Annotated in this window: 48 protein-coding genes (1 of these 48 running past the window's edge); 34 read left to right on the top strand and 14 right to left on the bottom strand. The window is 68.3% G+C overall.

Going from position 1 to position 57,671, the window contains the following annotated elements; all coding sequences use genetic code 11:
- From ACM6LU_RS23795 to aroF, 6 genes are all read left to right on the top strand, one after another.
- On the top strand, nucleotides 1-3,556 hold the final stretch of the coding sequence (locus tag ACM6LU_RS23795; RefSeq protein WP_414939964.1) for an amino acid adenylation domain-containing protein. 8,702 nt of this gene lie to the left of the window's left edge; the window shows 3,556 of its 12,258 coding nt (coding positions 8,703-12,258); its start codon lies beyond the left edge, outside the window; the stop codon is at nucleotides 3,554-3,556.
- 19 nt (nucleotides 3,557-3,575) lie between these two features.
- The gene (locus tag ACM6LU_RS23790) at nucleotides 3,576-9,161 is read left to right on the top strand and encodes an amino acid adenylation domain-containing protein (protein ID WP_414939963.1); all 5,586 of its coding nucleotides are present in this window, start codon (nucleotides 3,576-3,578) and stop codon (nucleotides 9,159-9,161) included.
- On the top strand, nucleotides 9,158-9,367 hold the full coding sequence (locus ACM6LU_RS23785) for an MbtH family protein (RefSeq protein ID WP_409491165.1): 210 nt from the start codon (nucleotides 9,158-9,160) through the stop codon (nucleotides 9,365-9,367). The genes ACM6LU_RS23790 and ACM6LU_RS23785 overlap by 4 nt, the downstream gene beginning before the upstream one ends.
- A 115-nt stretch (nucleotides 9,368-9,482) precedes the next feature.
- A complete protein-coding gene (locus ACM6LU_RS23780; RefSeq protein WP_414939962.1) occupies nucleotides 9,483-10,658 on the top strand; it encodes a cytochrome P450 in 1,176 nt (391 codons plus the stop codon).
- Between the two features lie 21 nt (nucleotides 10,659-10,679).
- On the top strand, nucleotides 10,680-11,888 hold the full coding sequence (locus tag ACM6LU_RS23775) for a cytochrome P450 (protein ID WP_414939961.1): 1,209 nt from the start codon (nucleotides 10,680-10,682) through the stop codon (nucleotides 11,886-11,888).
- A 49-nt stretch (nucleotides 11,889-11,937) separates the two neighbouring features.
- Nucleotides 11,938-12,975, top strand: a complete 1,038-nt coding sequence (aroF, locus tag ACM6LU_RS23770; RefSeq protein ID WP_414939960.1) for a 3-deoxy-7-phosphoheptulonate synthase — start codon at nucleotides 11,938-11,940, stop codon at nucleotides 12,973-12,975.
- Between the two features lie 332 nt (nucleotides 12,976-13,307).
- On the opposite strand, the gene ACM6LU_RS23765 is transcribed toward aroF, so the two are convergent.
- A complete protein-coding gene (locus ACM6LU_RS23765) occupies nucleotides 13,308-13,484 on the bottom strand; it encodes a hypothetical protein (protein ID WP_414939959.1) in 177 nt (58 codons plus the stop codon).
- A 177-nt stretch (nucleotides 13,485-13,661) separates the two neighbouring features.
- Here ACM6LU_RS23765 and ACM6LU_RS23760 point away from each other — a divergent pair, with 177 nt between their 5' ends.
- The 8 genes from ACM6LU_RS23760 to ACM6LU_RS23725 all read left to right on the top strand — a co-directional run bounded on the left by ACM6LU_RS23760 (nucleotide 13,662) and on the right by ACM6LU_RS23725 (nucleotide 23,995).
- Nucleotides 13,662-14,894, top strand: coding sequence for a cytochrome P450 (locus ACM6LU_RS23760; protein WP_414939958.1), 1,233 nt, complete (start codon nucleotides 13,662-13,664; stop codon nucleotides 14,892-14,894).
- Nucleotides 14,895-14,956: 62 nt separating this feature from the next.
- The gene (locus ACM6LU_RS23755; protein WP_414939957.1) at nucleotides 14,957-16,432 is read left to right on the top strand and encodes a tryptophan 7-halogenase; all 1,476 of its coding nucleotides are present in this window, start codon (nucleotides 14,957-14,959) and stop codon (nucleotides 16,430-16,432) included.
- Between the two features lie 25 nt (nucleotides 16,433-16,457).
- Nucleotides 16,458-17,624 carry a glycosyltransferase gene (locus ACM6LU_RS23750; RefSeq protein ID WP_414939956.1) on the top strand — a complete coding sequence of 389 codons (1,167 nt, stop codon included), beginning with the start codon at nucleotides 16,458-16,460 and terminating at the stop codon, nucleotides 17,622-17,624.
- A gap of 26 nt (nucleotides 17,625-17,650) precedes the next feature.
- Nucleotides 17,651-18,877, top strand: a complete 1,227-nt coding sequence (locus ACM6LU_RS23745; protein ID WP_414939955.1) for a glycosyltransferase — start codon at nucleotides 17,651-17,653, stop codon at nucleotides 18,875-18,877.
- Between the two features lie 26 nt (nucleotides 18,878-18,903).
- Nucleotides 18,904-20,100 carry a glycosyltransferase gene (locus ACM6LU_RS23740; protein ID WP_414939954.1) on the top strand — a complete coding sequence of 399 codons (1,197 nt, stop codon included), beginning with the start codon at nucleotides 18,904-18,906 and terminating at the stop codon, nucleotides 20,098-20,100.
- Nucleotides 20,101-20,144: 44 nt separating this feature from the next.
- A complete protein-coding gene (locus ACM6LU_RS23735) occupies nucleotides 20,145-21,872 on the top strand; it encodes an ArnT family glycosyltransferase (RefSeq protein WP_414939953.1) in 1,728 nt (575 codons plus the stop codon).
- Nucleotides 21,873-22,373: 501 nt separating this feature from the next.
- Complete coding sequence (gene mpaM / locus ACM6LU_RS23730; RefSeq protein WP_414939951.1) at nucleotides 22,374-23,192, top strand: daptide-type RiPP biosynthesis methyltransferase; 819 nt, start codon at nucleotides 22,374-22,376, stop codon at nucleotides 23,190-23,192.
- Nucleotides 23,189-23,995: a PIG-L deacetylase family protein gene (locus tag ACM6LU_RS23725; protein ID WP_414939950.1), complete on the top strand. Its 807-nt coding sequence runs from the start codon at nucleotides 23,189-23,191 to the stop codon at nucleotides 23,993-23,995. Before mpaM ends, ACM6LU_RS23725 begins: the two co-directional genes overlap by 4 nt.
- 72 nt (nucleotides 23,996-24,067) lie before the next feature.
- Here the strand turns inward: ACM6LU_RS23725 and ACM6LU_RS23720 are convergent, their stop codons facing one another.
- Nucleotides 24,068-25,354 carry a PLP-dependent aminotransferase family protein gene (locus ACM6LU_RS23720; RefSeq protein ID WP_414939949.1) on the bottom strand — a complete coding sequence of 429 codons (1,287 nt, stop codon included), beginning with the start codon at nucleotides 25,352-25,354 and terminating at the stop codon, nucleotides 24,068-24,070.
- Nucleotides 25,355-25,571: 217 nt separating this feature from the next.
- Between ACM6LU_RS23720 and ACM6LU_RS23715 the strand changes: the two genes are divergently transcribed.
- The 15 genes from ACM6LU_RS23715 to ACM6LU_RS23645 all read left to right on the top strand — a co-directional run bounded on the left by ACM6LU_RS23715 (nucleotide 25,572) and on the right by ACM6LU_RS23645 (nucleotide 43,030).
- Nucleotides 25,572-26,402 (top strand): alpha/beta fold hydrolase, encoded by an 831-nt coding sequence (locus ACM6LU_RS23715; protein ID WP_414939948.1) that lies wholly within the window; start codon nucleotides 25,572-25,574, stop codon nucleotides 26,400-26,402.
- On the top strand, nucleotides 26,399-28,141 hold the full coding sequence (locus ACM6LU_RS23710; protein WP_414939947.1) for an amino acid adenylation domain-containing protein: 1,743 nt from the start codon (nucleotides 26,399-26,401) through the stop codon (nucleotides 28,139-28,141). The genes ACM6LU_RS23715 and ACM6LU_RS23710 overlap by 4 nt, the downstream gene beginning before the upstream one ends.
- A gap of 15 nt (nucleotides 28,142-28,156) precedes the next feature.
- On the top strand, nucleotides 28,157-29,347 hold the full coding sequence (locus ACM6LU_RS23705) for a cytochrome P450 (RefSeq protein ID WP_414939946.1): 1,191 nt from the start codon (nucleotides 28,157-28,159) through the stop codon (nucleotides 29,345-29,347).
- A 111-nt stretch (nucleotides 29,348-29,458) separates the two neighbouring features.
- The gene (gene hppD / locus ACM6LU_RS23700; RefSeq protein WP_414939944.1) at nucleotides 29,459-30,520 is read left to right on the top strand and encodes a 4-hydroxyphenylpyruvate dioxygenase; all 1,062 of its coding nucleotides are present in this window, start codon (nucleotides 29,459-29,461) and stop codon (nucleotides 30,518-30,520) included.
- Entirely contained in the window at nucleotides 30,517-31,596 is a 1,080-nt protein-coding gene (locus ACM6LU_RS23695) for an alpha-hydroxy acid oxidase (RefSeq protein WP_414939943.1), read from the top strand. Before hppD ends, ACM6LU_RS23695 begins: the two co-directional genes overlap by 4 nt.
- A 57-nt stretch (nucleotides 31,597-31,653) precedes the next feature.
- Complete coding sequence (locus ACM6LU_RS23690) at nucleotides 31,654-33,003, top strand: cation:proton antiporter (protein WP_414939942.1); 1,350 nt, start codon at nucleotides 31,654-31,656, stop codon at nucleotides 33,001-33,003.
- Nucleotides 33,004-33,641: 638 nt separating this feature from the next.
- Nucleotides 33,642-34,952: an NDP-hexose 2,3-dehydratase family protein gene (locus ACM6LU_RS23685; protein ID WP_414940194.1), complete on the top strand. Its 1,311-nt coding sequence runs from the start codon at nucleotides 33,642-33,644 to the stop codon at nucleotides 34,950-34,952.
- A 1-nt stretch (nucleotide 34,953) separates the two neighbouring features.
- Complete coding sequence (locus ACM6LU_RS23680) at nucleotides 34,954-35,931, top strand: NAD-dependent epimerase/dehydratase family protein (protein ID WP_414939941.1); 978 nt, start codon at nucleotides 34,954-34,956, stop codon at nucleotides 35,929-35,931.
- A complete protein-coding gene (locus ACM6LU_RS23675) occupies nucleotides 35,928-37,037 on the top strand; it encodes a DegT/DnrJ/EryC1/StrS family aminotransferase (RefSeq protein WP_414939940.1) in 1,110 nt (369 codons plus the stop codon). The genes ACM6LU_RS23680 and ACM6LU_RS23675 overlap by 4 nt, the downstream gene beginning before the upstream one ends.
- A 23-nt stretch (nucleotides 37,038-37,060) precedes the next feature.
- Nucleotides 37,061-37,678: a dTDP-4-dehydrorhamnose 3,5-epimerase family protein gene (locus ACM6LU_RS23670; protein WP_414939939.1), complete on the top strand. Its 618-nt coding sequence runs from the start codon at nucleotides 37,061-37,063 to the stop codon at nucleotides 37,676-37,678.
- A gap of 323 nt (nucleotides 37,679-38,001) precedes the next feature.
- Nucleotides 38,002-39,102 carry a 3,5-dihydroxyphenylacetyl-CoA synthase DpgA gene (gene dpgA, locus ACM6LU_RS23665; protein ID WP_414939938.1) on the top strand — a complete coding sequence of 367 codons (1,101 nt, stop codon included), beginning with the start codon at nucleotides 38,002-38,004 and terminating at the stop codon, nucleotides 39,100-39,102.
- On the top strand, nucleotides 39,096-39,758 hold the full coding sequence (gene dpgB / locus ACM6LU_RS23660) for an enoyl-CoA-hydratase DpgB (RefSeq protein ID WP_414939937.1): 663 nt from the start codon (nucleotides 39,096-39,098) through the stop codon (nucleotides 39,756-39,758). Before dpgA ends, dpgB begins: the two co-directional genes overlap by 7 nt.
- Complete coding sequence (gene dpgC, locus ACM6LU_RS23655; RefSeq protein ID WP_414939936.1) at nucleotides 39,755-41,053, top strand: (3,5-dihydroxyphenyl)acetyl-CoA 1,2-dioxygenase DpgC; 1,299 nt, start codon at nucleotides 39,755-39,757, stop codon at nucleotides 41,051-41,053. Before dpgB ends, dpgC begins: the two co-directional genes overlap by 4 nt.
- Nucleotides 41,050-41,847: an enoyl-CoA-hydratase DpgD gene (dpgD, locus tag ACM6LU_RS23650; protein ID WP_414939935.1), complete on the top strand. Its 798-nt coding sequence runs from the start codon at nucleotides 41,050-41,052 to the stop codon at nucleotides 41,845-41,847. The genes dpgC and dpgD overlap by 4 nt, the downstream gene beginning before the upstream one ends.
- Before the next feature lie 25 nt (nucleotides 41,848-41,872).
- On the top strand, nucleotides 41,873-43,030 hold the full coding sequence (locus ACM6LU_RS23645) for a glycosyltransferase (protein WP_414939934.1): 1,158 nt from the start codon (nucleotides 41,873-41,875) through the stop codon (nucleotides 43,028-43,030).
- Between the two features lie 246 nt (nucleotides 43,031-43,276).
- On the opposite strand, the gene ACM6LU_RS23640 is transcribed toward ACM6LU_RS23645, so the two are convergent.
- Nucleotides 43,277-43,690 (bottom strand): winged helix-turn-helix transcriptional regulator, encoded by a 414-nt coding sequence (locus tag ACM6LU_RS23640; protein ID WP_414939933.1) that lies wholly within the window; start codon nucleotides 43,688-43,690, stop codon nucleotides 43,277-43,279.
- Here ACM6LU_RS23640 and ACM6LU_RS23635 point away from each other — a divergent pair.
- Nucleotides 43,689-44,300 (top strand): hypothetical protein, encoded by a 612-nt coding sequence (locus ACM6LU_RS23635; protein ID WP_414939932.1) that lies wholly within the window; start codon nucleotides 43,689-43,691, stop codon nucleotides 44,298-44,300. The genes ACM6LU_RS23640 and ACM6LU_RS23635 overlap by 2 nt on opposite strands.
- A gap of 3 nt (nucleotides 44,301-44,303) precedes the next feature.
- On the opposite strand, the gene ACM6LU_RS23630 is transcribed toward ACM6LU_RS23635, so the two are convergent.
- Nucleotides 44,304-44,540, bottom strand: coding sequence for a hypothetical protein (locus ACM6LU_RS23630; RefSeq protein WP_414939931.1), 237 nt, complete (start codon nucleotides 44,538-44,540; stop codon nucleotides 44,304-44,306).
- A 155-nt stretch (nucleotides 44,541-44,695) separates the two neighbouring features.
- Nucleotides 44,696-45,178 carry a peptide deformylase gene (locus tag ACM6LU_RS23625; RefSeq protein WP_414939930.1) on the bottom strand — a complete coding sequence of 161 codons (483 nt, stop codon included), beginning with the start codon at nucleotides 45,176-45,178 and terminating at the stop codon, nucleotides 44,696-44,698.
- A gap of 95 nt (nucleotides 45,179-45,273) precedes the next feature.
- Here ACM6LU_RS23625 and ACM6LU_RS23620 point away from each other — a divergent pair, with 95 nt between their 5' ends.
- Both ACM6LU_RS23620 and ACM6LU_RS23615 read left to right on the top strand, forming a co-directional pair.
- A complete protein-coding gene (locus ACM6LU_RS23620) occupies nucleotides 45,274-45,951 on the top strand; it encodes a DNA-binding response regulator (protein ID WP_414939929.1) in 678 nt (225 codons plus the stop codon).
- Between the two features lie 196 nt (nucleotides 45,952-46,147).
- Nucleotides 46,148-46,645: a hypothetical protein gene (locus ACM6LU_RS23615; RefSeq protein WP_414939928.1), complete on the top strand. Its 498-nt coding sequence runs from the start codon at nucleotides 46,148-46,150 to the stop codon at nucleotides 46,643-46,645.
- Nucleotides 46,646-46,669: 24 nt separating this feature from the next.
- On the opposite strand, the gene ACM6LU_RS23610 is transcribed toward ACM6LU_RS23615, so the two are convergent.
- The 4 genes from ACM6LU_RS23610 to ACM6LU_RS23595 all read right to left on the bottom strand — a co-directional run bounded on the left by ACM6LU_RS23610 (nucleotide 46,670) and on the right by ACM6LU_RS23595 (nucleotide 51,548).
- Nucleotides 46,670-48,526 carry a hypothetical protein gene (locus ACM6LU_RS23610; RefSeq protein WP_414939927.1) on the bottom strand — a complete coding sequence of 619 codons (1,857 nt, stop codon included), beginning with the start codon at nucleotides 48,524-48,526 and terminating at the stop codon, nucleotides 46,670-46,672.
- Nucleotides 48,527-48,587: 61 nt separating this feature from the next.
- Complete coding sequence (locus ACM6LU_RS23605; RefSeq protein WP_414939926.1) at nucleotides 48,588-49,601, bottom strand: MerR family transcriptional regulator; 1,014 nt, start codon at nucleotides 49,599-49,601, stop codon at nucleotides 48,588-48,590.
- 8 nt (nucleotides 49,602-49,609) lie between these two features.
- Complete coding sequence (locus tag ACM6LU_RS23600; protein WP_414939925.1) at nucleotides 49,610-50,290, bottom strand: HEAT repeat domain-containing protein; 681 nt, start codon at nucleotides 50,288-50,290, stop codon at nucleotides 49,610-49,612.
- 253 nt (nucleotides 50,291-50,543) lie between these two features.
- Nucleotides 50,544-51,548, bottom strand: a complete 1,005-nt coding sequence (locus ACM6LU_RS23595; RefSeq protein WP_414939924.1) for a teichoic acid biosynthesis protein C — start codon at nucleotides 51,546-51,548, stop codon at nucleotides 50,544-50,546.
- Between the two features lie 174 nt (nucleotides 51,549-51,722).
- Between ACM6LU_RS23595 and ACM6LU_RS23590 the strand changes: the two genes are divergently transcribed.
- Nucleotides 51,723-52,010 carry a hypothetical protein gene (locus ACM6LU_RS23590; protein ID WP_414939923.1) on the top strand — a complete coding sequence of 96 codons (288 nt, stop codon included), beginning with the start codon at nucleotides 51,723-51,725 and terminating at the stop codon, nucleotides 52,008-52,010.
- A gap of 394 nt (nucleotides 52,011-52,404) precedes the next feature.
- Here the strand turns inward: ACM6LU_RS23590 and ACM6LU_RS23585 are convergent, their stop codons facing one another.
- From ACM6LU_RS23585 to ACM6LU_RS23570, 4 genes are read right to left on the bottom strand one after another with little or no spacing between them, the layout of a single operon-like run.
- Nucleotides 52,405-53,727, bottom strand: coding sequence for a tetratricopeptide repeat protein (locus ACM6LU_RS23585; RefSeq protein ID WP_414939922.1), 1,323 nt, complete (start codon nucleotides 53,725-53,727; stop codon nucleotides 52,405-52,407).
- Entirely contained in the window at nucleotides 53,724-54,944 is a 1,221-nt protein-coding gene (locus tag ACM6LU_RS23580) for an ATP-binding protein (protein ID WP_414939921.1), read from the bottom strand. Before ACM6LU_RS23580 ends, ACM6LU_RS23585 begins: the two co-directional genes overlap by 4 nt.
- Nucleotides 54,941-55,384: a hypothetical protein gene (locus ACM6LU_RS23575; RefSeq protein WP_414939920.1), complete on the bottom strand. Its 444-nt coding sequence runs from the start codon at nucleotides 55,382-55,384 to the stop codon at nucleotides 54,941-54,943. Before ACM6LU_RS23575 ends, ACM6LU_RS23580 begins: the two co-directional genes overlap by 4 nt.
- A gap of 21 nt (nucleotides 55,385-55,405) precedes the next feature.
- Nucleotides 55,406-55,723, bottom strand: coding sequence for a hypothetical protein (locus ACM6LU_RS23570; RefSeq protein WP_414939919.1), 318 nt, complete (start codon nucleotides 55,721-55,723; stop codon nucleotides 55,406-55,408).
- 218 nt (nucleotides 55,724-55,941) lie between these two features.
- Between ACM6LU_RS23570 and ACM6LU_RS23565 the strand changes: the two genes are divergently transcribed.
- On the top strand, nucleotides 55,942-57,363 hold the full coding sequence (locus ACM6LU_RS23565; RefSeq protein WP_414939918.1) for an AMP-binding protein: 1,422 nt from the start codon (nucleotides 55,942-55,944) through the stop codon (nucleotides 57,361-57,363).
- A gap of 34 nt (nucleotides 57,364-57,397) precedes the next feature.
- On the opposite strand, the gene ACM6LU_RS23560 is transcribed toward ACM6LU_RS23565, so the two are convergent.
- Nucleotides 57,398-57,671, bottom strand: a 274-nt coding sequence (locus tag ACM6LU_RS23560) for a hypothetical protein (protein ID WP_414939917.1), incomplete at its 5' end; no start/stop codon positions are given.

Raw genomic sequence — 57,671 nt, 5'->3', positions numbered from 1 at the left:
GGCGGCGCTGCCGGACGCGGAGATCGGGTTCAACTACCTCGGCCGCTTCTCGTCCCGGGCCGACGGTGCGGCGGAGCCATGGCAGATCGCGGGAACCATCGGCGGCACGGCGGAGCAGGACGCGCCGTTGCGGCATGTCGTGGAGATCGACGTGGTCGTGCTGGACTCCGCCGACGGACCCGAGTTCAGCCTGACCCTGACCTGGGCCGAACGGGTTCTCGGCGAAGCCGACGCGGAGTCGCTCGTGCGGGCTTGGCTGGATCTGCTGACCGGCCTCGCCGCACACGTCGGCGATGACCGCGCGGGCGGGCACACCCCGTCCGACTTCCCGCTCACCGCGCTGACGCGGCGGGAGGTGGAAGAGGTCGAGGCCGCCGTGCCGAACCTGCACGACATCTGGCCGCTTTCCCCGCTGCAGGAGGGTTTGCTGTTCCACGCCGCCGACGAGCGCGGCCCGGACGTCTACGCGAGTTTGCGTAACCTCGCCCTCGACGGCCCGCTCGACGCCGCCCGCCTCCGCGCGTCGTGGCAGGCCCTTCTCGACCGGCACCCCGCGCTGCGGGCGAGTTTCCACCAGCTCGAATCCGGTGCGACCGTGCAAGCGATCGCCCGCGAGGTGCCGGTGCCCTGGCGGGAGACCGACCTGTCTCATCTGCCGGCGGACGAGGCGCTGGCGGAGTACGAGCGCCTCACGGCGGAGTTGCAGGCCGACCGGTTCGACCTCACCAGGGCGCCGTCGCTGCGCCTGCACCTGGTGCGCCTCGGCGAACGACGGCACCGGCTGGCCATGACGTCGCATCACATCGTGGCGGACGGCTGGTCACTGCCGCTGTTCGTCGTCGACGTGGTAGCGGCGTACGAAGCAGGCGGCGACGGCCGGGCCCTGCCGATCCCGACGTCGTACCGCGACTACCTCGCCTGGCTCGTGCGTCAGGACAAGGCGGCCGCACGGGAGGCGTGGCGGACCGAACTCGCGGGGCTGGACGAGGCGACCCACGTGGTGCCGCCGGACACGATCATCGCGCCCGTCGAGCCCGACCGTGTCACGTTCGAACTCGACGAGGGGCGGAGCAGGCGGCTGGTGGAGTTCACGCGCCGTCACGGCGTCACGGTGAACACGCTCTTCCAGGGGGTCTGGTCGCTGCTGCTGGGCAGGCTCACGGGCCGCGACGACGTGGTCTTCGGTGCCACGGTGGCCGGGCGTCCGCCCGAGATCCCCGGTGTCGAGTCCGCGGTCGGCCTGTTCATGAACATGCTGCCGGTCCGGGCCCGGCTGACCGGCGCCGAACCGATCGTGGACATGCTGACGGATCTGCAGGAACGCCAGGTCGCGATGATGGCGCACCAGCACATCGGGCTGACCGAGATCAACCAGCTCGTCGGTCCCGGCGCGGCGTTCGACACGATCGTGGTGTTCGAAAACCCGCCTCTCCCGTTGCGTCCGTCCGACGATCACGACGCGCTCGTCATCCGCCCGGCGGCGATCCCGAACGACACCGGGCACTATCCGCTGTCCATGCGCGTGTCCGCGGCGACCGGCATCCGCGGTGAATGCATCTACCGTCCGGACGTGTACGACCGGACGGAGGCCGAAACGGTCGTCGCGTCGATCCTCCACGCGGTGGACCAGATCGTGGCCGAACCGCGGACGCCGGTGGGCCGGGTCGCCCTGATCAGCCCGGAGCAGCACCGTCTGGTGGTGGACGAGTGGAACCAGACCGAGGTGCCGCTCGAAGCGGAGACGTTGCCGGAGTTGTTCCGCGGGCAGGTGGAGCTGTCCCGTGACGCGGTGGCGGTGCGGGACGCCGCGCGGAGCCTGACGTTCGGCGGGCTGCTCGACGAGGTCGAGGCGCTGGCCCGGCTGCTCGTGGGGCTGGGCGTGCGGCGTGAGACCAGGGTGGGTGTGGTGGTCGGCCGCTCGGCCGAACTGGCGGTGACGCTGATGGCGGTGTCGTTCGCCGGCGGGGTGTTCGTGCCGGTCGACCCGGACTATCCGCGTGAGCGGGTCGAGCTGATGCTGACGAGTTCGGCGCCCGAGGTGCTGGTGTGCACGACGGCGACCCGGGCGGTCGTGCCGTCGGGGTTCGCGGGTGCGGTGCTGGTGCTCGACGAGCTGCCCGCCGCCGATCCGGGGGTGGTGCTGCCGCACGTGGGACCGAAGGACGCGGCGTATGTGATCTACACGTCGGGGTCGACCGGGGTGCCCAAGGGCGTCGTGGTCACCCACTCCGGACTCGCCAACCTGGCGCGAGCGCATATCGAGCGCCTCGCCGTGACGTCCTCCTCGCGGGTACTGCAGCTGTCCGCCATCGGCTTCGACGCCATCGTCTCCGAGCTGTACATGGCTCTGCTGGCGGGCGGGACCCTGGTGCTGCCCGACGCGGAGAGCATGCCGCCACGGGTGACGCTCGGCGACGCGTTGCGCCGGTGGGAGATCACGCACCTCACCGTGTCGCCGAGTGTGCTGGCGGCCGAGGAAGACCTGCCGGACAGTCTGGAGAGCGTGCTGACGGGCGGCGAGGTGTGCACGCCCGCGCTGGCGGACCGCTGGTCGCCGGGCCGCCGGATGATCAACGCGTACGGGCCGACCGAGACGACGATCTGCTCGACGATGAGCTTCCCGTTGTCCCCTGGACACGAGGTGGTCCCACTCGGCGGCCCGATCCGGAACGTGCGGCACTACGTGCTCGACTCCTTCCTGCAGCCGGTACGGCCGGGTGTGGCGGGCGAGCTCTACATCACGGGGGTCGGACTCGCCCGCGGTTACCTCGGGCGCCCTGGCCTGACGTCGGAACGGTTCGTCGCCAGCCCGTTCGCGCCCGGTGAGCGGATGTACCGCACCGGCGACCGGTTCCGCTGGACCCGCGAGGGCCAGCTGAAGTTCGTCGGCCGGGCCGACGCACAGGTCAAGGTGCGTGGATACCGGGTCGAGCCCGCCGAGATCGAGACCGTGCTGTCGGAGCATCCGGGGGCCGCCCAGGTGGCGGTCGCCGTGCACCGGGACGGACCGGGTGACAAACAGCTGGTGGCATACATCGTGCCGGCGGCCGACGCACCGGCCGAGCCGCTCATCGCGGCCCTCCGCGAGCTGGCGGCCGAACGCCTGCCCGAGTACATGCTGCCCGCGGCGTTCGTGCCGCTGGACCGGATGCCCTTGACCCCGAACGGAAAGCTCGATCACCGGGCGCTGCAGGCTCCCGACTTCGCCGGGATGACCACCGGGCGGGACCCGCGCACGGCGACGGAGGCGACGCTGTGCGAACTGTTCGCGGACGTGCTCGGCCTGGACCGGGTGGGTGCGGACGACAGCTTCTTCGAACTCGGCGGCGACTCGATCACGTCGATGCAGCTGTCGGCCCGAGCCCGCCGGAAGGGGCTGGAACTGACCCCGTGGCAGGTGTTCGAAGGAAAGACACCGGAGGGGCTGGCGGTGCTCGTCACCGAACTCCCCGCCGAAGGCGCGAGCGTCGCCGCACCGGAGCCGGAGACGGGCATGCTCGTCGCTCTTTCACCTGACCAGTTGGACCAACTCGAGGCCGGATTGGCCCGCGATTAACCGCTAAAAGGAGCAGATCGTGACCGTTGACGACACTCGCGCGAAGCCCCGCTCCAGCGTCGAGGACGTCTGGCCTCTCTCGCCGCTGCAAGAAGGGATGCTCTTTCACACCGTCCTCGACAAGGACGGGCCGGACACCTACACCGTGCAGACCGTCTACGGCATCGACGGCCCGCTGGACGCCGGGCGACTGAAGGCGTCGTGGCAGGCGCTCGTCGATCGGCATGCCGCGCTGCGGGCCTGTTTCCGCTATGTCAGCGGCGCGCAGATGGTGCAGGTCATCTCCCGCGACGCCGAGATTCCGTGGCGCGAGACGGATCTTTCCGGCCTGCCGGACGACATCGTCGACGGCGAGGTGGACCGGCTGGCCGCGGAAGAAGTCGCGGAACGGCTGGACATCGAGACGGCGCCGCTGATGAAACTGCACCTGGTCCGGCTGGGCCAGGAGAGCCACCGGCTCGTGCACACCCTTCATCACGTGCTGACCGACGGCTGGTCGATGCCGATCATCCACCGCGAGCTGGCCGACATCTACGCCGCGGGCGGCGACGCGTCCGGGCTCCCGCCCACCGTGTCCTACCGGGACTATCTCGCCTGGCTGGGACGGCAGGACAAGGAAGCGGCCCGGACGGCCTGGCGGGACGAACTCGCCGGGCTGGACACCCCCACCACGGTCGTCCCCGCCGATCCGGCCCGCGTGCCGGATATCCACACGGCGGTGGTCGAGCTGTCCACCGAGCTGACGGACGGCCTCGCCCGGCTGGCGCGCGGCAACGGTCTCACCCTGAACACCGTCGTACAGGGCGCTTGGGGTGTCGTGCTGTCGCAACTCGCCGGCCGCACCGACGTGGTGTTCGGCGCGACCGCCTCGGGGCGCCCCGCCGATCTGGCGGGCGTGGAGTCGATGGTCGGCCAGCTGCTCAACACCCTGCCGGTCCGCGTCCGGCTCGACGGCGCGCGCCGGGCCGTCGACCTGTTCACCGACCTGCAGCGCCGCCAGTCGACACTGATGGCTCACCAGCATCTCGGCCTGCAGGACGTGCTGGCCGTCACCGGGCCCGGAGCGGTCTTCGACACGCTCGTCATCTACGAGAACTTCCCCCGCCAGGGACTCGGCGAGGAGCCGGACGGCCGCCTCGCCCTGCGCCCGGTGAAGCGGGGGCGCAACTCCTCGCACTATCCGTTCACCCTGATCACCGGTCCCGGCGAGCGGATGCCGCTCATCCTCGACTACGACCAGGGCCTGTTCGACCACACGGCCGCCGAATCGGTCGTTGGCGCGCTGGCGCGCGTGCTGGAGCGGCTGGTCACCGAGCCCGATGTCCTCGTCGGCAGGCTGACGCTGCTGAGTGAGGCCGAGCGCGCCCTGGTGGTGGACGACTTCAACGCGACCGCGGGCCCGGTGCCGGGGAAGTCCGTGGTCGAACTGTTCGCGCGGCGGGTGGCCGGGGCGCCGGACGCGGTGGCGATCACCGACGCCTCCGGAGCGAACCTGACCTACGCGGAGCTCGACCAGGCGTCGAACCGGCTGGCCGGGTACCTCGCCGGTCGTGGCGTCGGCCGCGGCGACCGCGTCGGGGTGGCCATGGACCGGTCCCCGGAGCTGCTGAGCACGTTCCTGGCGATCTGGAAGGCGGGCGCCGCGTACGTCCCGGTGGACGTCGAGTACCCGGCCGAGCGGATCGCGTTCATCCTCACCGACTCCGGGATCTCGACCGTCGTCTGCACGCGGGCCACCAGCGGCGTCGTGCCGGAAGGCGCGATCGTTCTCGACGCGCCGGAGACGCGGGCGGCCGTCGACGCCTGTGCCGCCACGGCGCCGGAGTTCCGGCCGAGCGCCGACGATCTCGCGTACGTCATGTACACCTCCGGATCCACGGGCCTCCCGAAGGGCGTGGCCATCCCCCATGGGGCGGTGGCCGGTCTCGCCGGTGACGCGGGCTGGCAGCTCGGTCCCGACGACGGCGTGCTGATGCACGCGACGCACGTCTTCGACCCCTCGCTCTACGCGATGTGGGTACCGCTCGTCACCGGTGGCCGGGTCCTGCTCACCGAGCCGGGAGTGCTGGACGCCGTCGGGGTCCGGCAGGCCGTCGAACGGGGCGCGACCGCCGTCCACCTCACCGCCGGTACCTTCCGAGCGCTGGCGGAAACGTCCCCGGAGTGCTTCACCGGCCTGGTCGAGATCGGGACCGGCGGGGACATCGTTCCCGCCCAGTCCGTGGAGAACCTGCGGCGGGCCCAGCCCGCTCTGCGGGTGAGGAACACCTACGGGCCGACCGAGACCACCCTGTGCGCGACGTGGCTCCCGATCGAGCCCGGTGACGTGGTCGGCCGGGAACTGCCGATCGGCCATCCCATGGCGAACCGCAAGATCTACCTCCTCGACGCCTTCCTGCGACCGGTCACACCGGGTGTGGTTGGCGAGCTGTACATCGCGGGCACGGGGCTGGCCCGCGGCTACCTCGCCAAGCCGGACCTGACGGCCGAACGGTTCGTGGCGTGCCCGTTCCTCCCCGGTGAGCGCATGTATCGCACCGGGGACCTGGCGCGCTGGACCAGCGATGGCGAGGTGGTGTTCCTCGGGCGTACCGACGAGCAGGTGAAGATCCGCGGCTACCGGGTCGAGCTGGGCGAGGTCGAGGCCGTGCTGGCGGCCCAGCCGGGCGTGGTCGAAGCCGTCGTCCTGGCGCGGGAGGACCAGCCGGGCGAAAAGCGTCTGGTGGGTTACGTCGTCTCAGACGGCGGCGACGCGGGTGCGGAGGAGATCCGGCGGCAGATCGGACTGGTCCTGCCCTCGTACATGGTCCCGCTGGCGGTCGTCGTCCTGCCCGGCCTGCCGGTCACCCCCAACGGCAAGGTGGATCGCCGGGCACTGCCCGCCCCCGATCTCGCGGGACGCACGTCGGAGAAGGCGCCGCAGAGCGAAACCGAGAAGGTGCTGTGCGCGCTTTTCGCGGAGATCCTCGGCGTCGACCCGGTGGGGGTCGACGACGCCTTCCACGACCTTGGCGGAAGTTCGGCGCTGGCCATGCGGCTCATCGCGCGGATCCGTGAAGAACTCGGCGCGGATCTGCCCGTCCGGCAGCTGTTCACCTCGCCGACGCCCGCGGGTGTCGCCAGGGTGCTCGCCGCGAAGTCGCGGCCCGCGCTGGTGACCGCCACCCGAGGAGACCGGGTGCCCCTCACCGCCCGCCAGCTCCGCGCCTGGCTCCTGGCCAGTCCCGGCGAGGAAACCGCCGACCAGCACGTCTCGGTCGCGCTGCGCTTGCGCGGCAAGCTGGACGTGCCCGCGCTGGCGGCGGCGCTCGGCGACGTCGCGGCGAGGCACGAGATCTTCCGTACGAGCTTCCCCGGCCACGGGCAGAGCGTGTATCAGCACATCCACGACGCCTTGGCGGTCGAGCTGGCCCCGGTACCGGTCACCGAGGAGGACCTCCCCGGGGCACTCGCCGAGCGGCGCGAACGAGTCTTCGACCTCACGCGGGAGGTGCCGTGGCGCTGTGACCTTTTAGCACTGTCCGAAAAGGAGCACGTGCTGCACCTGAAGGCGCACCGCATCCTCGCCGACGACGACTCGATCAACGTGTTCTTCCGTGACCTGGCGGCCGCGTACGGCGCACGGCGCGCGGGAAGGGTTCCGGAGCGTGCGCCGCTGGCACTGCAGTTCGCCGACTACGCGATCTGGGAGCAGCAGCTTCTCGCGGACGAGCACGAGCTGGGCAGCCTGATCAACGAGCAGGTCGTCTTCTGGCGGGACAACCTGGCGGGTATCGACGGGGAGACGGTGCTCCCGTTCGACCGCCCGCGACCGGCCGTCCCGTCGCGGCGGGCCGGTTCGGTCGCGCTGCGGCTGGACGCCGCCTCACACGCCCGGCTGACCGCCGCGGTGGAGCGGCTCGGCGCGGACGCGCAGCAGACGGTGCACGCCGCGCTCGTCATGCTCCTGGCCAGCTACGGCGCGGGCGAAGACCTGGTGATCGGCACGACCCTGCCGAGGGACGACGACTTCATCGACCTGGAGCCGATGATCGGGCAGTTCGGCCGTCCGTTCGCCCTGCGCACGGACGTCTCGGGTGACCCGACCTTCCTGGAGGTCGTCGCTCGGGTGCAGGAGGCCGCCGTCGGCGCGAACCAGCACCTGGACCTGCCCTTCGAACGGATCGCCGAGCTGCTGGACCTGCCGGCCTCGCTGTCACGCCACCCGGTGTTCCAGGTGGGACTGGAGGTGCGGGACGAGGAGACCGGCACGTGGGACGCGACGGAACTGCCCGCCCTGCGCACCAGCGTCGAACCCGGCGGGCTCGAGGCCATCGAACTGGATCTCGCTTTCCGCCTCGCCGAGTGCCATGACGACGAGGACAACGAGGACGGCCTCGCGGGCTCCCTCCACTACGCCGTCGACCTGTTCGACCAGGACACGGCCGAGTCGGTGGCCCGGCGGCTGGTCCGCGTCATGGAACAGGTGGCGGAGGATCCCGGACGGCGGATCAGCGACCTGGACCTCTTCCTGGACGACACCGAACGCGGCCGTCCGCCCATCGCGCCGGCGCGATGGTCCGGTGCCGTCCCGTCGGTGCTCGCCGGTCTGGCCGGGGACGGCCCGCTCGGCGCGCTCCTGCTCGACGGCGAGCTGAGCCCCGTCGCTCCCGGTGCCGTCGGCGATCTCTACGTCACCGGTCAAGGAGTGGACGAGGGCGAACCCGATCAGCCGACCGTGCCCTGTCCGTTCGGGGCTCCGGGGCACCGCATGCTGCCCACCGGCTTGCGCGCCCGCAAGACCGCTGCCAAGACCTTGATCGTCGTCGGCGAGCGGCGGCGATCGAACGCCTTGGTGCGGACGGGGGACTACGAGATCCTGCTGCCGCTGCGAGCGGGAGGTGACCGCCCGCCACTGTTCTGCTTCCACGCGAGCGGGGGGCTGAGCTGGAACTACGGCCCGTTGCTGAACCACCTTCCGGCGAATCAGCCGGTCTACGGGGTGCAGGCACGCGGCCTGGCCCGTACCGAACCGCTGCCTGCCAGCGTGGAGGAGATGGCGGCCGACTACCTCGAACAGATCCGCGCCGTCCAACCGTCCGGGCCGTATCACTTCCTTGGCTGGTCCCTCGGCGGGAGGATCGCGCAGGCGATGGCCGTGGTGATCGAGGCGGCGGGGGAGGAGGTCGGTCTGCTCGCCCTGCTCGACGCCTATCCCACCTACATGGGAAAGAAGTCGACCGGCTCCGCGGCCGACGAAGAGGCCTTCGGAAAGCGGAAGCAGCAGGAACTGGAACTCGCCGGTGAAGTGGTGGAGGGCGAAGGCGCCCGGTCGCGGCTGAAGGCGGTCATGCGGAACCTCTGGGAGGTCGGGCCGAGGCACACCGCTTCCGCGACCTTCGCCAGCGACGTCCTGCTGTTCATCGCCGCGGTGGACCGTCCCGCGCATATGCCCGTGGAATACGCGAGGGACAGCTGGAAGGACTACACCAGCGGGACCGTCGAATCCCACGAGATCCCATCCGACCACTACGAAATGGTGCAACCCGCGGCATTGGCCCAGATCGGGGCCATCGTCGCCGAGAAGCTCCGGCCCCGGCCGGACCGTGAAAGGACACAGCGATGAGCAATCCGTTCGACAACGAAGACGGTTCCTTTTTCGTACTGGTCAACGACGAGGGCCAACATTCCCTCTGGCCGACCTTCGCGGAGGTGCCCGCGGGCTGGACCCGCGTCCACGGTGAAGCCGGCCGTCAGGAATGCCTCGCCTACGTCGAGGAGAACTGGACCGACCTCCGGCCGAAGAGCCTCATTCAAGAAGCCGGCGCCTGAGGCGGAGGCGTCCAGCCGCTCAATGTGGTCGGTTGGACGAGCCCCGACTCTCGTCCGACCGACCTGAAACATCCATTCCGCCTCCACCGGGCTGGATGGGGGGAAAGGACCAGCAGTGTTCGAGGAGATCAACGTCATCCGTGGTACGGAGATACACCGGAGGACCCGATTCGACCCGGGATCCCAGCTCCGCACCCTGATGAGCGAAGGCCCCATGTCCATCTTGGGTGTCGAGGATTGTCCCGAACCGAGGACCGCGTGGCTCGTCACCGGATACGAGGAGATCAGGCAGGTTCTCGGCTCGGACAAGTTCAGCGCCAAGCTGCTCTGGGGCGGGACCGCGGCCGGGTTCACCTGGCCCGGCTTCCTCACGCAGTACGACCCGCCGGAGCACACGCGCCTGCGCCGCATGGTGGTCTCCCCGTTCGCCGTCCGGCGGATGGAGAAGTTCCGGTCGCAGATCGAACAGATCATCAGGACGACCCTGGACGACATCGAGGCCATCGGCGGCCCGGTGGACTTCGTCCCGCACTTCGGGTGGGCCGTCGCGACGACGGTGACGTGTGACTTCCTCGGCATCCCCCGCGACGACCAGGCGGATCTGTCACGCGCCCTCCACGCCAGCCGGGCCGAAAAGTCCGGCAAGAAGCGCGTGGCGGCGGGAAACAAGTACATGACCTACATCGAACAGGTCGTGGCTCGTACGCGCCGCGATCCCGGTGACGACATGTTCGGTGTGGTGGTGCAGGAAAACGGCGACGCGATCACCGACGCGGAGCTGAAGGGGGTGGCCGCGTTCATCATGGGCGCCGGCGGGGATCAGATGGCTCGTTTCCTCGCGGCGGGTGCCTGGCTGATGGCCGAGAACCCCGAGCAGTTCGCGATGCTCCGGGACAACGCGGACGCCGTCCCGGATTGGCTGGACGAGGTCGTCCGCTATCTCACCACCGACGAGAAGCTCACCCCGCGCATCGCGATGGAGGACGTGCGCATCGGTGATTGCGTCATCAAGGAAGGCGACACCGTCACCTGCTCTCTGCTGGCCGCGAACCGCCAGCATTTCCCCGGCCCGGAGGATCGGTTCGACATCACCAGGGAAAGGCCTGCGCATGTCGCCTTCGGGCACGGCATCCATCACTGCCTCGGCAGGCCGCTGGCCGAGCTGGTGTTCCGGACCGCGATTCCGGCGCTGACACACCGCTTTCCCGCGCTGAAGCTGGCCGAACCGGACCGCGAGATCAAACTGGGTCACCCGCCGTTCGACGTGGAATCCCTGCTGCTCGATTGGTAGCGCGGAAATACAGGAGAACCGATGAACAACCCAGTGAGCGATGACAGTTCGCTCCCGCTTCACATTCGACGACAGGGCTTGGATCCGGCGGACGAACTGCTTTCCGCCGGCACCCTGACAAGGGTCACCGTCGGATCCGGAGCGGACGCCGAGTCCGCCTGGATGGCCACCGGGCACGCCGTCGTCCGGCAGGTGCTCGGCGATCACAAGAAGTTCAGCACCCGGCGCCGCTGGGACCCGCGCGACGAGATCGGCGGGAAGGGCGTCTTCCGGCCGCGGGAACTGGTGGGCAACCTGATGGACTACGACCCGCCAGAGCACACCCGGCTCCGGCAGCTGGTGACCCCGGCGTTCACCCTGCGCCGGATGCGGCGGATGGGGCCGTACGTCGACCGGATCGTGGCGGACCGGCTCGATGCCATGGAGCGGGAGGGATCCCCCGCCGATCTGATCGAGCTGGTCGCCGACGAGGTGCCAGGAGCCGTGCTGTGCGAGCTGATCGGGGTGCCCCGTGACGACCGCGCCATGTTCATGCAGCTGTGTCACCGGCATCTCGACGCCTCGCTGAGCCAGCGGAAACGGGCGGCCGTCGGCGAGGCGTTCTCCCGCTACCTGCTGGCCATGATCGCCAGGGAACGGAAGGACCCCGGCGAAGGGCTGTTCGGGTCGATCGTCGCCGCACACGGCGACGCGGTCACCGACGAGGAGCTGAGAGGCTTCTGCGTGCAGGTGATCTTGGCGGGCGACGACAACATCTCCGGCATGATCGGGCTCGGCGTGCTGGCGCTGCTGCGGCACCCCGAGCAGATCGCCGCGTTGCGGGGCGACGATCAGTCGGCTGATCGGGCCGTCGACGAGTTGCTCCGCTACCTGACGGTCCCGTATGCGCCGACACCCCGGACCGCGATGGAAGACGTCGCCATCGCGGACCAGGTGATCAAGGCGGGGGAGTCGGTCATCTGCTCCCTCCCGGCGGCGAACCGTGACCCTGCCCTGCAACCGGATGTCGACCGCCTCGACGTCACGCGTGAGCCCATTGCTCATGTCGCGTTCGGGCACGGCATCCACCATTGCCTGGGAGCCGCGCTGGCCCGCCTCGAACTGCGAGCGGTCTATACCGCTCTGTGGCGACGTTTTCCCGACTTGAGGCTCGCGGATCCCGACCAGGAAACGCAATTCCGCCTGACCACCCCCGCGTATGGCTTGACCAGCCTGATGGTCGCATGGTGATCGTCTGCTGGACCGCCCCGGGGCCGTTCGCATTCCAAGGGAGACTCAAATGGTAATCGTGATGGCGCCCGACGCCTCGGTGCACGAGATCGACGCGCTCGTCTCGATGGTGGAGAGAGCGGGCGGCTCGGCGTCCGTCAGCCGGGGTGTCAGCCGGACGATCATCGGGCTGGTCGGTGACATCGAGCGGTTCCAGACGCTCGGCCTGCTCGGCAAACCGGGGGTCGCCGACGTACTGCGCGTCTCGGTGCCCTACAAGCTGGTGAGCCGTGAGAACCATCCGGCGCGTTCGGTGGTCGGCGTCGCGGGGGTGCCCATCGGCCCCGGCACGATGACCTTGATCGCCGGCCCGTGCGCGGTCGAGACGCCGCGCCAAACCCTTGCCGCCGCACGAATGGCGCAGCAGGCCGGCGCGTCTCTGCTGCGTGGCGGCGCCTACAAGCCGCGAACTTCGCCGTACGCCTTCCAAGGGCTCGGAGAGGACGGCCTGCGCATCCTGGCCGACGTCCGGGAGAAGACGGGGATGCCCGTGGTCACCGAGGTCGTCAGCGCGCACGACGTATCCCTGGTGACCAAGTACGCGGACATGCTTCAGGTCGGCACACGGAACATGCAGAACTTCGCGCTTCTGCAGGCGGTCGGCGACTGCGGCAAGCCGGTGATGCTCAAGCGGGGCATGAACGCCACGATCGAGGAGTGGCTGATGGCCGCCGAGTACATCGCCCAGCGGGGCAACCTCGACATCGTGCTCTGCGAGCGGGGTATCCGGACGTTCGAGACGGCCACCCGCAACACCCTCGACGTCTCCGCGGTCCCGGTCGCGCAGGCGCTGACCCACCTGCCGGTGATCATCGACCCGTCGCATTCCGGCGGACGGCGCGAACTGGTGCTGCCGCTGTCCCGCGCGGCGATGGCGGTGGGCGCGGACGGCCTGATCATCGATGTGCATCCCACTCCGGAAGAGGCGCTCTGCGACGGCCCCCAGGCGCTGGTCGCCGACGACCTCGCCGAACTGGGCAGGGCCGTCCGTGAGTTCCCGCCGCTGCTCGGCCGCCACCTCACCGCGGGAGCGAGCCTCATGGCGTAGTCGCCTGGGCGGCTCCAATGAGGGACAAGGCAAAGATGGCCTGATCGGTACTGGGGTTGTGAGTGGCGATCCGTGTTCCGAGCCGAATCGCCACTCACGAGACCCAGTACCGAGCCGGTGGTTTCGCGTGACTGAACGGACGTCACACGTGACTGGATGGATGTCACACGTGTCCAGACGGACAACTCGCCGCGGGAGTCCGGCCAATCACGCGTGATGTCCGTCGGATCACGGGTGATGTCCGGCCAATCACGGGTGATGTCCGTTCAGTCACGCGAAACCGCCCAACGGTCGGTACCTGAGACACGGTTGGCTCCGAGCCGAATCGCCACTCACGACCCCGTGCCCTGATCAGGGCCGAAGGCGTCCTTCGTCGCATCAGACGTGGCCAAGGGAGCCTTCACCCCGCCGCCGGCCTCGCAGACGAACACGACACGGTCGGCCTTCTCCTCGATAACGTCCCGAAACCACACGGTGAGGGACGACAGTCCGGCCTCGGGACCGGTCATCGGCACCGTGCCCGCCCAGGTCCCGAAGGCCTCCCGTTGTCCACGCGCAGTGCTGGACCTGCTGTCTGATTGCAGGTGGAATTGGGTCGCCAGAGTGCCAGGGCCGGTTGCGCCGGCGTCCATCCGGTGTCGTTCTCAGAACGCCACTCCTGGTCAGTGAAGGAGCTTCAGCTCGGTATGGATCACGCTATCGATGGGGTCGCGCCGATTTTACGGCCGACGGCGAACTACATGATGAGAACGCTTTGCGATCCGCATGAGGACATGTTCGAACTCAGGGCGCACGGCCCGCTGTTCCGGACGGTCGGGGAAGCGAGCACTCAGCTGGGCGTCGACTATGTCTGGCAGGCAATGGGCTACGACGTGGTGCGAAAGATCCTCGGTGATCACGAGAACTTCACCACGCGGCCCCGGCTGACCCAGTCGGAATCGGTGACCGGAAAAGGGAATCACGTAGCGTCCCAGTTCGTCGGACAGATCTCGACCTATGATCCACCCGAGCACACCCGGCTGCGGAAAATGCTGACACCGGAATTCACGGTCCGGCGGATCCGGCGGCTGGAACCCGCCATCCAAGGCCTTATCGACGAGCGGCTCGAGGCGATGGAGGCGGAGGGGCCGTCCGCGGACCTCCAGGGACTGTTCGCCGATCCGGTCGGCGGGGGTGTCCTGTGCGAACTGCTCGGCATCCCGCGTGACGACCGGCACGAGTTCATCCGCCGGATCAGGCGGAACGTCGATTTCAACCGTGGGTTCAAGGAGCGAGCGAACGACAGCGCGGCGTTCAACCGATACCTGAACGGTCTCATCACCCGGCAGCGCAAGGACCCCGACGAGGGGTTCATCGGCATGCTCGTGCGAGAGCACGGGGACAACGTCTCGGACGAAGAACTCAAGGGCCTGTGCACGGCGCTGATCCTCGGTGGTGTCGAGACCGTCGCCGGGATGATCGGCTTCGGGGTTCTCGCTCTTCTGCAGAATCCCGAGCAGATCAAGGCACTCCTCGCCGGCCGCGAGGAGGCAGATCGCTTGGTCACCGAACTGGTGCGCTATCTGTCGCCCGTGCAGCAGCCGAATCCACGGATGGCCGTGAAGGACGTGATCATCGACGGGCAGTTGATCAAAGCCGGGGACTATGTCCTGTGCTCGATTCTCATGGCCAACCGGGATGAAGCGCTGACGCCGAATCCCAATGTCCTCGACGCGAATCGTCCGCCGATTTCGGACGTCGGATTCGGGCACGGCATCCATTTCTGCATCGGCGCGGCGGTGGCGAAGGTGATGCTGCGGATGTCCTATCAGACCCTGTGGCGCCGGTTCCCCGGGCTGCGCCTGACGGTGCCCATCGAGGAAGTCAAGCACCGGAACGCGTTCGTCGACTGCCCGGATCGGTTGCCGGTCGACTGGTAGCGGACTACAGACCAAGTTCAACAGCCACAACGAGTTGACACTCGAACGAGGAATGGTGGGATATGTCGGTGGAAGAGTTCGATGTGGTGGTGGCCGGTGGCGGTCCTGGCGGCTCGACCGTCGCCACCTTGGTGGCCATGCAGGGGCACCGGGTCCTGCTGCTGGAGAAAGAGGTCTTCCCCCGCTATCAGATCGGTGAGTCGCTGCTGCCCGCCACGGTGCACGGGGTGTGCCGGATACTCGGCGTCGCGGACGAACTGGCCAATGCCGGGTTCCCGATCAAACGGGGCGGCACTTTCCGCTGGGGTGCCCGCCCGGAGCCGTGGACGTTCCACTTCGGCATTTCGGCCAAGATGACCGGCTCGACGTCGCACGCCTATCAGGTCGAGCGGGCGAAGTTCGACCAGATCCTGTTGAACAACGCCAAAAGCAAGGGCGTGGTCGTGCGCGAGGGGTGCGCGGTCAACGATGTGGTGGAAGAGGGCGAGCGCGTCACCGGGCTGCGGTACACCGACCCCGACGGTAACGAGCGTGAGGTGTCGGCGCGCTTCGTGATCGACGCGTCGGGTAACAAGAGCCGGCTGTATTCCCACGTCGGCGGTACGCGGAACTATTCGGAGTTCTTCCGCAGCCTGGCGCTGTTCGGGTACTTCGAGGGCGGTAAGCGGCTGCCCGCGCCGGTCTCGGGCAACATCCTGAGTGTGGCCTTCGACAGCGGCTGGTTCTGGTACATCCCGCTGAGCGACACGCTGACCAGTGTCGGCGCGGTGGTGCGCCGGGAGGACGCCGACAAGATCCAGGGTGACCGCGAGAAGGCGCTCACGGACCTGATCGCCGAGTGCCCGCTGATCTCGGAGTACCTGTCGAACGCGACCAGGGTGACGACCGGAAAGTACGGGGAGTTGCGGGTCCGCAAAGACTATTCGTACCAGCAGACGACCTTCTGGCGGCCGGGGATGGTCCTGGTCGGTGACGCCGCGTGCTTCGTGGACCCGGTGTTCTCCTCCGGTGTGCACCTGGCGACCTACAGCGCGCTGCTCGCGGCCCGGTCGATCAACAGTGTCCTCGCGGGCGATCTGGACGAGAAGACCGTACTGACCGAGTACGAGGCGCGGTATCGCCGCGAATACGGCGTGTTCTACGAATTCCTCGTGTCGTTCTATCAGATGAACGTGAACGAGGAATCGTATTTCTGGCAGGCCAAGAAGGTCACGAAGAACGAGAACACCGATATCGAGTCGTTCGTCGAGCTGATCGGTGGCGTGTCCTCCGGTGAGACGGCGCTGACGGCCGCGGACCGGATCGTCGAGCGCAGTGCCGAATTCGCCGCGGCCGTTGATCAGATGGCGAGCGGCGACGGGGACGACATGGTGCCGATGTTCAAGTCGCAGGTGGTCAAGCAGGCGATGCAGGAAGCGGGCCAGGTGCAGATGAAGGCGATCCTCGGCGAGGACGCCGAGCCTGAGATGCCCTTGTTCCCCGGGGGACTGGTCACCTCGCCCGACGGGATGAAATGGCTGCCCTACCACCCGGCGTGAGTGGTCTACCGGAGAGGGGATGCGCATGCGCGTGCTGATTTCGGGCTGCGGATCACGCGGCGACGTCGAACCGCTGGTGGCCTTGGCCGTGCGGTTGCGGGAACTCGGTGCGGAGGTGCGGATGTGCGCACCGCCGGACTACGTGGAGCGGTGCGCCGCGGTCGGGGTGCCGATGGTGCCGATCGGACGGCCGGTGCGCGCCGGGGCACGCGAGCCGGGAGTCCTGCCGCCCGGGGCGCCCGAGGTCGCGGGCGAGGTGATCGCCGAGCAGTTCGATCGGCTTCCGGAAGCCGCCGAGGGATGTGATGTGGTGGTGGCGACCGGTTTGCTGCCCACCGCGATCGCCGCGCGGTCGGTGGCCGAGAAGCTGGACATCCCCTACTTCTACACCGTTCTCTGTCCGGACCATCTGCCGACGACGCACACCCCGGAGCGGCGGGCCCAGTACAACGAGGGCGCCGACAGGTTCGCCGGTGGCGCGGTCAACGAGCAGCGGGCCTTGATCGGCCTGGCACCGGTGAAGAACCTTTTCGACTACGGCTACACCGATCAGCCGTGGCTGGCGGCGGATCCGACCCTGGCGCCGCTGCGGCCGGGCGAGGACGCGGTGCAGACCGGCGCGTGGATCCTGCCCGACGAGCGGCCCCTTCCGGCGGAGCTGGAGGCGTTTCTCGACGCCGGTTCGGCACCGGTGTACGTCGGTTTCGGCAGCTCGCTCAAGACCGCCGACGCCGACAGGGTGGCCATCGAGGCGATCCGCGCACAGGGCCGCCGGGTACTTCTCTCCCGCGGCTGGGCCGATCTGGCCCTGCCCGACGACGGGGACGACTGCTTCGCCGTCGGCGAGGTGAACCTTCAGGCCTTGTTCGCCCGGGTGGCCGCCACCATCCACCACGACGGCGCGGGCACGACGCACGTGGCCACGCGGGCGGGCGCCCCGCAGATCGTGGTCCGCCACATCATCGAGCAGGTGTACTACGCCGGCCGGGTGGCGGAACTCGGTATCGGTGCGGCGCTCGACGGTCCGACTCCGACGTTCGAGGCTTTGTCGGCGGCGCTCGGCACGGCTCTGTCTCCGGAAACCCGTGCGCGGGCGAAAGAAGTGGCCGGTGCGATCCGCACTGACGGGACTTCGGTGGCCGCGAACCTGTTGTTCCGCGCGGTCCGGGAAAGGCCGCCTGTTCCCGCCTGACCAACCTACGGAACTGGGGATACGTAATGCGTGTGTTGTTGTCGACGTCCGGCAGCCGTGGGGACGTCGAACCGCTGGCGGCGCTGGCGGTTCGGTTGCGGGAACGCGGGGCGGAGGTGCGGATGTGCGCGCCCCCGGACGCCGCGGAGCGGCTGGCCGAGGTCGATGTGCCGCTGGTGCCGATCGGGCAGCCGGCGCGCCCGAAGGCGGACGGGACGACACGGCCGTCGCGCGAGGAGATGGCCCGGTTCATGGCCGAGGCGATCACCCTGCAGTTCGACCAGATCCCCGCGGCCGCCGAGGGGTGTGACGCGGTGGTGACGACCGGCCTGCTGCCCGCGGCGGTCGGCGTCCGGTCGGTGGCCGAGAAGCTGGGCATTCCCTACTTCTACGCCTTCTACTGTCCGATCTTCGTGCCATCGCCGTACTACGCGCCGCCGCCACCGATCGGCGAGCCACCCGCGCCGGACGGGACCGACATCCGGGCGCTGTGGGACCGGAACAACCAGAGCGCCTACAACCGGTACGGGGACACGCTCAACAGCAGGCGGGCCACGGCCGGCCTGCCGCCGGTGGAGGACGTCTTCGGCTTCTGCTACACCGATCAGCCTTGGGTGGCGGCGGATCCGGTACTGGCCCCGCTGCAGCCGACGGAACTCGACGCCGTGCAGACCGGCGCGTGGCTCCTGCCCGACGAACGGCCGCTTTCGGCCGAGTTGAAGGCGTTCCTGGACGCCGGCCCGCCGCCGGTGTACGTGAGTTTCGGCAGTATGCGCGCGCAGGCCGACGCCGCCCGGTCGGCCATCGAGGCGATCCGCGCACAGGGCCGCCGGGTGATCCTCGGTCGTGGCTGGGCCGATTTGACCCTGCCCGACGACGGGGACGACTGCTTCGCCGTCGGGGAGGTGAACCACCAGGCGTTGTTCGGCCGGGTGGCCGCCGTCATCCACCATGGCGGCGCGGGCACGACGACCGTTGCCGCCGGTGCGGGCGTCCCCCAGGTTCTGGTGCCCCAGATCGCGGACCAGCCGTACTACGCCGGCCGGGTGGCGGAACTCGGTATCGGTGCGGCGCTCGACGGTCCGGCTCCGACGTTCGAGGCTTTGTCGGCGGCGCTCGGCACGGCCTTGTCTCCGGAAACCCGTGCGCGGGCGAAGGAAGTGGCAAGCACGATCCGCACTGACGGGGCGTCGGTGGCCGCGGAGCTGTTGCTCGACGCGGTCAGCAAGGAAAGGCCGTCTGTTCCCGCCTGACCAACCTACGGAACTGGGGATACGTAATGCGTGTGTTGTTGTCGACGTCCGGCAGCCGTGGGGACGTCGAACCGCTGGTGGCACTGGCGGTTCGGTTGCGGGAACGCGGGGCGGAGGTGCGGATGTGCGCGCCGCCCGCCGCCGCGGAGCGGCTGGCCGAGGTCGGGGTGCCGCTGGTGCCGGTCGGCATGCCGCAGCGCGTGATGTTGCAGGACGGGATGCCGCCGCCGTCGCCCGAGGACGAGCGCCGGCTCCAGGCCGGTCTGGTCGCTATGCAGTTCGACAGGGTCCCGGCGGCCGCCGAAGGGTGTGACGCGGTGGTGACGACCGGAGAGCTGGCCGCCGCGGCCGCCGTGCGGTCGGTGGCCGAGAAGGTGGGCATCCCCTACTTCTACGCCGCCTACAGTCCGGTCTATCTGCCGTCGTCGCAGTTCCAGCCACCCCTGGACGAGCGAACCGAACCGGGCGTGACCGACAACCAGGTGCTGTGGGAGCAGCGGCACCGACGTTTCTACCAGCGCTTCGGTGGTCCGCTCAACAGCCAGCGGGCTTCGATCGGCCTGCCACCGGTCGAGAACCTCTTCGACTACGCCTACACCGATCAGCCATGGCTGGCGGCGGATCCGGTACTGGCCCCGCTGCAGCCGGAGCTCGACGCCGTGCAGACCGGCGTGTGGGGCCTGCCCGACGAACGGCCTCTTTCGGCCGAGTTGGCGGCGTTCCTGGACGCCGGGTCGGCGCCGGTATACGTGGGTTTCGGCAGCGCGACCGGAACCGCTGACGCCGCGAGCGTGGCCATCGAGGCGATCCGTGCCGAGGGCCGCCGGGTGATCCTCTCCCAAGGCTGGGCCGACCTGGCCCTGCCCGACGACCGGGACGACTGCTTCGCCGTCGAGGAAACAAACCTCCAGGTGCTGTTCGGCCGCGTGGCCGCCGTCATCCACCCGGGCAGCGCGGGCACGACGCACGTGGCCACGCGAGCCGCCGTCCCCCAGGTCGTGATACCCCGGTACACGGATCAGCCGTACTTCGCGGGCCGGGTGGCCGAGCTGGGCATCGGCGCGGCGCATGAAGTCGCGGACCCGACGTCCGACTCCCTGTCGGCCGCGCTCGCCACGGCGTTGGCCCCGGAAACCCGCACGCGGGCGAAGGCCGTGGCCGCCACGGTCCACACCGACGGGGCGACGGTGGCCGCGGAACTGTTGCTCGACACCGTCCAGTGACGGCTTTTCCCCATCGACCCGTCATCACGTCCGGAGGTACCGGGGTGTCCGCAACACTCGCCTATCTGCCTTCGCCGTCTCAGGATTTCGTGCCTGACGGCAAACCCGACCGCTGGGCGGTCTGGCGTTCACCGGCCGGTCAGCCGAGGTGGGCCCGTCCCGCGTTGCTGGGCATCGCGTTCGTCGCGGCGGTGCTCTACGCCTGGAACCTGCCGCTGGTCGACTACGCGCCGCTGTACGCGGAAGCCGTCAAGAGCATGTCCGGGAGCTGGAAGGGATTCTTGTTCGGCGCCATCGACGCGGAAGCGACGTACACGCTCGACAAGCTCGCCGGATCATTCGTTCCCCAGGTCATTTCGGCGAAGATCTTCGGCTATCACGAATGGTCTCTCGCGCTGCCACAGGTGATCGAGGGCGTGATCTCGGTACTGGTGCTGTACCGGGTCGTGCGGCGGTGGGCCGGCGTGGCCCCCGGGCTGCTCGCCGCGGGCATCTTCGCCCTCACCCCGGTCGCCGCGTCCATGTTCGGGCACAGCATGCACGACGGTTTCCTGACCCTGTGCCTGGTGCTCGCCGTCGACGCGTATCAGCGCGCCGTCCTGGAAGCACGTCTGCGGTCGCTGGTGCTGGCCGGTGTCTGGGTCGGGATCGGTTTCCAGGCCAAGATGTTGCAGGCGTGGATGATCCTGCCCGCGCTGCTGGCGGGCTACCTGCTGTCCGCGCCGGTCGAGTCGCGCCGCCGGATGAAGCACGTGGGAATCGCCGGGGTGGTGACGCTGGCGGTTTCGCTGTCGTGGATCGCGCTCTACACCTTCACCCCGGCCGATGACCGGCCCTATGTCGATGGCAGCACGAACAACAGCGCCGCCGCGATGGTGTTCGGATACAACGGCCTCGGGCGGGTGGGCATCAGCATCCCCGGCGCCAGGGAGGTCACCGACGGAGACGTCCCGATCGTCGTCCCGGACGCACCGCCTCCCCCGATGATCGACATCATTCCCGCCATCAGGGGGAATCCGTGGGAGGACCCGACGAAGGCGGCGAGCAGGGAGAGCCCGCTGGGGTGGGGCAAGCTGTTCGACGGTCACCTCCCCGTCGCGGTCGGCTGGCTGTTCCCGCTCACGGTGCTGGCCTTGCTGTGCGGGCTCTGGTGGTGGCGCCGCGCCGAGCGCACCGACCCGGTGCGCGGCGGGTTGGTGATGTGGGGCGTATGGCTGCTGACCTTCGGCCTGATCTTCAGCGTGGGCACAGTCCCGCATACCGCGTATGTGGCCTCACTCGCGCCTCCGGTCGCCGCGCTCTCCGCCCTCGGCATCGTGATGTTCTGGCGGGCGTACCGGCGCGGCGGCAGGCAAACCTGGCTACTGCCACTCGCGGTCGCGGCCGAACTGGCTTGGGGCGCCTGGCTGTGGTCCCACTACCCGAACTTCCTGCCGTGGGCGAAATGGGGCACGCTCGCGCTCGGCGCGGTCGCCATCGTCGCGCTGGTTCTGGCACGAGCGCTCAAGTCCGCCTCCCCCACCATGGTCACGGCCGCGCTCGCGCTCGGCGTGGCGGCCGTGCTGGCCGCACCCGCCACTTACGCCTTCTCGGTACTCGACCCGGATTACGCCGGCACCTCCTACGACGCGAACGCCGGACCGGAGTCTGGCAAGATCCCCGGTGGACCGCAGTCGGGAGAGATGCCGGACCGGCCGGAGCCGGGTGGCATGCCCGGCGGCATCCCCGGCGGCGCGCCGGGTGGCATGCCGGGTGATGGCGGGGGTGGGTGATCGGCGTCGGTCGGGGTGGTCGTGCGTGCGCCTGGGTTCCGAGACCGACCTGACCTCACGACAGCCACCGAAACCACTACCGGACTCGCCGGGATTGTGCTGAGCGGGGAAGAATCGGGACCCTCAACGTCCCCTGCCGCTCAGCATCCCCACTCCTCACGAGAGCCGCTGCCCCCAATGCCACATTGGGGACATCAGTCTCGCGGTGTGCCGTGCCCGTGGAGCAACGTCTCGACCGACCTGGCTCGGTGCCGGGCCGCGTCCCTCACTGTGTGGATTTTGGGACATTAGATGACCCAAAATCCACACAGTCCCGTACGAGGAGTCCCTGTGGCCACCGGATCCGAGGGGGGTGTGTGGAAATAGGGACACTCAACGTCCCTATTTCCACACACCCCTCTGTCGACGCCGCCGCGCCTTACCACTCAAGTCCCGAAAAGCCGCTTCGCAACCACCGCTTTTCCCTACCCCTCGATAACCGTCTACCCGTATTCTGACCACATGAGTGAACAAATCGCGCGTGGAGCCGTGCGGACCACCCGCTCGGATGTTCTGCTCGCCTCGGTAGGCGAGCGAGGAGTTCTGTGCGGCATTTATGACGAGGACGCCGCGGACACTTATCACGATTTGATGCAGGACGCGGACGGCACTTCCGAAGCGCGGGAGTTCGCGAACCGTGTCGGTCCGGATTCCGGGCCGGTGCTGGAGCTCGCGGCCGGAACTGGGAGGGTGACCTTCCCTCTTCTGGCGCTCGGCTTCGACGTGGCCGCTCTCGAACTGTCGACCGCGATGATCGCCACCCTGCGGAAGCGGTTGGAAGACCTGCCGTCGGAGGTCCGGGATCGGTGCACCGTGGTGCACGGGGATATGACCGCCTTCGAACTGCACGAACGCTTCGGAACGGTGATCGTCAGCTCGGGCTCGATCAACGTCCTTGACGACGCGGACAGGCCGGGACTGTACGCGTCGGTTCGCGAGCATCTCGCGCCCGGCGGAAGGTTCCTGCTCGCGGTGGCCGTGGCGGAGGCCGTCAAGCCGGATTCGCCGGAGCGGCAGCAAGAGCTTTCGGGGTTGAGTGGCCGACGGTACGTGTTGCACGCGAAAATGTCGGCGGGCAAGGAAATTCACGAGATCACCATCTGCCCCGCGGATGAAGCGGCTGATCCCTTCGTCGTCTGCACGAACCGGATCAGGCTCCTGAAGGCGGATCAGATAGTACGGGAGCTCGAACAGGCCGAATTCGAAGTGGTCGCGCGGACCCCGTTCGCGTCGGCCGGGCAGGGCTCTGAAGACGTGTTGTTGCTGGAGGCATCGTTGTGACCCGGATTCTGGCGGTATCCCCTCATTTGGACGACGCTGTCCTGTCCTTCGGGGCAAGTCTCGCGCAGGCGGCGCAGGACGGTGCGAAGGTGACCGTTTACACGGTGTTCGCCGGCGTCGCGCAACCTCCCTATTCTCCGGCGGCGGAGCGGATGCACTCGATCTGGGGGATTTCCCCGGACGAAGACGCGGTACTGCATCGCCAGAAGGAGGATATCGCCGCGCTCGGTCACCTCGGGGCGGGGCATGTGCACGGCCGGTTCCTCGATTCCATCTATCGCAAGGCGCCGGATGGCCGGTGGCTGACCGACAACGTGGAAGGCCGTCAAAAACTGAAGATCGAAAAGCAGGCGCCGGAGAGCAATCGCGATCTCTTCATCGAGGTCGAGGACGCCATCGGGTCGGTTGTCGAAGAGTTCGCGCCGACGCTGATCGTCACGTGCGCCGCGCTCAGCGATCACATCGACAACGAGATCGCGCGAGATGCTTCACTGGCCGTCGCGAACGAGCGAGGTATTCCGATCCGGCTGTGGGAGGACATTCCTCATGCGACTTTCGGGTCGGGGAAGGTCGAACTCCCGCGGGCCTTTCGCCTCGGCGACCCCGCTTTCGGCTCCGTCAAGCCCGAAGCGCGGACCCGGAAATTTCAAGCACTTGAGCTGTACCCGTCCCAGCTGGCGATGTTCGACGGGCCGGAAAAGAACTTCTTCGGTGCTCTGGACGAGCATGCCGGGAAGAATTCGCCGGATGGCGGATACGGGGAAGTGACCTGGCCGGTCATCTTCCCCGAAGGCGACAGCTGAGAACAGGCCCGGGCGCCACGCGGGAGACGTTCATCGTCCCCACGTGGCGCCCGGGCCTGTTTTCGGGCGCGGTCAGGGCAGCCGTGAGGTGATCAGGCCGGCGAGGCGCGACACGCCCTCCTCGATCAGTTCCGGGGTGAGCAGGCTGATCGACAGCCGGAGCTGGTTGAACCCGCCCTTGCCGCCGTAGAAGTGATGCATCGGGGTGAACAACACGCCGTGGTCGCGGGCGGCGTGTGCCAGCAGTTCGTCGTCGACGGCGAAGGGCACCGTGACGGTGACGAAGAACCCGCCGGTCGGGGTGTTCCAGCTGACGCCGTCGCGCGCGCCGAGCCTGCGGTCGAGTTCGCCGAGGGTGAGGCGGAGGTTGCGCTGGTAGATGTCGATTTCCCGCACGTTGGCCTTGATCAGGCTGAAGCCGTTGAGAAGCAGCTTTCCGGCGATCACCGCCTGCGCGATGGGGGAGGTGTTCACCGTGAGCATGCCTTTGAGCTTCGAAAGCTGGTCGGCGAACAGGCCGCCGTCCGCCATCCGCTGATCCGCCACCGCGTAGCCGACCCGGGCGCCAGGCATGCCGGTCTTGGCGAAGGAGCCGAGATAGACCACGGTGCCCGACCGGTCGAGGGACTTCAGTGAAGGCAGACGTTCGGATCCGAAGAGCCCGTACGCGTTGTCCTCCAGAAGCAGGATGCCGTGCGCCTCGGCCACCTCGAGGAGACGGTGACGGGACGGCAGATCCATGCTGGTGCCGGTGGGGTTGGCGAAGTTCGGTGTCACGTAACACGCCCGGACCCGTTTGCCCTGTTCCTCGGCACGCTTCAGCTGGACCACGAGGTCTTCGGGGTCGATGCCGTTCTCGGTGGACCGGACCGGCCAGACGGGGGTGTCGGTGAGCAGTGCCGCTCCGGTCAGGCCGACGTAGGTGGGAGCGGGCGCGAGCAGCACGTCCCGTTCGCTCGCCCGCAGCGTGCGGAGAACCAGGAACATGGCCTCCTGGGCGCCGACGGTGACGACCACGGACTCGGGGGTGGTGACGATGTTCTCGTCCTCGGCCAGATTTCGCGCGATCAGATCGGCGATGACACCCTTCGTGGTGCCGTATTGGAAAATGGTGCGGGTGACCCCCGCCTCGTCCATTTTCCGATCGTTGCGGAGATGGTCGCAATAGGCGTCGATGTACTCGTGAACGAGACGGATGTCGAAGAACTCTTCGTACGGCCTGCCTGCCGCCATGGAAATGGCCACAGGGTATTCGTCGATCAGCTCGTTGAGCAGGTTCATCGACGAGATGGCCGGATCGGTGAGCGATCCGTGCAACGTTTCCACGTCCAAGTGAGTGGACAGACCGTTTGAATCCATGAATACTAGGATTTCCATACGTCGTCGAGGTGTCAAGAACGGACCGTGGACGCCCGGGATGATTTCCCCGGCGCTCCGGGGCGTCCATCGCCGAATACTCCGGACACTCGATCTCTGAAGGTACGGTCAGCTCCGTGCCGCAGCACCTGGGGTGAACGGAACCGTTGAGGGGAAACACTTTCGCGCTGCGCCCAAACCGCACTCCCGGAGGAGCTTCATGCTGATGACGACCGAGAACGGGATCCGGTTGTCCTACAACGATTGTGGCGATGGTCCGCCGGTACTGCTGCTGACCGGCACCGGGGCGCCGAGCTCGGTGTGGGACCTGCATCAGGTACCGGCGCTCCGTACCGCCGGATTCCGGGTGATCACCATGGACAACCGCGGGATCCCGCCGAGCGACGACGGCAAGGACGGGTTCACCATCGACGACCTCGTGTCGGACGTGGCCGCCCTGATCGACTACCTCGACGCCGTGCCGTGCCGCGTTGTCGGCACGTCGATGGGCTCGTACATCGCGCAGGAACTGGCACTCGCCCATCCGGAGCTGCTCGCTTCGGTCGTGCTGATGGCGGCCTGTGGCAAGAGCAGTCTCGTCCAGCGGGAGCTCGCGCAGGGTGAAGCGAAGCTGATCGAACAGGGCATAGAGTTGCCACCGGCTTTCCTCGCCGCCGTTCGCGCCATGCACAACCTGGGGCCCGCGACGCTCGCCGACGACGACCTCGCCGGCGACTGGCTCGACCTGTTCGCGGCGACGGGGTCCTGGGGGCCGGGCGTCCGGGCGCAGCTGCTGCTGAGCGCGTTGCCCGACCGTATCGAGGCCTACCGCGCGATCACGGTGCGCAGCCACGTCATCTCGTTCGAGCACGACCTCGTGGCGCCGGCGGCGGCCGGACTGGAACTGGCCGCCGCGATCCCCGGCGCGACGCACCGCACGATTCCCGGGTGCGGACATTTCGGCTACCTGGAGAACCCGGAGCCGGTGAACCGCGAGCTGATCCGGTTCCTCCGCACCGAATCCCGCGAGACACTGGGGGAAACCGCATGACCGTCCTTTCGGCGGCCACGACACCTGCCCTGTTCGAGGCGACCGCGGCCGTGCTGCCGGATCGGCCCGCGGTGGCGATGGACACCACCACACTCACCTATGCCGAGCTGAACGGTGAAGCCAATCGGCTCGCGCGACGGCTCGTGGCGCACGGGGTCGGCCCGGAGCGGCTGGTCGCGCTGGCGATGCCGAGGTCGATCGAATTCGTCATCGCGATCCTGGCCGTGCACAAGGCGGGTGCCGCGTATGTGCCCGTCGATCCGGACTATCCGGAAGAACGCAAGCGGCACATGCTGGACGACACGGCGGCGCATTGCCTGCTGTGCCTGCCAGGTCAGGATGTGGACGGCGCTCCCGTCGTCATGAGGGTGGAACGGGAGCCGGGCCGGTCCGAGCCGAACCTGGACGACGGGGACCGGATCGGCCCGCTGCTCCCCGACCATCCCGCGTACGTCATCTACACCTCGGGCTCGACCGGAAAGCCGAAGGGCGTACTGGTCACGCACCGCGGGATCCCGAACCTCGCCGACGACTACGTGCGCCGCCAGAAGCTGACGCCGGAGAGCAGGTTGCTGGCCTTCGCGTCACCCAGTTTCGACGCCGCCGTCGCCGAGTTCTGGCCGATCTGGCAGGCCGGTGGCTGCCTGGTGCTGGCCTCCGCGCCGGACCTGGTCCCCGGCGAACCGCTCGGCAGGCTGGTGCGCGACCAGGGCATCAGCCACGTCACACTGCCGCCGTCCGCGCTGGCACCACTGGAGGAGTCCGGCGGACTGCCCGCGGGGCTGACCCTCCTGGTCGCGGGCGAGGCGTGCCCGGCACCGGTCGCGAAACGCTGGGCCATGGACCGCGTGATGATCAACGCGTACGGCCCGACCGAGGTCACCGTCGCGGTGACCGCGAGCGAGCCGCTGACCGGTGAGGACGCACCGCCGATCGGCAGGCCGATCACCGGTGTCCGTACCTATGTCCTGGACGAGCGGCTGCGGCCCGTCCCGGACGGGGACGTCGGCGAGCTGTACACGGTCGGCCCCGGACTGGCCCGCGGTTACCTCCGGAGAGCGGCCGCGACCGCGGAGCGTTTCCTGCCGGATCCGTTCGGCGAGCCGGGTGGCCGGATGTACCGCACCGGTGACCGGGTGCGGACGCGTCCGGACGGCCAGTACGTCTTCGTCGGCCGCGCCGACGACCAGCTGAAGGTGCGTGGCCACCGGATCGAGCCCGGCGAGGTCGAGGCCGCGTTGCTCGCGGTGGACGGGGTGGCCCAGGCGGTGGTGACCATGCACGACAACAGGCTCGTCGCCTATGTGGTCGGCATCGGGGGCGAGCGGGTGGCGGCCGAAGACCTCCTCCCGCCGTTGCGTGAACGGATGCCTTCGTACCTGGTGCCCGACGTGGTCGTCGGCCTGCCGCGCCTGCCGACCTCGCCGAACGGCAAGGTCGACAGGGCCGCCCTACCCGATCCCGACGGCGAGAGCGCCGGGCGGGTGACATCGGGACGGGCGCCGAGCACACCGATGGAGATCCTGCTCGCCGAACTGTTCGCCGACGTGCTCGGCGTCAGCGCCGTCGGCGTCGGCGTCGACGAGAGCTTCTTCGAGATCGGCGGCCATTCGCTGCTCGCGACCCGGCTGGTGAGCCGGATCCGCGAACGACTGAAGATCCGGCTGCGAGTGCAGGCCTTCTTCGACGCGCCGACCGTGGCCCAGCTCGCCAAGGTGCTCGACGGCGCCCTCACCTGATCTGGAGACCCTTTCATGCAGACGACGAACGCCGTCGATCTCGGCGACCCCGATCTGTACACGACCTTGGAGCGCCACGCCCGCTGGCGCGAGCTCGCGCTGGAAGACGCGATGGTGTGGAGCGAACCGGGCAGTTCACCCGGTGGTTTCTGGTCCGTGTTCTCGCATCGGGCGTGCGCCGCGGTCCTCGGGCCGTCCGCCCCGTTCACCTCCGAGTACGGGATGATGATCGGCTTCGATCGCGACCACCCTGACAAGTCGGGTGGCCAGATGATGGTGGTGTCCGAACAGGATCAGCACCGCAAACTGCGCAAGCTGGTCGGCCCGCTGCTTTCGAGGGCGGCCGCGCGGAAACTCTCGGAGCGGGTCCGGACCGAGGTGCGCGGTGTCCTCGACCAAGTGCTCGACGGTGAGGTGTGCGACGTCGCCGCGGCGATCGGCCCGCGTATCCCCGCGGCGGTCGTCTGCGAAATCCTCGGTGTGCCCGCCGAGGACGAGGACATGCTCATCGACCTGACCAACCACGCGTTCGGCGGCGAGGACGAACTGTTCGACGGGATGACGCCGCGGCAGGCGCATACCGAGATCCTCGTCTACTTCGACGAATTGATCGCCGCGCGCCGCGCGAACCCCGGCGACGACCTCGTCAGCACGCTGCTGACCGATGACGACCTCACGATCGACGACGTGGTGCTCAACTGCGACAACGTTCTGATCGGCGGCAACGAGACGACCCGGCACGCGATCACCGGTGCGGTGCACGCGTTCGCCACGGTGCCCGGCCTGCTGGAACAGGTGCGGGACGGGAGCGTGGACGTCGACACCGTCGTGGACGAGGTGCTGCGCTGGACCTCACCCGCGATGCACGTGCTCCGGGTGACGACCGGTGAGGTCACCGTCAACGGGCGCCACCTCGAGGCAGGTACCCCGGTGGTCGCGTGGCTGCCCGCGGCGAACCGGGATCCCGCCGTGTTCGAGGAACCGGACACGTTCCGCCCCGGACGGAAACCCAACCGGCACCTCACCTTCGGGCACGGGATGCACCACTGCCTCGGGTCCGCGCTCGCGCGGATCGAGCTGGCGGTCGTGCTGCGAGAGGTGGCCGAGCGGGTGTCACGAGTGGAACTGGTGCGGGAACCGGCCTGGTTGCGCGCGGTCGTCGTGCAGGGCTACCGGGAGCTCCCGGTGCGGTTCACGGCGCGCTGACTTCGCCGTCCGTCCGATGTGGACGGAAGTGTCAAACGGACAACGTTGATGCGAAATGGGGTTCGCGTCATCCTGTGAATGAGGATTACATCTATTCCACGGAGGAATGTCTTGTCTTCTCACGAAACCATGCAGAATTTCGAGATCGACTATGTGGAAATGTATGTGGCCAACCTCGAGGTGGCCGCGTCGGGCTGGATGGACAAGTACGCCTTCTCCGTCGCCTCCACCGACCGCTCGGCCGACCACCGGAGCGTGACCCTGCGGCAGGGACCGATCGCACTGGTCCTCACCGAGCCGACTTCGGACCGTCACCCTGGGGCGACCTACCTGCAGACCCACGGCGAAGGGGTGGCCGACATCGCGCTGCGCACTTCGGACGTGGCCGCCGCTTTCGAGGCCGCGGTGGGGGCGGGGGCGCGGCCCATCCGCGAGCCGGGCGAGCGCGCGGAGGCGGTCATCACGGCCACCGTCAGCGGTTTCGGTGATGTCGTGCACACCCTGATCCAGCGCGACGGAGCAGACGAATCGCCGGAAGCCTTCCGCGGCAAGGGAGACCTGGAGCTGCTCGCGATCGATCACTTCGCGGTCTGCCTGAACGGGGGGGACCTCGGCCCGACGGTGGCGTTCTACGAGCGCGCCCTCGGGTTCAAGCAGATCTTCGAGGAACACATCATGGTCGGTGCCCAGGCGATGAACTCGACCGTCGTGCAGAGCTCGTCGGGAGAGGTCACCCTCACCCTGATCGAGCCCGACAAGACCGCCGACCCCGGCCAGATCGACGACTTCATCAAGGAACACCACGGTGCGGGCGTCCAGCACATCGCCTTCACCAGTGCGGACGCGGTCCGTGCGGTCAAGGAGCTTTCCGCGCGAGGGGTGGAATTTTTGAAGACCCCGGACACCTACTACGACCTGCTCGGCGAGCGGATCGAGCTGGAGACGCATTCGCTGGACGATCTGCGGGAGACGAAGCTGCTCGCCGACGAGGACCACGGCGGCCAGCTGTTCCAGATCTTCACCGCTTCCACGCATCCGCGTAAGACCATCTTCTTCGAGATCATCGAGCGGCAGGGTGCCGGCACCTTCGGCAGCTCGAACATCAAGGCCCTGTACGAGGCCGTGGAACTGGAGCGGACCGGGCAGAGCAAGCTCGGCCCCGCCCGGCGATGACACACCTTTGCCTCGACGACCTCGAACGTGCCGCACGGGACGTTCTCCCCGGCGAGATCTGGGACTTTCTCGCCGGGGGCAGCGGCGCGGAGGCCTCTTTAACGGCCAACCGCGCCGCGCTCGAGCGGATCTTCGTGATCCCCCGGATGCTGCGTGACCTGACGGGCGGCACCATCGAGACCGAGGTGCTCGGACGGCCCGCCGCGCTGCCGATGGCGGTCGCACCGGTGGCCTACCAGCGGTTGTTCCACCCCGATGGTGAACTCGCGGCGGCACGCGCGGCCAGGGACGCCGGCGTGCCGTACACCATCTGCACCTTGAGCAGTGTTCCGCTGGAGGAGATCGCGGCCGTCGGTGGACGGCCGTGGTTCCAGCTGTACTGGCTGCGTGACGAGAAACGATCGCTGGAACTCGTGCGCCGCGCGGAAGACGCCGGTTGCGAGGCGATCGTGTTCACCGTCGACGTGCCGTGGATGGGGCGGCGGTTGCGGGACATGCGGAACGGCTTCGCACTGCCGGAGTGGGTGACGGCGGCCAATTTCGACGCCGGAGCGGCCGCGCACCGGCGTACTCGGGGTCACTCGGCGGTGGCGGACCACACCGCGCGTGAGTTCGCGTCCGCCACTTGGGAATCCGTGGAGGCGGTCCGTGCGCATACGGACCTTCCGGTAGTGCTCAAGGGAATCCTCGCGGTCGAGGACGCGAGCCGTGCCGTCGACGCGGGTGTCGCCGGAATCGTGGTGTCCAACCACGGAGGTCGTCAGTTGGACGGTGCCGTGCCCGGAATCGAGATGCTCGGTGAGATCGCCTCCGCCGTCTCCGGCTGGGAGGGTGAAGTGCTGCTGGACGGAGGGATCCGGAGCGGCGGCGACATCCTCAAGGCGATGGCGCTCGGCGCGTCGGCCGTACTGGTCGGGCGGCCCGTGATGTGGGGGTTGGCCGCGGGCGGTGAGGACGGTGCCCGGCAGCTGCTCGACCTGCTCGCCGTCGAATTCCGGAACGCGCTGGGCCTCGCGGGCTGTGACTCGGTGAGTGCGGCCCGGCGGCTGAGCACGAGGGTCTCTCACTACGGCTGACGTTCCGTCGGGCGGGCCTTCGCCTGACGTCGATCCGCCCTTTCCCGAAGGAGGAAAGTGCTTCTCTCGCTTCCCGCGCCGGTCGCCCCGATCGCCGCGCACAGTCTCCTGATCTTCTTACTCCAGGTCGGCTTGCTGCTGCTGCTCGCCGTCGTCTTCGGACGGCTGGCCGCCCGGTTCGGGATGCCCGCTGTGGTCGGCGAACTGTTCGTCGGGGTGATCCTCGGTCCTTCGCTGCTGGCTTGGGCCGCGCCGGGGCCGCACGGCTGGCTGTTCCCGGCCGTCGCCGAGCAGTACCACCTTCTCGACGCGGTCGGCCAAATCGGCGTCATCCTGCTGGTCGGTCTCACCGGTATGCAGATGGACATGAAGATGATCCGCCGCCGCGGCGGCGCCGCCGCGGGGGTCAGCTTCGGCGGCCTGGTCATTCCTCTCGGCCTGGGCATCGGCGCGGGTTTCGTGCTGCCCAAGATGCTGATTCCCGACGGCACCGACATCACCGTCTTCGCACTGTTCCTCGGCGTCGCGATGTGCGTCAGCGCCATCCCGGTCATCGCCAAGACCCTCATCGACATGAACCTGTTGCACCGCAACGTCGGGCAGCTCACGCTCGCCGCGGGTACGATCGACGACGCGTTCGGCTGGTTCATGCTGTCGGTCGTCAGCGCGATGGCGGTGCACGCGGTGACTACCGGAACCGTGCTCCTTTCCCTCGCCTACTTGATTCTCATCATCGTCTTCGCGCTCACCCTCGGCAGGCCGCTGGTCCGGGGCGTGGTGCGGGTCGCAGGCAAGTCCGAAGGGGCCGGGCCCACCGTCGGCGCCGTCGTCGTCCTGGTACTCCTGGCCTCGGCAGGCACCCAGGCTCTCGGCCTGGAGGCGGTCTTCGGAGCCTTCGTCTGCGGCATCCTGATCGGCACCGCGGGTAAGGTGGACCCGGCCAAGCTGGCCCCGTTGCGCACCGTCATCCTGTCGGTGTTCGCGCCGGTCTTCTTCGCCACGGCCGGGTTGCGGATGGACCTCACCGCGCTGATCCGCCCGCAGGTCCTGCTCACCGGGCTGGCGGTGCTCGCACTGGCCATCATCGGCAAGTTCGCCGGCGCGTACGCCGGCGCGCGGCTCAGCGGCCTGAACAGATGGGAAGGGCTGGCGCTCGGCGCCGGACTGAACGCGCGGGGCGTCATCGAAATCGTGGTCGCCATGGTCGGCCTGCGACTGGGCATCCTCAGCGTCGAGATCTACACGATCATCATCCTCGTCGCGATCGTCACCTCGCTGATGGCACCGCCGATCCTGCGGTTCGCGATGAAGAGACTCGAACAGACCGCCGAGGAAGAAGTACGCGAGACCGAGCACCGGGCCTGGACGTCGCAACCGGCGACGAACCAGCAGGAGCGAATTCTCTAGTGTCGCGTGATTCTGCTTGCTTGACGTTGGGTTTCGTTCCTCGGACGGCGATCTCGCGTGATCAGACGGCGGTTACGCGTGATTGGACGGCGATCTCCGGAGATCGCCGTCTGATCACGGGTAAGACCCGCAGGATCACACGTCCCGCTCTTCCTCTCGCCATTACCCGACCGCAAGTAGAGGACTACTTGCGCCAGGCACCTCACGACCCACCCGACCGAAGCGTGCCTCAGACGTCAAGCGCGGCCGCCTCCCGGGTGTCGCGAAAGCCACTTCCGCGACTTCTGAAGTCTCGAAAGTGGCTTTCGCGACACGGTAAATCCGGATTCCGACCCGTAGCGGGAATTGGACGATCTGGACCGGCGAGATCGGCCGAAGCTACCTTTCACGGTGTGCTCCGCTGCGACCCGCGAAAGGTGGACATAAGGGGAGGTATCAGTGTCGGCCATGCCCACTCAACGACCTGGAGCAGTGCGATGACCACCTACGTGCAGGACCAGCTCGGTGAGTACGACAAGGAACGGCAAGGCGTCCTCGATGCCGTCGGCAGCCTGCCCGTCCGCGCGGTGCGTCCTCGTGACGACCGCGGCCACGCGGAACGCATCACCTTGTCGGCCGCGACCACCGACGGGGTGCACATGCGGACCGAGGACGTCCGTGCCTGGATCGCCGAACGCCGCGAGGCCAACGTCTTCCACGTCGAACGCATCCCCTTCGCGGACCTGGACCAGTGGGGGTTCGAGGCCGCGACCGGCAATCTCGTGCACCGAAGCGGACGGTTCTTCACCATCGAGGGCTTGCACGTGGTCGAGGCCGACGGCCCACACGGTGACGGCCCCTACCGCGAGTGGCAGCAGCCGGTCATCAAACAGCCCGAAGTGGGCATCCTCGGCATCCTCGGCAAGGAGTTCGACGGAGTCCTGCACTTCCTGATGCAGGCCAAGATGGAGCCGGGAAACCCCAACCTGGTGCAGTTGTCGCCGACCGTACAGGCCACTCGCAGCAACTACACCAAGGCACACGGCGGTACGAACGTCAAGCTGATCGAGTACTTCGCCCCGCCCGATCCCGAGCGGGTGATCGTAGACGTTCTCCAGGCGGAACAAGGCTCATGGTTCTTCCACAAGTCCAATCGCAACATGATCGTCGAGACCGTCGACGACGTGCCGATGTGGGACGACTTCTGCTGGCTCACGCTCGGCCAGATCGCGGAACTGATGCACGAAGACGAGACGATCAACATGAACGCCAGGAGCGTGTTGTCGTGCCTTCCGTACCACGACACGGCTCCCGGCGCGCTGTTCTCCGACATCCAGCTTCTTTCGTGGTTCACGAACGAGCGTTCGCGCCACGATGTGCGTGCCCGCCGCATTCCGCTCACGGACGTCAGCGGCTGGAAGCAGAACGTCGAAGTGATCGAGCACGAGGATGGCCGCTACTTCAAGGTCCTCGCGGTCGCCGTGAAAGGCAGTAACCGCGAGCGGGTCAGCTGGACCCAGCCGTTGCTCGAATCCGTCGGTCTCGGCGTCGTCGCGTTCCTCGTGCGCGAGATCGGCGGCGTGCCACACGTTCTGGTGCACGCCCGCGCTGACGGTGGTTTCCTGGACACGGTCGAGTTGGCGCCGACCGTCCAGTGCACCCCCCACAACTACGCGCACCTGCCGCCGGAGAGCAGGCCGCCCTTCCTCGACGCCGTCCTGGACGCTCCACGGTCGAGGATCCGTTACGAGGCAATCCATTCCGAAGAAGGCGGCCGCTTTCTCAACGTCAGGGCCCGCTATCTTGCGGTCGACGCGGACGAAACCATCGATCCGCCGCCTGGCTACGCCTGGGTCACCCCGGCCCAGCTGACCGCGCTCACCCGGCACGGGCATTACGTCAACGTCGAGGCCCGCACGCTTCTCGCCTGCATCAACGCCGCGACCGCACAGCCTCAAGGAAGTGCATGAAATGAAACAGATCACCGTCCTCGGCGCGTCGGGCTTCGTCGGCTCGGCTGTCACGCGCGCACTGGCGCGGCAGCCGATCCGGCTGCGAGCGGTGGCGCGGCGGCGGTTCGCCCCCGCGCCCGGCCAAGCCGAAATCACCGTCGTCGCCGCGGACCTCACCGACCGTGCCGCGCTCGCCGACGCGGTCGCGGGATCGGACGCGGTCGTGTACCTGCTCCTGGCGGACGGCGGATGGCGCGCGGCTGAGACCGAGGCGGCCGAACGCGTCAACGTGGGTGTGATGCGGGACCTCATCGACGTCATCGGCGGCACCGGCGATACGCCACCGCTGGTGGTGTACGGCGGTGCCGCCTCGCAGGTCGGTGTGCCGCCTCGGGAGCCGATCGACGGAAGCGAGCCCGACCACCCGGCGACTCCCTACGACAAGCAGAAGCTGACCGCGGAACAGCTCCTCAAGGACGCCACGATCGACGGCCGGGTGCGCGGCATCAGCCTGCGGTTGCCGACGGTGTTCGGCGAGACCACGGCACCGGACGCGAACCACGACCGCGGTGTCGTATCCGCCATGGCGCGGCGAGCGCTCGAAGGCCAGGCACTCACCATCTGGGGCGACGGCACGGTGCGGCGCGACCTGGTCCACGTCGAGGACATCGCGGCGGCGTTCACGGCGGCGCTGGCCACCCCGGCTCCCCTCGTGGGCGGGCATTGGCTGCTCGGCGCCGGCCGAGGCGATCAGCTGGGCGAAGTGTTCCGGCTGGTGGCGAGGGAATTGTCCGAACTCACCGGTCAGGACCAGGTGGACGTGACTTGTGTGGAGCCACCGTCGCACGCGCCCGAGACGGATCTCCGGAGCGTCACCATCGATTCCACGCCGTTCCGGGCGATCACCGGATGGCACCCGGAGATCTCGCTGCCCGAAGGAGTGCGTCGCACCGTCGCCGCATTGACGACATCAGTTCAGGGAAAGGTTCGCACATGACCACGCGTGTTTGGGACTACCTGGTCGAATACGAGGCCGAGCGGCTCGACCTGCTGGACGCGGTCGAGACGGTTTTCAATTCCGGGCAACTCGTGCTCGGTGCGAGCTTGCGCGGCTTCGAGTCGGAATTCGCCGCGTACCATGGGGTCGAGCACTGTGTCGGCGTCGACAACGGGACGAACGCGATCAAACTCGGTCTCCAGGCGCTGGGCGTGGGGCCGGGCGACGAGGTGATCACGGTGTCGAACACCGCCGCCCCGACCGTGGTCGCCATCGACGGCACGGGTGCCACCCCGGTCTTCGTCGACGTCCGCGAGGACGACTTCCTGATGGACACCGGCCAGGTCGAGGCCGCGATCACCGAGCGCACCAAATGCCTGCTGCCCGTGCACCTGTACGGCCAGTGCGTGGACATGGCTGCGCTGAGGGAACTCGCCGCGAAGCACGGACTGTCCATTTTGGAGGATTGCGCGCAGGCGCACGGAGCCCGGCAGAATGGCACGGTCGCCGGTTCGACCGGCGACGCGGCCGCGTTCTCTTTCTACCCCACCAAGGTGCTCGGCGCGTATGGCGACGGCGGCGCGGTCATCACGTCCGCCGAATCCGTGGAACGCAAGCTACGGAGATTGCGCTACTACGGCATGGACGAGCGCTACTACACGCTGGAAACGCCCGCCCACAACAGCCGCCTCGACGAGGTCCAGGCCGAGATCCTGCGGCGCAAGCTCAAGCGTCTCGACACCTACACCGCCGCCCGTCGGGCCGTCGCCGAGCGCTACGTGGAAGGTCTCGGTGACACCGAGCTGAAACTTCCGCGGACCGTCTCCGGCAATGAGCACGTGTACTACGTGTACGTCGTGCGTCACCCGCGGCGTGACGAGATCCTCGAACGCCTCAAGGCGTACGACATCCACTTGAACATCAGCTATCCGTGGCCCGTGCACACCATGACCGGGTTCGCCCACCTCGGCTACGAAACCGGCTCGCTCCCGGTCACCGAGAAACTGGCCACCGAGATCTTCTCGCTGCCGATGTATCCCGCGCTCACCGCCGACCTGCAGGACAAGGTCATCCACGCGGTCCGCGAAGTGCTGTCCAACCTCTGACCAGTCCAACCTCAGGAGCAGCTGTGCAAGCACGAAAACTCGCCGTCGAGGGCGCGATCGAGTTCACCCCTCGCGTCTTTCCCGACGACCGGGGCCTGTTCGTCTCGCCGTTCCAGGAGGAGGCCTTCATCGAGGCTTACGGCGGCCCGCTCTTCCGGGTGGCACAGACGAACCACAGCATGTCCAAGCGCGGCGTGGTGCGGGGCATCCACTACACCGTGACGCCGCCGGGTATCGCGAAGTACGTTTACTGCGCACGCGGCAAGGCCTTGGACATCGTGGTCGACATCCGGGTCGGGTCGCCGACGTTCGGCAAATGGGACGCGGTCCTGATGGACCAGCAGGATTACCGGACGATGTACTTCCCCGTCGGCGTCGGCCATGCCTTCGTGGCGCTCGAGGACGACACCGTCATGTCGTACATGCTCTCCGCGGGCTATGTGGCGCAGAACGAACTCGCCCTCTCAGCCCTGGACCCCGCACTGGGCCTGCCCATCGACGCCGAAGTCGAACCGATCCTGTCCGATCGGGACGGGGTGGCCATCACGCTCGCCGAGGCGGAGCAGCAGGGCCTGCTGCCGGACTACGCCACCAGCCTGGAGCTCGAGCGGCAGCTGTCCGGAGTTCCTTTGTCCGCCTGACGCTTCGTGAGTGGTAAGGACGGTTAATCGAGGGGTGAGGCAACGGTGGCGTCGCATGTGCTCGCCCAGGTGCTGATCTGGGTGTCGCGAAAGCCACTTTCGGGACATCAGATGTCCCGAAAGTGGCTTTCGCGACATGCCCGGTGCGGGTGGTGTGGTCACGAAGGTCCCGCGACCTGACGACACCTTTGCCTTACCGCTCAAGAGAACCGTCCTTACCACTCACGACCCGCCGTACCGACCGGAAAGGTGAGATCAATGCCCGCTGCGAAGGTCAAGCAGCTGCTTCGAAGCAAGCTCAGATCATGGGGGTGGATGTATCGATGACTGCCGTTGCCGAACCCGCTGAGGACCTTTCCGTCCTCACCGGACTGACCGAAATCACCAGGTTCGCCGGCGTGGGAACCGCGGTTTCCGAGGCGTCGTACTCACAATCCGAGCTCCTCGACATCCTCGACGTCGAGGATCCCAAAATCCGGTCGGTCTTCCTCAACAGCGCGATCGACCGGCGTTTTCTCACCTTGCCGCCGGAGGGTCCCGGTGGCGGACGCGTATCGGAACCGCAGGGCGATCTGCTCGACAAACACAAGAAGATCGCCGTCGACATGGGCTGCCGGGCACTCGAAGCCTGCCTGAAGTCGGCGGGAGCGACGCTTTCGGACCTGCGTCACCTGTGCTGCGTCACCTCGACCGGTTTCCTGACCCCCGGCCTGAGCGCGCTGATCATCCGTGAGCTGGGCATCGACCCGCATTGCAGCCGCTCGGACATCGTGGGCATGGGCTGCAACGCGGGCCTGAACGCGCTCAACGTGGTCTCGGGCTGGTCCGCGGCACACCCGGGTGAGCTCGGTGTCGTCCTCTGCAGCGAGGCCTGTTCCGCCGCTTACGCGCTGGACGGCACGATGCGGACCGCGGTGGTCAACAGTCTTTTCGGCGACGGCTCGGCCGCTCTCGCCGTCATCTCCGGCGACGGGCGCGTGCCCGGCCCCAGGGTCTTGAAATTCGCGAGTTACATCATCACCGACGCGCTCGACGCGATGCGTTACGACTGGGACCGTGACCAGGACCGGTTCAGTTTCTTCCTCGACCCGCAGATTCCCTACGTGGTCGGTGCGCACGCCGAGATCGTCATCGACAGGCTGCTGTCCGGTACCGGGCTCCGCCGCAACGACATCGGCCATTGGCTGGTGCACTCAGGGGGCAAGAAGGTGGTCGACGCCGTCGTCGTCAACCTCGGCCTGAGCCGGCACGACGTCCGCCACACCACCGGTGTGCTCCGTGATTACGGGAACCTCTCCAGCGGCTCCTTCCTCTTCTCCTACGAGCGACTCGCCGACGAGGACATCGCCCGGCCAGGGGACTACGGCGTGCTCATGACCATGGGGCCCGGCTCCACAATCGAAATGGCGCTTATCCAATGGTGAGGCAGAACGAAGTGAACGGCGAACTGGTGCTGCGCATCGACGGCTCTAGCCCGCTTTCGGCCGCGTCGGTCGAGGAGATCGGTGGCCTCTGCGATCGCGCCGAGGACCATCGGGGACCGGGCCCGGTCACCGTTCACGTCACGGGTGTCCCGGCCGATGGCTGGGCGCAGGGGCTGACCGTCGGCCTGGTGTCCAAATGGGAACGAGCGGTGCGCCGGTTCGAACGGCTGGGCAGGCTCACGGTCGCGGTGGCGTCGGGTGACTGCGCCGGAACGGCACTGGACCTCCTGCTCGCCGCGGACGTCCGGATCGTCGATCCGGGGACCCGGTTGCTGCTCGCCTCGGCGGGCGGCGGTTCCTGGCCGGGGATGACCGTCTACCGGCTCACCCAGCAGGCCGGTGCGGCGGGTATCCGCCGGGCCGTGCTGCTCGGGACCCCGGTCGACGCCGAGCGCGCGCTCGCGCTCGGTTTGGTCGACGAGGTGTCCGAGGATCCCGCGAAGACGCTGGCGGGGCTGGCAGACGTCACGGACGGTGCCGAGACGGCGATCCGGCGGCAGTTGATCTTCGAAGCGGGCTCGACCACCTTCGAGGAGGCGCTCGGTTCCCACTTGGCCGCGGCGGACCGGGCCTTGCGACGGGAAGCCAAGCCGTGACAGCGGATTCCACGACTCTCTCGCCGGGGCTCGACCTTCGAGCCCTGGCGGGGGAGGCCCGCCGAGCCGACGACCTGCTCGCCGGACTGCCGTCACCTCCCGTCCGGAACGCGACGCAGCGCGCGGCCGCGTCCTCGGCACTGGACGAGATCAGGGCGACGCGCGCGGACTTCGTGGAGGCGCACGCGGAGGAGATCTACGACGAACTCACCGACGGCCGGACCCGCTGCCTGCGCATCGACGAACTCGTCCGCGCCGCCGCCCTCGCCTATCCCGGCCTGGTGCCGACGGAAGAGCAGATGGCGGCCGAATTTTCACGGCCACAGGCGGAAAAGGAAGGGCGCGAGATCGACCAGGGCATCTTCCTGCGCGGGATCCTGCGTGCCCCGAAGGCCGGTCCGCATTTGCTCGACGCCATGCTCCGGCCCACTGCGAGGGCGCTGCGGCTGCTCCCCGAATTCACTGAGACCGGTGTGGTTCAGATGGAGGCCGTCCGGCTGGAGCGTCGTGACGGCGTCGCGCAGCTGACCCTGTGCCGGGACGACTGCCTGAACGCCGAAGACGCCCACCAGGTCGACGACATGGAGACCGCCGTCGACCTGGTGCTGCTCGATCCGGCCGTCCGGGTGGCGCTGCTGCGGGGCGGTGTGATGAGCCATCGGCGGTATGCGGGGCGCCGCGTGTTCTGCGCGGGGATCAACCTCAAGAAGCTGAGCTCGGGCGACATCCCCCTGGTCGACTTTCTGTTGCGGCGGGAACTGGGTTATATCCACAAAATCGTGCGCGGAATACGCACGGACGGTTCGTGGCACTCGAAGTTCGTCGACAAGCCCTGGATGGCGGCCGTCGATTCCTTCGCCATCGGCGGGGGAACTCAGCTCCTCCTGGTCTTCGATCACGTCCTGGCGGCGTCCGACTCCTACCTCAGCTTGCCCGCGGCGACTGAGGGGATCATTCCCGGCGCGGCCAACTTCCGGCTTTCCCGGATTACCGGACCGCGGGTGGCCAGGCAGGTGATCCTCGGCGGCCGCCGGATCCAGGCGGACGAGCCGGACGCGCGGCTGATCGTCGACGAGGTCGTCCCGCCGGAGGAGATGGACGCGGCGATCGACGCCGCGCTGGCCCGGCTCGACGGGGACGCGGTGCTGGCCAACCGGCGCATGGTGAACCTGGCCGAGGAACCGCCGGAGGAGTTCCGCCGGTACATGGCGGAGTTCGCGCTGCAGCAGGCTTTGCGCATCTACGGCGCGGATGTGCTCGGCAAAGTCGGCGGGTTCGCGGTGGGTGCGCGATGAGCGAAACCAGGGTGCGGTACGAAAAGAAGGATCACGTCGCCCACGTGACGATGGACCGGCCCGAGGTGCTGAACGCGATGGACCGGCGGATGCACGCGGAACTCGCCGACATCTGGGACGACGTCGAGGCCGACGACGACATCAGGGCGGTGGTCCTGACCGGCGCGGGTAACCGCGCTTTCTCCGTCGGCCAGGACCTCAAGGAACGCGCGCGGCTGACCGAAACAGGCGTGGAAGCGTCGACGTTCGGCAGTGCGGGTCAGCCAGGTCATCCCCGGTTGACCGACCGGTTCACCTTGTCCAAACCGGTGGTCGCCAGGGTGCACGGCTACGCGTTGGGCGGCGGTTTCGAGCTGGTGCTCGCCTGCGACATCGTCATCGCCTCCGAGGAGGCGGTGTTCGCCCTTCCGGAAGTTCGGCTCGGCCTGATCGCGGGGGCCGGAGGCGTGTTCCGGCTGCCACGGCAGCTGCCGCAGAAGGTGGCGATGGGCTATCTGCTGACCGGGCGCCGGATGGACGCGGCGACGGCGCTGCGCCACGGTCTGGTGAACGAGGTCGTCCCGGCGGCCGAGCTGGATCAGTGCGTCGCCGGCTGGACGGACAGCCTCGTGCGAGCCGCGCCGCTGTCGGTGCGCGCGATCAAGGAGGCCGCGCTGCGGTCGGTCGATCTCCCACTCGAAGAAGCGTTCAAGGCTTCGTATCACTGGGAAGAGCGTCGTCGCCGGAGCGCGGACGCGAGCGAGGGCCCGCGTGCTTTCGCCGAGAAACGGGATCCGATCTGGACAGGGCACTAGATCACTTCCCGGATATTGTTGACGCATGCGGATGATATTCACGGCCCTCGGGGGCTACGGACACGCTTTTCCGCTCATCCCGCTCGCCGTCGCCGCGCGCGACGCCGGGCACGATGTCAGTTTCGCGACCGCCGCGTCCTTCCTGCCGAACATCGAAAGAGCGGGTATCACTGGTCTCCAGGCCGGGAGCACCCCGCAGGAAGCGTTCATGGAGGAGTTGAACAAGGTCGACGGGGACCCGAGAGGGCTGCCGCCGGACGCGCTGCACCAGATCACCGGCCGGGTGTTCGGCGAAATCCTGCCACGGGCCGTCGCCGCCGATCTCGAGCCGGTGTTGGCCGAGTGGCGACCGGACCTGGTGATCTACGAGACGATGAACGCCGGTGGCGCGTTCGCGGCCAAACTCGCCGGGATCCCTTCCGCCAGCCACAACTTCGGTCGCGTGGCGGAGTACGAAGCCGGCAAAGAGATCCGCGAGCAGGTCGGGACGACCGCCGCCGAATTCGGTGTCGAGGGTGAACTGGAGACCGCGTTCGGCGACCCTGTCCTCGACATCTGCCCGGAGTCGGTGCAGTCACTGGAGTTTCTCGCCGCGGCGAAGCGGATCCCGCTGAGGCCGACCGGCTGGAGCACGCCGGGTGACCTGCCGGCCTGGATCACTGGCCGCGACCGGAGCCGCCCGCTCGCGTACCTGACTTTGGGCACCCAGTACGGGAACACCGACGTGCTGACCGAGGCGATCGCCGGCCTGGCCGTGCTCGACATCGACGTGCTGGTCGCCACCGGCCCGGCCGTCGAGGTCGAGCTGCTGGGTGACGTGCCGGGGAACGTGCGGCTCGAGAGGTGGGTGCCGCAGCACGAACTGCTGCCGCATCTGGACATCGTCGTGCACCACGGCGGGAGCGGGACGACGATGGGCGCGTTCGGCGCCGGGCTGCCGCAGCTGTTCCTGCCCCAAGGTGCCGACCAGCTCGCCAACGCCGAGGCGTCGGTCAAGGCAGGCGTTGCCGCCCAGCTCGTCGATGACGATCTCACGGCCGAAGCCGTCACGGAGAAAACCCGCGCCCTGCTGACGGACACCGCGGTCCGCGACGCCGTCCGCGCCCTCGCCAAGGAGGTCGCCGCCATGCCGGCCCCCGCCGAGGTCGTCACCACCTTGCCCGGCTACTTCCCGAGTACCTGAAGGCCCCCTGGTTACGGAGCTGCTGGTCAGCGCTGCTGGTGGTAATCCGGACTTGGCATCGCCAGTGCCTGCAGAGGCCGAGCGGGGAGGATTTAAGACGTTGAACGTCCGGAATCTTCCCCTTTCGGCTGGTGTCGGGGTTCCTTGAGGGAGGCAGGCTCCTAAACCTGTGTTGATCAAGTTCCGCGACGGTGTGATCCCGCGTTCCTGGCCCTGTCCCGCCGATCGTGTCCTGTGGATGAACTTTCAGCAGGAGGCCGGCACGATCGCGTCGGCGCAGCCCATCGCCGGATCCGTCGCGGTCTCGCCGGGACCGCGACGAAGGTGCCCCCCGCCCCAGACCCTGACGCCTTCGACCACGGGCAGGACAGTGGTCCCGTAGGGCGTGAGCCGGTAGAGGACACGCGCCGGGACCGGCCCGGTCACCACCCGTTCGACGAGTCCGTCGGCCTCGAGTTCGCGCAGTTGTTCGGCCAGCACCTTGGGCGTGATCGGCGTCCCCCGGCGGCGGAGGCCCGCGAAATGGGACTCGCCGTTGGCGAGCCAGTACAGCAGGGTCAGCTTCCATTTCCCGCCGATCGCGGCGAACGCCGCGGCCATCGGGCAGCCGGGCAGCGGGTTGGGGCGCGAGAGGTTACCTGCAGGTGCCTTCTTGTCCATGGCCGTGCTCCACTCGGATAGTCAGACCATGACCGTGCCATACAGACGAATCCTGACAGCGGGCCTTTCGGCCCTGATGCTCATCGCGACGGCGGTGTCGGGCGACGCCGCGACGTCTCCCGCGTCCTCGACGGCCACCGATGGCCAACGAGCCTTCGACTGGGAAATAGGCTCTTGGCGCTCCTCGGTACGCGTCTTGGCCGAGCCGCTGTCGGAGTCCTCGGACGCGTGGCTTCACTTCACGGGCACCAGCACCGTCCGGCCACTTCTTGACCGGCGGGCGAACGTCCTCGAATTCGAGGTCTCGGGGCCGAACGGCCGCATCGAAGCCCTCAACCTGCGGCTGTACGAGCCTCAGGCGCAGCGGTGGAGCCTGACCTTCGTCAACGTCCGCGACGGGCTGCTCACCCCGGCGGTGTACGGCGGATTCCGCGACGGCGCCGGCGAATTCTTTGGCGATGACAAGCTCGACGGGCGTCCGATCAAGGTGCGTTTCCTCATTTTCCGTCATGGCAAGGACGAGGCGAGATTCGAGCAGGCGTTCTCGGCCGACGGTGGAAAGACTTGGGAAACAAACTGGGTCGCGGTGGATCGCCGAATCCGCCGCTGAAGGTCACCGAACCGAATCGGGGGAGTCGTTCTGGGTTTCGACGACCTCTGTCGCGCCTCGTTTGCTGAACGCAGCCCAGAGATTGAAGCCGATGATGGCGATCCCGGCCGCCACCCACAGCCAGATGAAACCATTGTTCCGGGCGATTCCGCTGAAAATGCCGAAGAGAAGAATCGCCGCACCGAATATGGCGCCGAAAATCGCGACCGGCTTCGACGGTTTCACGTTGTAAGAGGCCATTGGCTGAATCTCCGATCACATCGAATCCGACGAGAGCGGACTGCCCGTTGAGTGATCACCTCAAACCGGGGCCGCGAACCCGGCGGCGATGTTACGCCGAGTGTCGTAACGGGGGAGCCGCCAAAGGGAGCAATGAAGCTAGTGGAGAGGCTCGGTCAGTGGCCGAACGGGTCGGGGACGTCGCCGGGCAGCCACGTGTGGCCAGGGGCGGTCCATCCGTTCCTCTTGAGCATGCGCCTCGCGCCTCGCGCGTGCCTGCCGACGAGGCGCTCCAGGTAGAGCTTTCCGGCGAGGTGGTCCGTCTCGTGCTGGAGGCAGCGAGCGAAGAATCCGGTGCCCTCGACGGTGATCGGTTCGCCGTGTTCATCGAAGCCGTCGACGGCGGCCCACCGTGCGCGGCCGGTGGGGAAGACCTCGCCGGGGACCGAAAGGCAGCCCTCGAGATCGTCGTCAGGATAGGGCATGGTCTCGGGGATTTCGGACGTCCGCAGGACCGGATTGACGATGTGGCCACGATAGCGCGTCCCGGTGTCGTCCGGGCAGTCGTAGCTGAAGACGCTCCGGCCGTCCCCGATCCGCCAGACCGGCCCGTTGCTCGCGACGTCGGCGGTGGGGGCGTCGTGGTGGAAGTTCGTCATACCCATCAGCCTCATGACGGGCCCGCCGGACGTCAGGAAACGGCAACAACCTGCCACCTGGTCGCGGGCTGTGGAGTTCAGGCAGTATCGGTGCCATGCGGACGAGTGACGGCCTCACGAGGGCAGGCGATTCGGTCACCGTCGTGCGCGGTGAGGAGGAGCTGTTCCGCCGGGTAGGACACCTGTTCCCGACCGTGACCGACCTCGCCTGCGCCGCCAACGACCTCGCGACCTGGGTGGCCGATCGCGGGTCGGACGAACTCACCGCGGCGGCCGAGCGCCTGCCGGGCGACCGGCGGATCCGCAAGATCTACCGATCCGGCCTGCTGCTCGACCCGGCGTCCGCGCAGGAGCTGGCGAGGATCCGCGACCGGTTCGGGGCGCAGATCCGTGTCTCCACCCAGGACGTCAACGAGACGATCATCATGGACGGCAGGCTCGTGATCCTGGCGGGCGACCTCATCGCGGGACAACGCGGCTACAGCGTCATCACCCAGCCCGAAATCGTGCAGGGAGTGCGGTCGCTGTTCGAGACGGCCTGGCGATCGGCGACCGATCTCGCCGTCTACGACGCGCAGGTCACCGAGATCCGTCAGCTCGCGCCCGCCGTGCTGGACTTGCTCGGCAGCGGAGTCAAGGACGAAGCCGCCGCCGGCCCCTCGGCCGCGGCGTGCGTACCTACCCGCCGCCGGGTGGCCGAACTGATGTCCGCGCTTGGTGCCGAGTCCCGCTTCCAAGCAGGCGTTCGGGCACGCGAACTCGGTTTGGTCTAGCGCGGCGCCGTAGCCGGCGCCGTCCACGAAACTGGCCCGCGAGTGTTCGACCGCGTTCGGGCCGGTCGGTGAGCACCGGGGAGGACGACATCCTCGGTGGGGACATGGCCGGAAAACCGGCGGATTTCGGCGGCTACCGGGGGAATCGGCTCATCGCCCATCCTGGCCGGGTCTTGTGTTCCGGAACCGCCACGGGTTGCCGATCGTCGAAGACCAACGGGTCGGCAGGCAGCTCGACCCATTGAATCCGGCGTCTCGTGCCGTGAGAGGGAAGGACGTGTCGATGCGCGAAAGCATCAGCAAGATCGGCCTGGTCAACGGAGCGGTGGTCATGATCGGAGCGTTCACCGTCGCGAACCTTGTTCTGCCCGCTACCGCGAATGCCGCACCCGCCGCCGGATGTTCGGCCTTCATGAACTCCGCGGTCAGCGGCGGCTACAAAGCCATCCTCAGCTGCAATGGCATCGGGCTCTCTTTCGTCAACGGGCTCGGCACCACCCTCACCGACGCCAGTAAGGAGGCACGTGCCCTGGCGCAGATCGCGCTCGGCGGTGGCGACACCTGCAGTGCCTTCGTGCACAACACGGTTCCAGGTGGCTACAAAGTCACACTCACCTGTGTCGACACCGGTTTGGTATCCGGTGTGGGCACCACACTGACCGACGCCTCCCGAGCCGCCCGCGCGTCCATCTGAGCGGCCGCTGACTCTCGTCCCGCGTCAGCGTCCTGGCCGGGCGGCGACCCGTTCGGCGAGGAACAGGTCGACGTTCGGGGCGACGGGTGCGCCGTCCGGCGGTGTGTCGGGTGCGGCGGTGTGCACCGGTGGGATCCGCTGCCGCATGTCGAGGTAGTGGATCTCGCCGGTGCCGACGTCGCGGGCGAAGGGCAGGAACGGGAAGCCGTCACCGTGGCCGGTGCGCTCGGCCAGGCCGCCGGGTGCGTAGATCCGGTCCACCAGCGCGCGTGCCGTGCGGGTGTCGAGCAGTTCGGACGGCGCGTCCGGCACGCGCGCGCCGTCGTGTACTTGCCACACCTCGAAAAGTGTCGCGGCACGCCGATCGTCCACTGTGTCCGGTCGACCCTGGACGGCGTACCGGAGATAGGTGGCACGCAGGTAGTCCAGGTCTTCGTGGCCGGCGGGCCCGCGCCCGGCGAGGCCATCGAGGATGTCCTCCAGCGGCGGGCAGCCACCGGGGTGGATCGCCGGGGGCTCGGCGACGAACGCGAACCGGGGCGGCAGCGACTCCCTGATGTCGTCGGCCGTCGCGTCGATGAGGTGCACCGGCAGCGGGCCGCTCATCCTGCCGTCACGGTCGAACGCGGCCTGTTCGGCGGGCCAGGTCCAGAACCAGCCGAGCGGGAAGTCCACTGTGGCCGCGAGCGTACGGGTGCGGTCCGGGTCGGTTCGCAGCGTCGTTGGCTGGCTGCCGAGCTGCCAGTGATCCGCGGCCAGCCCGCGTAACCGGGCACGGTCGCCGGCGATCACCGGTGCGTCCTGGTCGGCGGGCAGGTACGCGCTGAACGGTCGTGGTCCGAGCACGCGGACGGTGTCGAGCCGGTCCGCGAGGTGCTCGTGCCCGCCGAGCGAGTCCACGACGGAAACCGCAAGCCCGCGCCAGAAAAGCGGCAATCGTTCGTCGTCCGCGAGGTCCAGCAGCCGGGCTGGAGCGACGTCGTGGTGGACGCCACCGGTCAACCGCAACGCGAGCAGTCCGACTACTTCCTCCACAGTGGACAGTCGATGTTCCCGCCGGAGCCACGGCGCCACCGCGGCGACGGCCGCGGCGGTGTCACGCGCCTGCCACAGTAGCGCCGCGGTGACCGCGAGCGCGTCGTCCGCGTCGGTGTCCAGGTCGGGAACGGGCTCCCCGAGAACGGCGGCGGCCAACGGGTGCGCGGCGTGCGGCGCCACGAAGTCCGCCAGTGCCTCGGGAGCGACCCGCGCCACCGCGGTAAGCCACAGCCACATGTCCGCCAGGTTCTCGTCGTCGGGCCCCGGCCAGTCCGCGAGGCGCGCGGTCACCAGGTCGCGGGTGAGCACGCCCAGGTCGCACGCCAACGCGAACGCGTCCTCGGCGACGCCGCCCGGCCCCTCCGCGACCGCGAGCAGCCAGTCCCGCTCGTCGCCGGTGACGTCCTTGCCGACGGCGACCGTTCGCACCAGCCGCCGGACCGTGGGACCGGCGGCGCGCCGGTCGCCGGGAGCCGGGAGCGGGAAGGGCTTGGTCACCACGAACGCCTGATCCGCGCCCGCGTGCACCACCGTGAAGGGTGACGGCGCCGCGACCAGCCGCCGCGCCACGTCGTCATGCGGCCCTTGCCAGTGCACGAGCAGGTCGTCCACCAGCTCGCCTTTGCTCGTGAACGCCCGCTGGTGGGACTGCCAGTGCCAGAACGCGTACGGGGTCGTCGACGGCATGGCACGGTCCGCCAGTGCCGCGACCGCGTCCTCTCTGCCCTCGGACTGGGTGAAGCGGCTTCGGGACGGCGGCGCCAGCGTGAGGAAGTCCGCGTCGTCGAGGGCGGCGAACCATTTCTTCAGCACCGTGAGGTCACTGGCGGGGCGTTTGGCCATAACGCAGTATTCCCGGTTCGGCACGGGTGCCCGACCCGGATCCGCCGACGCCATCCGGCGCTCAGCTGTCGGACCGTTCTTCGAGCACTACCGCGAGGGCCGAGGCGATGAGGGCGACAGCTCGATCCTCGTCGTCGGCCAAGCGCCGCAGGACGCCCCGCGCGAGGGCCGACGGCATCTCGGCGAGTGCCTGGGTCAGGCGTATCCGCACCGCGGAGTCCGCGGTGTGTGCGGCGAGCTCGCCGACCAGCGCACCCATGATCCGGTCCGCGCACCCGGGGTCCCGTGACAACGCTCCCAGGACCTCAGCCGCCTCGACATCGTTCGTACCCTCGACCACCATGCCGACGAGTGTCGGCACGGCCGCGGTCGCGCCACGCGCACCCATGGCCAGAGCGGCAGGCCCGCGCACCGCCGCGTCCGAGTCCCCGAGTGCGTCCGTGAGTGCCGCGTTCGCCTCGTCACCGGACATCTCGGCGATCGCCAGTACCGCGCGCCGCCGGATGTCGACGTCATCCGAATGCACGCCGCCAGCCACGCCCGCCACAGCGTCACCGCCCGCCCGCGCGAGCGCCCACCGCAGGGCGCCCGCGACGTTCGGATCGGATTCGGTGAGGATCGCCCCGACCAGCAGCTCGGTGGGAACCGGCACGTCCTCGGCCGGGGCAAGGACGGTCTGCTGCCGGCGCGCGGCACTGGGCGAGGTGAGTCCGTGCAGGAGTTCCACGATGCGCAGGACGCCCTGCCAGCCGGAGGGCGCGGAGGCATCGACCGTACGGAGCCGTTCGAGTAGCTCCTGCTCCCGCTTCAGCCGGTCTTCGGTCCGTCGGATGAGGTCGCCGACCAGATCGGACGGCTCGAAGGCGGGATCCTCCAGAGCGCGTCCGATCTGGCGCAGCGACAATCCCAGGGACCGCAGGCTTTCCACATGGAAGATCCGGCGGATGTCCTCGTCGGAGTACTCGCGGTAGCCGCCAACGGTGCGGCCTGTCGGTCGCACCAGCCCGAGTGAGTCGTAGTGCCTGAGCATCCGGGTGCTCACCCCCGAGCGACGGGCCACCTCACCGATCAGCACGCTGTCACCTAGGCCCGGTCCGGGCCGAGCGCGACGAGCCGTTTCGCTTCGTCGATGGCCGAGTCGAAACTGGCATCCGGGTCGCGGAGGAGCCGCTCCGTGGCGCGGGCATGCGCCTGCACCGCCGGGTCCTTGCTCGCCAGTCCCGTCCGCAGGGCCTGCTCGATCACGTCGCCGAGTGCGACGAGTGCCCGGCTGAGACTCAGTTGCACATCCCGGTCGCCGCGACCGAGTTGTGCGGCCAGTTCCATGGCCAGCCCTTCCTTCGCATCGTCGGGCACGAGGATGATCGCGGCACGCCACGCGCTTCGCGCCACCTCGTGGTCGGCGTCGTGCAGCAACGACCGCGTGATCGCGGGCCACACACTCCCGTCCCCGATCTTGGACAGCGTGTGCAACGCCTGGCTCCGGGCCTGAGCGTGCTCGGAACCGAGCTCCGCGCGCAGTCTTGGCACCGTGATCTCCGGCGAGAGGCGGGTCAACGCCCAGACGAGCATGTCGCGCACGAAGAAGTCCGGCTCGATCGCGCTCCGCTCCATGAGCGCGTCGAGGAAGCCGGGGTCGGGGTGCGTGCCGGCCGCCAGAGCCGCCTGAAGCCGCACCGACGAGTCTTCGGCGCTCAAGGCGCGGAGCACGTGGGTGTTCTGTGAATTCGTGTGTGGCGAGTTGACGGGGACCACCTCCTTCACCCAGTGAAGACCTTGTCACAGTGTCAATGTCAAGGGTTGTGGCCCTGTTCGAACCTATCCACGTCTTAGTACGAGGACTCCATCGCGCGGTCGAACCGCCCGACGAGGCTGGCGGCGATGGCCACCGTCCAGCGGCGCCGTTGACCGCTCGTCCGTCTTGGACGTCGACGCTTTTGCTCACGACTCCGACCACCCCTGATCCGTAGCTTCCCGTGGGTTCGGGGTGTCGGAGTCTTCGCGCCTTCACGCGGCCTCAGTCGATGAGGACGTTCTTGTAGAACAGGTTGGCGTAGCGGTTGGGATTGTCCATGCTGCTGCGTGACCCGAAGCCCATGTACAACCGGGTCTCCCCGGCCAGGCTCCGGTAGATCCCGAGGCCCTCCGGCTCGCGGTACACCAGCGACTTCCCCGCTTTGGTCAGCGCGCGGCTCTTCACCTTGCCGGTGTTCATGTCGATGCACGTGACGTAGGAGTCGATGTCGGCGGGGTTCGCGTGGCCCGTACCGTCCAATGTGTACAGATACTGGCCGTGGATGGTGTATCCCTGGAACGTCACGGGCTCGTCGGCCAGCGCGGGCTGCGCGAAGTGCGCCAGCGGCGCGCTGAAGTCGCCGGCGGCGGCGGACGCGAGCGGGTAGACGCTGATGAACATCTTGCCGCCTTCCTTGCGGCGTACCGCGATCCGCTTGGTGATCGGATCGGTGGCACAGGTGATCGTGTCGCTGCCGGTGAGGAACTTCTTCACCGACGGCGTGCCACCGTTGACGAACTTGAACCTGGCCAGCGCCGTCCCGCGACCGTCACCGGTGGGTCCGTCCGAGTCGCATTCCATCCAGAGGTAGGAGTCGGTGCCCACCGGTTCGACGCCGATCGAGACACCGTGCCCGGCGTTGGCGAGATGCATCGAGCCCTGGATCTCCCCGGAGAAGTTGACCTGGGTGACGCACAGGTCGTCCCCGGTCCCGCCGTTGCGGGCGTTCACGATGAAGATGCGCACGTTCTGGTTGTCGAAGGCGAAGCCCTGCATCACGTGGTGCGACTCGTGCAGGAGCTTGCCGCGGAACTCGTCGTAGGACGGTTCGGTGAGGTCGAAACGCTTGGACACCGGCATCGCGGTGATCGCGGCCGAAGCCGGTCCGGCGGACATCGCGCCGGCGCCGAGCAGTACCGTCGTCGCGGCGAGACCGCCACCGGTGCGCAGCAGCGAACGGCGAGAGAACGTGGATCGGACAAGATCCGTGGGCACTTGCTCAGGCATGAGCGCTCGCCTTCGTCGATTTTCGCGGTCCGATCGAAAATTCTTCAAGCTCGTACAAGATTCGTACAAATCGGCGGCGAGCACCGGTCCCTGGTGGTGTGGACTTGCCAGAATCATGGGCTGGTGCCGTGTGTCGTGGTGATCCGGGGACAGGCTTTTCGTGAAAGGTCTCCGATGCGTCAACCGGTTAAGGGCCGCCTGCAGGCGCTGGCCGCTGTCGACCAGGGCCTCGTACGGCGGCCCGCCCTCGGCTGGGGCGGTGGCTTTCCGCCGGATGAGAACGCGGGGACGCCGGCCGAAGGCGTGCCGGACAAAGCGCTCGACGAGGTTCTCCGGGATGGCTGGATCGCCGTTCCCGATGTTCCGGTCGAGCCGCGCGAGTCGGTCCTGGCCACGTTGGCCGACGAGGGCCGCGCCATCCTCACGCACTTCGATAAGGACGACAGCGGTTGCTGGCGCTAGCCGGATCGCGGGCGTCATGCCGAGGCTTGGGCTGGACACCGCGCGCGTGCTGAGGGTGGGCAGGCGTCAATTGCTGGTCAAGGTCGGCGAGCTGGCGTCACGGTTGTCCCAGTGTCCCCAAGGATCACAGCGGCGGGTAGTGAAGGGCTTCTTGCCTGCCCGGGGTCATACCGGTTGCGGCTCTTGCAGGCACGAGCGATGTCGAGTCCCGACGAGGTGAGCGGCGCGGGTGACCCCATCCGCCACCTTTATCTGGTCCTTCGATATATCGACCGCGACCTTCTGCACCAGCCCATCGAGCAACGCGATGTCGACACCGTCGAGACTCGGAGCGACAGGGTCCAGCACACTCCGGCGTACGGTCGAGCCGGGGGAGGGCCTGCGATGGCGCCGGTCAGCGATGTGCCGGGACAGGGGGCAGGTCGGTCTTCCGGGGTGCCGGTCGCGGGTCCGGACCACCGAAGTCGGCCACCCGGTCCCAGATCCAGTCGGCCATCGACGCGGCGACGGGCTCGTCGGGGTGTCCGGGGCGACGTTTGGCCAGTGCCCCGAACGCAAGGGCGACCAGGTACGCCCCGGCGTCGTCGGTCATCACCTGTTCCCACATCTCGTTCTCAGGCCAGTCCGGATGCGCCGCCGGGTCGGCTTCGATCTCGGTGCCCATGGTGATGATCTCGGCTGCCGACAGCAGGCGGAACGGCTCGGCAAGGCCCCAGGCGGAACCGGAACCGGGCTGCTGGCCGTCGTGCCAGGCCACCAGATCCTCCGCGACCATGGACCCGATCTTGTCGGCATCGGGCTCATCGGAGATCGAGGCTCCCGGTCGCAGGGTGGCGCGCAGGCCGGCGGGCATCACGTCGTCCAGCGCCGCCAGCGCGGAGGCCAGGTCGGTGCCGAGCATCTGGTCGCGGAGTTGCCGCCACCCCAGCTCGATCACCCCGGTGCGGCGGATGTCCTCCAGGGTGATGTCCTGGGCGTGAGCGTTTTCGGCGATCCGTTGCATCGCCCGAGCCGTCTCCACCAAGTTCTGCATCTGGTCTTCGGTCGGATTTTCGCGCAGCAGCCGCAGACCGAGGTGTTCGGCGTCGGTGAACCGGTACTGCACCAGGTAGGACCAGCCGAGCATCAGAACGACCCAGGAGTTCGCCGCATCGGCCCGGATGGCCTCCTCTGCCGCGGGGACGAACCGATCGAGTGGTGCGAAGCTTCCCAGCAGATACACCGCGCGTTTCCCGAGTGCCTTGCGCAGTTCGTCCGGCGCCGTCCGGGCGCACAGGGCGACCGCTTCGTCGAGTTGCCGCCACCCGTCCTCGTGCTCCCCGCAGAGCGCCTGGGCGGACCCCAGTTCTATCCAGTCGTCCCACTCCTCGTGTTCCTCGGCCAGCACGGTCCGCGCCCACCGCAGCGCCTCGGGATGATCGTGCTCGGCGAACGCCAAATGCCGGAGGGCACGAGCCGCGTTGACGAATTGGCGGTCGCGGCGACCAGCCACTCGGAGGTAAAGACGACGCGCTTCGTCAGCCTCGCCACAGATCTCGCGGTGATTGCCGAGCAACAGCGACACGCTGCTTCGCTCCGGCTGGGCCGCGAGCACCTGCAGCGCCAGTTCGGCGACCTTGGGATGCGCCGGCTGTGCCGCGAAAAGCTCCCAGGCCAGGTCCAGGGTCCGCTCCACGGCGTCGGCGTCATCGGAGGCCTTGCGTCCGAAGTCGCTCATCGCATTCCTCGCTTGACCCGGTACGCCCGGAGTTGGTCGAAGGTGCCGTCGTCGACGCCGTACTCCAGCACTGGCGCCACCTGGTCGAACCAGGACATCGTGGACGGGATGATGCCGCCGGCCGCCGCCAGTATCGCTTCGGTGGTGACCGGCACCAGCTCACCCCTGTTCATCGACTCGACCATCGCCTCCTGCAGCACGGTGGTCGTCAAGTGACTGAGATCCGCACCGGAGAATCCTTCGGTCGCCGCCGAGACGGCCACGACATCGACATCGCCGGCAGGCTTGCCAGCCAGCGTGCCCTGGACGATCGCCGCCCTGGCGACCGCGTCCGGTGGCAACACCAGCACCGTCTTGTCGATCCGGCCCGGTCGACGCAGCGCGGAGTCGATGTCCCACGGCCGGTTCGTCGCGGTCAGGAAGTAGACCCCGTCGTTCGCGCCGGCCACGCCGTCGAGCTCCTCCAGCAGCTGAGTGACGAGCATCCGCATCGAGTGAGACCCGCCGCCACCGGAGCTACGCCGTCCGCCGAGCGCGTCGAACTCGTCGAAGAAGATCACACACGGTGCTGCCGCGCGGGCATGGCGGAACACGCTCTGGATCGCCTTCTCGCTCTCCCCGATCCACTTGCTGAGCAGATCCGCGAGGGTCACGTGGATGAAGGACGCGCCGAGATCGCCGGCGATCGCCCTGGCGATGAACGTCTTGCCACAACCGGGTGGGCCGTACATCAGCAGCGACCCGCCCGGCTTCTGCCCGAACGCCGCCGCCAACTCGGGATTGCGCAGCGGAGCGAGAAACGTGGTGTCCAGGTGCCGCTTGACCTCGGCGAGCCCCGCGACGTCGGCCAGCGTCACCGCCGGGCGCTCGGTGTCCCACAGCGACGCCGAAACAGCGGCACCGCTGTCTCGACGGTCCTCGTCGGCCGGGGTCGGAACCGGGTTCGGCTCGTTTCCCCCGGACCGAACGGACTCGGCGGCCGGTGACGGGTTCGAGGCTCGCAGCCGCGCCGCCATCAGCCGGGCGCGCAGCAGACGGATCCGCACCGGATCACCGCCGAGGGCCTCGAACGCCGCCAGTTCGGTGGCGGCGCGGTCCGGGTCGTGCTCCAGCAGCAGCGTGACGAAGTCCTCGTGCAGCGCCAGATTACCGGGGTCGGCCCCCACCTCACGCGCGATCACTTCGACGAAGCTGTCGCTCGGATTTTCACCGATCACCGCGCGGCCCCTTCGATCCAACCCTTGAGCACACCCAGATTCGCCAGCGGGATGTAGTGACCGATCCGCGGATGGTCCAGCGTCACACCGACGACGCCGGTCTTGTCGAACGAGGCGACGTAGTCGACCGCAGCCGGCATCGGCACGCCGTACAACGGCACCGTGCCACCCTCCGAATCGACCAGCCCGAGGACACGGGCGGCTTCGTTCGCCCGCGCGGAGCTGCTGTAGAGGCAAATCATCGGCCCCTGCTCGGAGGCCACAGCGTAGGGACGGAGCCGGTCGGTCGAGCCGCGCGCGATGAAGAACCAGTGCTCCAGACAGGCCACCTGCCGCCACAGCGCGATCTGCGCCGCGGTGTCTCCTGCGGGCGCTGCTTTGACCGCCTCGTCGAGACGGTCCAGTTCGGCGACCAGCTCGGGGCTGTTGTCCGTGGTCATGCGGTTCTCTCTCGTCTGAGCTCAGCAGGCCCTGACGATGACCGAGTGCGCCTTGCCGCCGAGGTCGAGGATCTTCACATCCCGGTTACCGGCTGGCACGCGAACCTGATAGGTGCCGGGGTCGACCGGGTAGCCGAAGTAACTGCCCGCCGGGGCGGCGCCGGTGCCGGCGATCATCGAGCCGTTGGTGCGGTGGATCGTGGTGGGGACCGCTTTGCCGCAGTTGTTGGAGATGTAGATCTTGCCCTTGGTCGCAGCGGCGGCGGAACCCGCGCCGAGGACCGACATGACCAGACCTGCGGTGGCCAGAACGGTGAGAACGCGCGGGGTGGTCGTCATGGTGCTCCTCTGGGATGTCGTGGGGGTCGGCCACAAGATAGCCGCGGGCGTGTCCGCGCACTGTCGGTCGAACGAACCACACCGCCCTGGATCCGTCGGTGATGTAGGTCTCGCGCGGTGGCTTCTACGCAAGGAAAAGCCAGAAGGACGATCACCTGTGGCCCACCGGGTGGCAGATGCTACGGGAGCGGCTCTGACGCTGGGTTAGGGTCCGGGCTGTGGAAAGCCTGTTCCTGACCCGGGTGCTGGGTGTGCTTCGTTCCGCCGGTGACGAAGCGCTGTTCGTGCTGGATGGCCGGGTGACCAGCTACGGGCAGGCGCTCGACTTGGTGTTCCGGTTGTACGCGGGGTTGCCCGAGGGCGGGGTTGTCGCCATCGACGCGGGCAACCGGCCGGAGACCGTTCTCCTGCAGATCGCCGCGCAGCTCCGGGGTGCCACGGTTCTGCTCGTCGCCGCTTCGGCGAGCTTGCCGGATCGTCTCGCGGCGGTGTCGGCGGCCGGGGTCACGACGCTGGTGACCGATCAGGTGACGGAATGGCCCGCCGACGACGGGCGTGTGGTCTCGCTCGACGAACTGGTGACCCGCGAAGGTACCGAGCCTGCCGCCCTGCCGGGGTCGGTCACGGTCATCTTTCCCACCGGGGGAACCACCGGGGTGCCGAAACTCATCCGGCACAGTGGGATCTACGACGGGATGGCGCATATCTTCGCGCCGGATCCGGCGGGGCCGGGGCGCACGCTGCTGATCGCACCGATGACGCACATGACCGGGAACGCCACCGTGCTGGGTGCGCTTCTGCGGCGGGAAACTGTGGTGCTGCAGAAGGGTTTCGACGTGCGCGCCGTACTGGACGCGATCGCGGAGCACCGGGTCACCTCGGTGTCGCTCACGCCGGCGCGGCTGGCGGCGGTGCTCGATCATCGGGCCATGGCGTCGACCGACGTCAGTAGTGTGCGGCAGCTTTCGCTGGGGGCCGCGCCGCTTCCGCCACGACGGCTGGCCCAGGCGCTCGACGTGTTCGGGCCGGTGGTCGGGCAGGGCTACGGCCTCACCGAGGCGCCGATGATCGCGAGTATTTCCGCGGTGGAACTCGACGGGCGGCCGGAGCGGCTCGAATCCGTGGGCCGGATCGTGCCGGGTATGGAGGCGCGGATCGACGACGGCGAGATTCTGGTGCGCGGACTGTCCATGATGGATGGTTACCACGGCGCGCCGCCGATCAGGGACGGATGGTTGCGCACAGGCGATCTCGGCCGGTTCGACGACGAGGGGTATCTGTACCTGCTGGACCGCGCGAACGACGTCATCATCACCGGCGAGCACGGCACCAAGGTGTTCTCGACCGTGGTCGAAAACGCGCTCGCGCGGCATCCGCTGGTCCGTTCGGTGGCCGTGTTCGGCGTCCCGGGTGAAGGCGGCGAGGGAGAACGGGTGCACGCCGTGGTCGTGCCGGTTTCTCCAGGCACGCTGTCGGCCGACGAGATTCGGGCGCACGCCAGGGATTTCTTCGGACGTGAGCATTTCGTCCCGTCCGATGTGGACTTCGCCGACGCCTTGCCGCTGACCGCGATCGGCAAGGTCGACAAGCGGGCGTTACGCGCGCCATTCTGGACGGGACACGATCGTCACATCGCCTGAGCACGCCCTTTTCGTGGCTGGCTGCCTGTCGCCGTCACGTTCGGGTTGGCGGTGTGGTGACCGGGTGAATTTCAGGCCCGACAGCCATGTAGGTGCGAGACATGTTGTTGATTTTCTTCTTGGTCGGCGGGTGGGAGTTCTGGGGTGTCCAGCGGTGGCCGATCGTTTTGGACGGCATGTTTGTTCTTGTCGGCGACGATCTGGCGTTTGGGGTTGCGTTCGGGCTGCGGTCGGCGGCGGTGGTGAACGGGTGGTTGCGTGAGTTGTCGTCGAGCGGTTGCCCGGTACCGTCCTCGTGGGGGTCGTAC

This window comes from Amycolatopsis sp. cmx-11-51, from assembly GCF_047608665.1.
Classification (GTDB): domain Bacteria; phylum Actinomycetota; class Actinomycetes; order Mycobacteriales; family Pseudonocardiaceae; genus Amycolatopsis.
This window is presented reverse-complemented; position numbering and strand designations above follow the sequence as displayed.

Bases quoted from the DNA above. Each gene is read 5' to 3' on its own strand.
- ACM6LU_RS23775 (WP_414939961.1), top strand. From the start codon at position 10,680: ATGAACAACCCAGTGAGCGATGACAGTTCGCTCCCGCTTCACATTCGA.
- ACM6LU_RS23745 (WP_414939955.1), top strand. From the start codon at position 17,651: ATGCGTGTGTTGTTGTCGACGTCCGGCAGCCGTGGGGACGTCGAACCG.
- ACM6LU_RS23695 (WP_414939943.1), top strand. From the start codon at position 30,517: ATGACACACCTTTGCCTCGACGACCTCGAACGTGCCGCACGGGACGTT.
- ACM6LU_RS23585 (WP_414939922.1), bottom strand. From the start codon at position 53,727: ATGAGCGACTTCGGACGCAAGGCCTCCGATGACGCCGACGCCGTGGAG.
- ACM6LU_RS23720 (WP_414939949.1), bottom strand. From the start codon at position 25,354: ATGGATTCAAACGGTCTGTCCACTCACTTGGACGTGGAAACGTTGCAC.
- ACM6LU_RS23755 (WP_414939957.1), top strand. From the start codon at position 14,957: ATGTCGGTGGAAGAGTTCGATGTGGTGGTGGCCGGTGGCGGTCCTGGC.
- ACM6LU_RS23645 (WP_414939934.1), top strand. From the start codon at position 41,873: ATGCGGATGATATTCACGGCCCTCGGGGGCTACGGACACGCTTTTCCG.
- ACM6LU_RS23620 (WP_414939929.1), top strand. From the start codon at position 45,274: ATGCGGACGAGTGACGGCCTCACGAGGGCAGGCGATTCGGTCACCGTC.
- ACM6LU_RS23705 (WP_414939946.1), top strand. From the start codon at position 28,157: ATGCAGACGACGAACGCCGTCGATCTCGGCGACCCCGATCTGTACACG.
- ACM6LU_RS23740 (WP_414939954.1), top strand. From the start codon at position 18,904: ATGCGTGTGTTGTTGTCGACGTCCGGCAGCCGTGGGGACGTCGAACCG.
- ACM6LU_RS23750 (WP_414939956.1), top strand. From the start codon at position 16,458: ATGCGCGTGCTGATTTCGGGCTGCGGATCACGCGGCGACGTCGAACCG.
- ACM6LU_RS23595 (WP_414939924.1), bottom strand. From the start codon at position 51,548: ATGCCTGAGCAAGTGCCCACGGATCTTGTCCGATCCACGTTCTCTCGC.
- ACM6LU_RS23675 (WP_414939940.1), top strand. From the start codon at position 35,928: ATGACCACGCGTGTTTGGGACTACCTGGTCGAATACGAGGCCGAGCGG.
- ACM6LU_RS23785 (WP_409491165.1), top strand. From the start codon at position 9,158: ATGAGCAATCCGTTCGACAACGAAGACGGTTCCTTTTTCGTACTGGTC.
- dpgA (WP_414939938.1), top strand. From the start codon at position 38,002: ATGACTGCCGTTGCCGAACCCGCTGAGGACCTTTCCGTCCTCACCGGA.
- aroF (WP_414939960.1), top strand. From the start codon at position 11,938: ATGGTAATCGTGATGGCGCCCGACGCCTCGGTGCACGAGATCGACGCG.
- ACM6LU_RS23610 (WP_414939927.1), bottom strand. From the start codon at position 48,526: ATGGCCAAACGCCCCGCCAGTGACCTCACGGTGCTGAAGAAATGGTTC.
- mpaM (WP_414939951.1), top strand. From the start codon at position 22,374: ATGAGTGAACAAATCGCGCGTGGAGCCGTGCGGACCACCCGCTCGGAT.
- ACM6LU_RS23575 (WP_414939920.1), bottom strand. From the start codon at position 55,384: ATGACCACGGACAACAGCCCCGAGCTGGTCGCCGAACTGGACCGTCTC.
- ACM6LU_RS23685 (WP_414940194.1), top strand. From the start codon at position 33,642: ATGCGGACCGAGGACGTCCGTGCCTGGATCGCCGAACGCCGCGAGGCC.
- ACM6LU_RS23630 (WP_414939931.1), bottom strand. From the start codon at position 44,540: ATGGCCTCTTACAACGTGAAACCGTCGAAGCCGGTCGCGATTTTCGGC.
- dpgB (WP_414939937.1), top strand. From the start codon at position 39,096: ATGGTGAGGCAGAACGAAGTGAACGGCGAACTGGTGCTGCGCATCGAC.
- ACM6LU_RS23680 (WP_414939941.1), top strand. From the start codon at position 34,954: ATGAAACAGATCACCGTCCTCGGCGCGTCGGGCTTCGTCGGCTCGGCT.
- ACM6LU_RS23570 (WP_414939919.1), bottom strand. From the start codon at position 55,723: ATGACGACCACCCCGCGCGTTCTCACCGTTCTGGCCACCGCAGGTCTG.
- ACM6LU_RS23715 (WP_414939948.1), top strand. From the start codon at position 25,572: ATGCTGATGACGACCGAGAACGGGATCCGGTTGTCCTACAACGATTGT.
- ACM6LU_RS23765 (WP_414939959.1), bottom strand. From the start codon at position 13,484: ATGACCGGTCCCGAGGCCGGACTGTCGTCCCTCACCGTGTGGTTTCGG.
- ACM6LU_RS23590 (WP_414939923.1), top strand. From the start codon at position 51,723: ATGCGTCAACCGGTTAAGGGCCGCCTGCAGGCGCTGGCCGCTGTCGAC.
- ACM6LU_RS23625 (WP_414939930.1), bottom strand. From the start codon at position 45,178: ATGACGAACTTCCACCACGACGCCCCCACCGCCGACGTCGCGAGCAAC.
- ACM6LU_RS23640 (WP_414939933.1), bottom strand. From the start codon at position 43,690: ATGGACAAGAAGGCACCTGCAGGTAACCTCTCGCGCCCCAACCCGCTG.
- ACM6LU_RS23710 (WP_414939947.1), top strand. From the start codon at position 26,399: ATGACCGTCCTTTCGGCGGCCACGACACCTGCCCTGTTCGAGGCGACC.
- ACM6LU_RS23760 (WP_414939958.1), top strand. From the start codon at position 13,662: ATGGATCACGCTATCGATGGGGTCGCGCCGATTTTACGGCCGACGGCG.
- ACM6LU_RS23635 (WP_414939932.1), top strand. From the start codon at position 43,689: ATGGCCGTGCTCCACTCGGATAGTCAGACCATGACCGTGCCATACAGA.
- dpgD (WP_414939935.1), top strand. From the start codon at position 41,050: ATGAGCGAAACCAGGGTGCGGTACGAAAAGAAGGATCACGTCGCCCAC.